This is a genomic window from Paraburkholderia piptadeniae (assembly GCF_900007165.1).
Lineage (GTDB): Bacteria > Pseudomonadota > Gammaproteobacteria > Burkholderiales > Burkholderiaceae > Paraburkholderia > Paraburkholderia piptadeniae.
The window spans coordinates 114801-163919 of sequence record NZ_CYGY02000010.1; the positions used below are offsets into that span (position 1 = coordinate 114801).

The following is a 49119-nucleotide window of genomic DNA, read 5'->3' on the forward strand; positions in this document are numbered from 1 at the left end:
CGACGCGCGGCATCGTGCCCGCCTTCGCCGTTTCGCTAAAAGCCGAAGCAGACGCGACGCGGGCGCGCGCCTGGTCGAGCGTCGGGCTGCTCTTCAGCGCTTCATCGATCAGCGCCTTCAGTTGCGCATCGCCGAACTGATCGGCCCAATTCGCTGCGGGCCAGTGGCCCTGCTCGGCGGGAATGCTCTGCTGCGTTGCGTACTGCTGCGGCTCGGCCGTCTTCGCGTCGCTGTGGATGCCCGCGTAGTTCACGCACGCCGACAGCACCGCCGCGAACATCACCGAGACACCCACTTTCAGCGCGCGCGATGCGCGCTGCCCGGTGTTCGATTTGGTTTTTGACTGATTGCTCATTTTCTGACCTATCAGATAATTGGATAAAAAATCGCTCAATCGTCGAGGAATTTTCGAAGCAGACGGCGCAGTTCGTCGAATTCCGCCGCGGTGAAGCGCCCGAGGCGCGCGTTCAGCACATCCGGCGCGATCTCGGCGATGCGCAGCGCGACCTCGCGGCCCGCGTCCGTCAGTTCGAGATTCACGACGCGTCGGTCGTCGCTGCTGCGCGAGCGCGTGAGCATCCGGAGCGCTTCGAGCTTGTCGAGCATGCGCGTCATCAGGCCCGTGTCGATGCCGAGGTGCCGCGACAGCATCGCCGGCGTCGTATCGACGCCCCGCATCAGCGACAACAAAATGCCGACATGGTGCGCCCTGATGTTCAGGTCCTTCACCGCTGCATCCATCTGCGTCATCACGACGTTGCGCGCCTTGCTGATCGCGCAAATGACATCTTGCGTCAAGTGGAAATCGTCTTCCGGATCGTGCAACATCTCTGACTCCGTGCTATTTGCAAGAACAATAATTGACATGTCAGATACAATCAACAGCACATGGTGAAACTCATTGTTCCACCGGATGCGACAGTCCTTATCTTTCAGTTGGATAGTGCGGATGCGGGCCGAACGGCCGCACGGGGCGTGTTCAGTCGCCCAGGAATTTGCGCAGCAAGCGGCGCAGTTCCGTGAGTTCGGCCTTTGTGAAGTCCTTGAGGCGTGCGTTGAGCACGTCAGGCGCGATTTCGGGAATCTGATCGGCGACGGCGATGCCGTCTTTCGTCAGCGAAAGATTGACGACGCGACGGTCCTGCTGGTCGCGAGAGCGCACCAGTAGCCCTCTCGCTTCGAGCTTGTCGAGCATGCGGGTCATCAGCCCCGTGTCGATGCCGAGCATTTTCGACAGCTCGAATGGCGTCGACGCGAGGTTCTGTCTGAGCATCAGCACGATGCCCATTTGCTGGCCGGAGATGTCGAGTTCCTTGAGCGCCGCGTCCATCTCGGTGACGATCAGATTGCGCGCCTTCACGAGCTGGAAACCGACGCTCTCCCTCACCCTGAAATTGTCTTTGGTGTAGTGACGCACGCGAGGCCTCCTGAGCAAAACGGCGATCTGACTGACAGATCAGATACTACCAAATCAGGTCTCGCGCGCCGCTCGAAGCATGCTCACTTCAATCCGAGACGCTTCGCGAGTCGGTTCAGGTTCGCGCGATCCATGCCGAGCGTACGCGCGACGGCCGCCCAGTTGTGGTTGTTGCGCTCGAGCGCATCGCTGACGAGCGTGCGCTCGTAAGCCGTGACGGCGCTGCGGAAATCGGTGGCGCTTGCTTCGCCTGTGTTCGTCGAAGCCGAACCCAAAGCGGGCACGGCCAGATCGGCGCCCGGGTTCGCCGACATGCCGAGGTCAGCAGCCGTCAGCGTCAAAATGCGCGGCCGCTCGCGATGGCGCGACAACGCCTTGAACGCGCTGCGCCCGATCATGTGCTCCAGTTCGCGTACGTTGCCCGGCCAGTTGTACGCAAGCAGCGCGGCCTGCGCGTCGTGCGCGAGCCGGATGCTGAGCAGCCCGAGCCGCGCGCGGTTCTCTTCGAGGAAGAAGCCCGCGAGCAGCAGCACATCGCGTCCGCGTTCGCGCAGCGGCGGCACGCGCAACGGGTAGACGCTCAGCCGGTGATACAGGTCCGCGCGAAAACGTCCGGCGCGCACTTCTTCGGCCAGGTCGCGATTCGTTGCGGCGATCAGCCGCACGTCCACCTTGTGCTCGCTGTCCGAGCCGATGCGCTGCAACTGCCCGTTCTGCAACACGCGCAGCAGCTTCGCCTGCACGCCGAGCGGCAGTTCGCCGACTTCGTCGAGAAAGAGCGTGCCGCCGTCGGCCAGCTCGAACTTGCCGCTGCGGTCCGACGACGCGCCCGAGAACGCGCCGCGCACGTGCCCGAACAGTTCGCTCTCGACGAGCGTATCGGGAAGCGCCGCGCAGTTGAGGCTGATCATCGGCTTGTTCGCGCGCGGCGAGCCGCTGTGAATCGCGTTCGCGACGAGCTCCTTGCCGACGCCCGTTTCGCCCGTGACGAGCACCGTCAGCTCGCTGTTCGCGACGACGCGTATTTCGTTGACGAGTTGCTGATGCGCCGCGCTGCTGCCGATCAGATCACGGCCGCTCCGCCCGCTCGCCTGTCGATATGCCTCCGCGCGCTGACGCTCTTCTTCCGTGTTGCGCTCGAGCGTGTGGATGCGTTCCGCGACGCTCACCGTGGCCGCCGCGAGGCTCAGAAACGCTTGCAGCGCGTGCATGTCGATGCTGTCGAAGCGCTCCGGGTCGAGCGCATCGAGCGTCAGCAAGCCCCACGGCCTGCCGCCTATGAACAGCGGACAGCCCAGGCAATCGTGCACTTCGAGATGGCCGCTCACGCCCTGCACGAGGCCGTCGTAGGGATCGGGCAACGCGGAATCGGCGGGAAAGCGCGTCGGCTCGCGCGTCGAGAGCAGCGATTCGAAGCGCGGATGATCGCCGACGCGAAAGCGCCTGCCGAGCGTATCACCGCTCAGTCCGTCGATCGCGAGCGGGACGAGCGTGTCTTCGTCGAGACGCAAAAGGGCCGCTGCATCGCCGGGAAAAAGCGTGCGCAGCGTCGTCAGCAGCCGGCGATAGCGCTCGCGTTCCGGCAAGTCGCGCGTCAGGTCCTCGACGAGCGGAATCAGCGCATCGAGCACCTCGGATGCAGTCAGTTTGACTTCGCATGAAGTCTGATTAACCCTTGTCATATCCACAGATGATTTTTATAACCCGTTGATTTTACGATGTTCATGAGCTGGCCCGATACCTGCATTAGGTGATTACCCGAAACCCGCCGCATTGGCGGGCGCCACTCACCCCAACTGCGAGGAAACAACTCATGCTGTCAGCCGAACAACGCGCAATCATCAAGGCAACCGTGCCCCTGCTCGAAAGCGGTGGAGAGGCGCTCACCACGCACTTCTACAAGGTCATGCTGTCGGAGTACCCGAGCGTGCGCCCGCTGTTCAACCAGGCGCACCAGCAATCGGGCGACCAGCCACGTGCGCTGGCAAATGCGGTGCTGATGTACGCGCGTCATATCGATCAACTCGAACAACTCGGCGGACTGGTTTCGCAAATCGTCAACAAGCACGTCGCGCTGAACATCCTTCCCGAGCATTATCCGATCGTCGGCGGATGTCTGCTGCGCGCGATCCGTGAAGTGCTCGGCGCGGAGATCGCGACGGATGCCGTGATCGAAGCGTGGGCCGCCGCCTATCAGCAACTGGCCGACCTGCTGATCGGTCTCGAAGAGAAGGTGTATGTCGAAAAGGAAACGGCCAATGGCGGCTGGCGCGGCACGCGTGAATTCGTGGTGGCGCGCAAGGTCAAGGAGAGCGACGAGATCACGTCGTTCTATCTGCGCCCGGCCGACGGCGGCGATCTGCTCGAATTCCATCCGGGCCAGTACATCGGCCTGCGCCTGGTCGTCGAAGGCGAAGAAATCCGCCGCAACTATTCGCTGTCGGCTGCGGCAAATGGCCACGAGTATCGGATCAGCGTGAAGCGCGAGCCGAACGGCAAGGGCTCGAACTTCCTGCACGACTCCGTGCACGAAGGCTCGACGCTGGACCTGTATGCGCCGTCAGGCGATTTCACGCTGGAGAACAGCGACAAGCCGCTCGTGCTGATCAGCGGCGGTGTCGGCATCACGCCGACGCTCGCGATGCTCAACGCCGCGCTGCAAACGTCGCGTCCGATTCACTTCATCCACGCAGCGCGTCACGGCGGCGTGCATGCGTTCCGCGATGTTATCGACGATCTCGCGAACCGTCATCCGCAACTCAAGCGCTTCTACGTGTACGAGAAGCCGCGTGCCGACGATGAAGCGCATCACGCGGAAGGCTTGCTCGATGAAGCGCGTCTGATGGAATGGATGCCCGCGACGCGCGACGTCGATGTGTACTTCCTCGGACCGAAGCCTTTCATGAAGGCCGTGAAGCGGCATCTGAAGGCGATCGGCGTGCCCGAGAAGCAGAGCCGTTACGAATTCTTCGGGCCTGCTGCCGCGCTCGACTGATCAAGCTCGTTTTTGTTGTAGTGGTTGTTGTCTGGTAGGGCTACCCTGGTAGTACTTTGGAAGAGACGCGTGCCTGGTCTCTTCCTTTTTTGCTATTGCGGAGCTGGCGAAAACAAAAGTACAGCTAAAGCGGTTAGCGATCGTCCTCGTGAATCGACGACGGATGGCGGCATATCGCATCGACTTCGATTTCCATATACGGATAGAGCGGCAACTGCATGAGAAGATCATTCAGCTGCGCGGGACTTTCCACGTCGAACACGCTGTAGTTCGCATATAGCCCGGCGATACGCCACAAGTGCCGCCAGATTCCCTCTTTCTGCAGCCGCTGCGCCATGGCCTTTTCATTGGCCTTCAATTCGTTCGCGCGCTCCACGGGCATATCGTGCGGCAGCTTAACGACCATCTTCACGTGAAATAGCATTCGGGTACTCCGCTTGTTTCGAGCGACTTTCGAGTTACTTTCGGTGATTACGCGACATTCGCTGCGCGCCGCGCTTTCAATGCGCGCGACCGCCTGAAGCGGCGGCCGCATTCAACCATTCGACGATGCTGCGCGATCAGGCGCGAGCGCGCTCCACTTCACTCGTCGGCACGTCGTTGCGTTCCTTGACGAGATTGAAGTCGAAGTCGATCAGCGCGAACTGGCCATCGATGCCATACGGCTTGCCCGTTGCGCCCTCTTCCTTCTTCACCGCGGGCACGAGGCCTTCGCGCGTGGCGAACGCGAAGTCGTCCCACAGATACGGATCGCCTTCGATATTGATCTGCGTCGTCAGCTTGCGATAGCCCGGCGCCGACACGAAGAAGTGAATGTGCGCGGGACGATGACCATGACGGCCTAGCAGATCGAGCAGTTGCTGCGTCTTGCCTTCGGGCGGCACGCTATAGCCGATGGGAACCACGCTGCGGAAGCTGTAATTGCCGTTTTCATCGGTGCGGATCGAGCGGCGCAAGTTGTATTCGGGTTGCGACTTGTCGAAGTGCGAGTAGTTGCCGAGATGGTTTGCGTGCCACACTTCGACCAGCGCGCCGCGCAGCGGCTCGCCGTTTTCGGCGAGCACGCGGCCACGCATCACCAGCGTTTCGCCCGGCTCGTTGCCGTTGTCCAGACGCGCATGGCCCGTCGATTCCGGCGCGCCTGCCACATACAGCGGACCTTCGATCGTCCGCGGCGTGCCGCCCGCGATACCTGCTTGCTTTTCCGCTTCGTCGAGACGGACGTCCAGGAAGTGCTCGAAGCCAAGACCCGCTGCCAGCAGGCCGAGTTCTCCGCTTTGGCCCGCTTCGCCGAAATAGTTCAGGGCCGACCAGAATTCGTTCGGCGTCACATCGAGTTCGTCGATCGTGATGAACAGATCGCGAATGATGCGGTTGACCACCTGCTTCGTGCGGGCGTTGCCTTCGTGCGTGGCGCTCTCGTTGATCTTGTTCAACAGGGCGTCGATGGCTTTGATTTCCATGGGGATGTCTCCTTTAGTCCAATCACTGACGACGATACTCAACGGGCCGTTTCAGCACCGTCATAGCTTCACTACGCTCGCGCCGCGCTTCGCATCGCGGCGCAATCTCTCGATCTTGTCGAGGTCGAGTTGAATGCCCAGGCCCGGCCCTTGCGGCAACTTCAACGCGAAGTTCTCGTAGCGCAGCGGCTCGACGAGAACTTCTTCGGTGAGAAGCAGCGGTCCGAAGAGTTCGGTGCCCCACTTCAATTCACGGAAAGTACTGAACAGTTGCGCAGAAGCGATCGTGCCGAGCGCGCCTTCGAGCATCGTGCCGCCATACAGGTCGACACCCGATGCGAGCGCAATCGCGGCCACGCTCGCCGCGCCCGTCAGGCCGCCCGATTGCGCGATCTTCACGGCGAATACATCGGCGGCGTGGGCGCTCGCGAGATCGAATGCATCGACGGGGCCGTGCAATGCTTCGTCAGCCATGATGGGCACCTTCGACAGATGCGTGAGACGCTTGAGGCCGCGTCGGTCTTCGGCGGCGATCGGCTGTTCGATCAGATCGCAGCCTGCATCCGCGAGCCGCTCGATGGCCCACATCGCTTCGGCCTGGCTCCATGCCTGATTCACATCGACGCGCACTTGCGCGCGGTCGCCCACGGCGGCCTTGATCGCGGCAACATGCGCGACGTCGTCAGCGGGCGCGCGCGTGCCGATCTTCAGCTTGAACATGCGATGGCGCTTCATTTCCAGCATCTGATGCGCTTCGTCGATATCGCGGCCTGTGTCGCCGCTCGCTAGCGTCCACGCAACTTCGACGGAATCCGTCACGCGGCCGCCGAACAGTTCCGACAGCGGCACGCCGAAGCGTCGAGCCTGCGCGTCGAACAGCGCCGTTTCGATCGCGCACTTCGCAAAGCGATTGCCTTGAAAGCTCTCGCGCAGCTTCGCCATGACCTGGCCGGGGCGCGTCGCATCCATGCCTTTGAGCATCGGCGCGAAGTAAGTGTCGATATTGGTCTTGATGCTCTCGGGGCTTTCCTCGCCATAAGCGAGCCCGCCGATCGTCGTCGCCTCGCCCCAGCCTGTCATACCATCCGCGCATTGAATGCGGACCAGCACGAGGACCTGGCAGTTCATCGTGGCGACGGACAGGCGGTGCGGCCGGATCGTGGGAACATCGACGAGAATGGTATCTACGGCTTGTATCTGTATGGGGCTTGGTATCATACGGCTCTCCTGCTGTTGGGACCCATACTAGGGGCGCCAGCGGAATCCGTCCAAGACCGATTGAGTCTATTTCCATACCTTCAGGGCATAGATGGAACTGCGTCAACTTCGCTATTTCGTCGCGGTCGCGGAAGAAAGGAACTTCACGCGCGCCGCCGAGCGGCTGAACATGACGCAGCCGCCCCTCTCGCGGCAAATCCAGCAGATCGAAGACAGCGTGGGCCTTGCGCTCTTCGAACGGGGCGCGCGCCCGCTCAAGCTGACGGAAGCCGGACGCGTCTTTTACGCGCAGGCGAAGCGCCTGCTAGAAGAGAGCGACGAGTTGCTGCCGCTCACACGACGCCTCGCGCAACTCGCCGAGCGCATCGTCATCGGTTTCGTACCATCGACGCTGTACGGCCCCTTGCCCGACGTGATCCGCGCATTCAGGGAAGCGGCGCCGCTCATCCAGATTTCACTGATCGAGATGTTTACGATCGAGCAGTTAAGCGCGCTAAAAGGCGGACGCATCGATGTCGGCTTTGGCCGCCTGCGTTTCGACGACCCGCAGTTGGCGCGCGAGGTGCTCGTCGAAGAAGCGCTGATCGCCGCATTGCCCGCCGGCCATGCGCTCGCGGAAAACGGAACGTTGACGCTCGATGCTCTTGCGAAAGAGACGCTGATCATCTATCCGTCCACGCCACGGCCCAGTTACGCGGACCAGCAGCTCTCCGCCTTCCGCGATCATGCCGTCGAACCCGCAGCCGTCCATGAAGTGCGCGAGTTGCAGACGGCACTCGGTCTTGTCGCCGCGCAGGTTGGTGTGTGTCTCGTGCCGGAAAGTGTCAGAGGATTGCGCGCGCGTGGCGTGACATATCGTTCGCTCGACGACGCGCAGGTGTCGTCGCCGATCATCATGAGCCGCCGTTTGCAGGATCAAAGTCACACGACCGATCTGTTCTGCTCAATCGCGCGCGATCTTTTCAGGCAGCCGCTAACCGGCTAGTGCTTTTAGCGTTGTTCGACGGTATCGGACGAGGACTCGCTGACGACATGCCACGCGGCGACTGCCGTGCCTCCAGAACGTGATGCGCACGATGCGCGCGAAAAACCCAACGCGATCAAAGCGCCCGCCTTGAGCAGGCATTCAATCAGCGATTGCGAGAAAACCCAGACCGACTCGTTCAATTCCACGGGCAGCCCCGGTACGATTGCGACGAGGCTCAGTCCGCACAGGAAGGAAAATAGCCACTGCGCGCGCCTGACGCCACGCGCAGCCGCGAGGCCGATTGCGGCCCAGAGAGTCTTTGCGATCGCGAGCGCCGCGATGCCCGTATGGCCCAACGAAGGATCGAGTTCGGCAGGCGTCTCGATCAGCGACCAGCCGCACACGCCGAGAACGAAAAGAGTCGGAACGAGTGCCAAACGCGTGCGGCTGCGGTGCGTGTGCGCTTGCGGCAGAGCGTCAGCGTCGTCGATGACGCTCCCCCGTGAACGATCTGCCCCGGCCGTCACGATCGAACGCCTCCTGTCGATGTCATGCCTGCACGAACCATACGAGAATGAATGATCGAATTGTCGTATGTCGAAAGCACGAGCGGTAGTTAATCTTTGTTAAGTCAAAGCACTCCATCGTATATAGACGATTCGGCCGGTCGTGTTTTCAAGAACAACAGCGTCACTCGTGAAAACCACTATGTGATGCTCGGGTTTTGTTCAGGCTCTCGCGTGAGCCACGGCGCTACGCAGTCCGCGACGACAACGAACATCAGCGCCACTGCCCCGATTGCAAACAGCAGACGATGATTGCCGCCGCTCGCGTTGAAGATTGCCGAATACGCGTAGCCCGCAATCGCCTGAAATGCTGCGAACGTCGTCGTCACGCGACTCCACATGACGTGCTGCTTGCCATGGTCATGCACGACTTCGTGGATGCGAGCGAGCATCGTCGGCACGATGCCGGGCGGATAGCTGCCGATCAGCAACGTCAGCGCGCCGACCAGTATCCTGTTGCTCGACATCGCAAGCGCCGCGAGAGCCACGACTTGCAGCAGCGACAGCACGCGGATAGCGAAACGTCCACCCTGGCGGTCTGCGACGATGCCATATACAGGCGCACCGAAGATCGCGCCCACGCCATAGAGAATCCAGTACGAAGCGCCGATGTGCGCGCCCGCGCCGAGTCCGCGCGCGATGAAATCGACGAGAAAGACCATCGTGGGAACGAGGCCGAGCGCCATCAATGCGTACTCGACGTAAAGCACGCGGACTGTCGAAGGCTCGCGCGTCTTCACAGTGTGAGATGCCGATGAAGCGTGCAACGATTGCGTCGCGGACGGCCATCCTTGCCACGTTGCCAATGTCAGAGCGGCGGACAAGGCGGCAATGCCGATCCACGTATTCCGCAAGCCGAGGTTGAGCAGCAAAGGAACGATCGTGCCCGATGCCGCGATACCGACGCCAAGGCCGAGAAATATCGCCCCGCTCGCAAGCCCCTTGCGGGCCGCGGGCACGTGCGGCAGCACGGTTGCGGCGACCAGCACCATGATCGTTCCGCCCGCCACGCCCGACATCAATCTCCAGACGAAGAACCACGCCACCGATACCGGAAACGCACACGCAAGAAACGCTGCGGTGACGAGCAACATCATTGCTCTCAATGCCGACGTGTTCGTCACGCGGTGCGCAAGAGGGCGTCCGAGCAGCGCGCCGATCAGATAGCCCGCGAGATTGGCCGCGCTGAGATACACGACATCCGATGCTGAAAACCAATGGGCTTGAATCAGCGGTGGAATGAGCGGCGTATAGGCAAAGCGAGCCAGCCCGATTCCGACGAGGCTCGCGCTGAAACCCGCAAAGATATGTCGCCATACGGCGATACGGCCCGTGCCGGCCGTCGAAGAGAAAGACGCATCTGTAGACATGGTGAAGTGTTCCGCTCGAAGCCGCGCGTTGCGCGGCGGTATTTCAGGAAGCGGAACGAGCCGCTCGCGATGTTTGACTTTAATGTCAATAATGCGGATTCTAGACATACGTGACAAACATCGCAAGCGGAATGTGACGGCAGCATCCGCCACGTCGAACTGCAGATCGGTTGCGACGAACAGGGAGCAAAATCTCGCTATGTGGGAAAGAGGGCGAACTACGGATCTTTCACACGTTCACGGTGGCACGTGGGACGTTTGTTTGCGCGGTTCCAACAAAGCGTTTACTCTCTCAACTACGACTTCTATAGTCTTAGTTATAAACGCACATTCGTATGTGTCCTCTATCGTGCTGACGTCTGCGGGCACGTTGCAACCATCAGAAATGCTTTGTATCGGAGAGTTGAAAATGAATTTCGTCGAGACCGTTCTCGCATCTACTGCCGCAGCGTGCATCGCGCTGAGCGCATCGCACGCCGCCCATGCGCATGGCATCGATGGCCCGCACGAGCACATTAGCCCGGCGTTCCCGACCGCCATTGCAAACGTGCCCGGCAAGACCGTGACGGCCATCGTCGTCGACTACAAACCGGGTGGCGTTTCGCCGTCGCATCGCCATGGGCAGGCGTTCGTGGTCGGCTATGTGCTGCAGGGCGAAATCCGCAGCAAGGTCGATGACGGCGAAGAGCGCGTGTATCACGCGGGTGAAAGCTGGACGGAGGTGCCGGGCGCTCACCATCTGATCAGCGAGAACGCCAGCAAGACGAAGCCTGCAAAGCTGCTCGCCATCTTTGTCGCCGACGACAACGATAAGGACCTCGTGACCTGGGACAAGAAGTAAGCCGAGTGCATCTTTGACGCTTATCGAATCAGAGCAACAACACGCAAAGGCACGCGCAAGCTTCGAGCATTTAGTTGCCCGTCGGTAGTGGCTATCGGCCATGGATCGTTGCGTGCCTTTATCCAGCTTGCGATCCGTGCGCACATCGTCTCTATGGCGTGCGTCGACCAACCCTTGCGAGGCCCGTGTTGCATCTCAAATGGCGAAGCTTAGCTTGCGGTATTGCGGTCCGAACGTCCAATATAGAGTCATGGTGCGTCGATGCCTGGAATCGATGCGCCATGCAGGCATGTCAAACAAATTGCCTTGCGAGCCACACCGTACAACAACGTTGACGTCAGCAGCAGCACCTCGGCCGCGCGATCGCGAGCCGCCAGCCAAACTCTGTGACGGAGGTGAATGATGACTCGTCCGGTCGAAGAAGATATTGTTCGACGCGCATTGGTGGGCGTTTTGATGCCCACACCCCTGACGCTCGAATCGACCAGAAAAGCGCAATACGGTCCAAAGAAAAAATTCCGCATGACCAAACGGCCGCCGCCCGAAGCGCTAGAACCTGTCGAAGTGGAACCGCCGCCGGCGCATATTTCAATTCTCGAGCTTCTGTCGTCGAAAACGCTTAGCGTGTGCTGGAGCGACCCGCGCTCGGGCCATTACGCGGATCAGGTATGGCGGATCGGCCTCGCGCGCAAGGACGCCTTCTGCGTTCTGACAGGCAGGCCGATTCGACGCGGTGATCCTGTGTTCCGTCCGCGCGCATGCGAAACGTATTTCCCCGCAAACCGCAATCGAATGATTCTCGCGTCGGAAGTGCCGGGCTATGCGAGGGGCATCGTGCTCGATTAGTTTCGATCGTCGGTTCGTACGCGCATGGATGTATATAAGGAAGTGGAGAGACCTTAGATATTTGTATGTCGTTGTCATACGCAAGACTTCTTTTCGTTCAACGGCGGCCAAATGGCCGCTGTTGTCTTTGGCACGTACGATGCATGCCGCGAAACACAGTTTCTCGTTTTCGCCATGGATGCTCGAACCATCTGCCTCGATAACCGCATAAGCCTTCCCGCATAAGGCCTCTCGCTTCTTCACACGAATTCCGGATGGGCGACGCCAGCAATCTCGATCCGCATCCCCTCCGTTGCACTGAATTCACAAACCCGCTATTCTCGCAACTACGATAATTTAAGTCGTAGTACACAAACATGACGCGAGCGCAGGTTCTGTCACTCGCGATTGACGCAACCGTCTTCTGCCGCCAGGTGCGGCGCCGATTTTCAAAAAAGTTGCAACCGGAGAGCAAGCATGAAGATTTTTCACGTCGATTCGAGCGCCAAGCGCGAACGGTCCAATTCCCGCACACTGTCGCGCCAGTTCATCGACAACTTACGCAGTGAAGGCGTAGATGTCGAAGTCGATTACCTCGACGTCACCGCGGACACACCGGCGCACGTCACGGAGGCGTTCGCGATCGCGACGTACCGCGAAGCCGAGGAGCGCACCGATGAAATGCGCGCGACACTTGCCGCATCCGATGCGCTGTGCAAGCGCCTCTTCGAGGCCGATGCGTTCGTCTTTGCGATGCCGATGTACAACTGGTCGATGCCGTCCGCGTTCAAGGCGTTCATCGACAACATCACGCGTGCCGGCATCACCTACAAGACAACGGAGGATGGGCGCATCGTCGGCCAGTTGAGTCGCCAGAAAGTGTTGTTCATCACCACGCGCGGCGCGGACTTGCGCCCCGGCAACGTGTTCTCGTCGATGGATGCGTTGACGCCGGCGCTCAAGGCCGCATTTGGCTTCATTGGTGTCGACGACCCGACCTTCGTCGATGCGCAGCCGCTTCAGTTCTCCGATCAGGAAGCACGCGTTGAAGCATTGAAGCGCGCGCAGGCCGACCTCGCAGCCGTGGCGTCCGAGTGGGCGGCGTGGGAGCGGGAACGCACCGGTAGCGAGCAACTCGAGACGGCGTAAATCATCTCCTGCAAAACGCGGGCCGTTTCTGTCAAGCAAACAAAAAGGCCACAGCGTCAATGCTGCGGCCTTTCGCGTTGAACTCGACGTGAATGTGATCTTGCGACTATCGCTCCGCGTCGCGTGCCCGAAGACGATCGCCACGCTCCCGACGCCGGCCAGTCGCACGCCCTTCGAGCCACTTCACGACTTGCGGCCCGAACGTGCGTGGCGCTTTCGCCGATGTGCGCGTCGCCAGATCCGACAGCGATTGCGATGCCAGCGCCTCGCGCATACGCTTCTCGGCGTTCTGCATCACCGCGTGGATCGAGCAGACGCCGCTCGACGCCCATGTCGGCGCGGTCCCGCCGAATACCGCACAGCGCGTACGCACTTCGCGGCATTCGAACAGCGGCTTGTCGCCGTCGATGGCCGTCACGACGTCGAGTACCGAAATCTGGTTTGCCGGACGCGCCAGCGCAAAGCCGCCCTTCGCACCCTCTGTCGCAATGACGAGCCCCGCCTTATGCAGCTTTGTGAACAGCTTCGCGACGTAATCGGCGGGTACGCCCTGCAGTTCCGCCAGGTCGCGCACGCTCGCTTCGGACACACCGCCGGGCGCCTGTTCGGTCAGGTAAAGCAGGCAGTGCAACCCGTATTCGACGCCCGCGCTGATGTGAGACATGTTCACTCCGACTGATTTAATCGCAGTTAGGCTACCTCCTTTCGAATGCGGGTGCAACCCGGCAAACGTTGCATGCCTGTCGGATTAAGGTCTGAACAATGGAAACGCCTCTCGTGCCAGATCGTGCTAGAGAGGACGCGTGCTGTCGAGTGGGTGCAGTTCGAGCGCATCGTCGACGGCAAGCTCGTGCGCGATGAAGTCGATCAGCGTGCCGACGCGCCGGCTCGGCACAGCGCCCACATAGACCGCGAACAGATCGACGCGTTCGCTAATGAATGCGTCCAGCGCGGTTTCGAGCCGGCCGGACATCAGTTCGTGATAGATATCCCATCGGTTCTTGAGAACAACGCCATAGCCGTTGACAGCCCATTCGCGCAGCACGCTGCCATCGCTCGCCACACGATTGCCCGATACTTTCACCGACACCTTCTTGCCGTCGATGATGAACGGCCAGTCCGAGAGCGGCCCATCGGGCCGCGCGAATATCAGGCAATTGTGCGAAGAAAGCTGCGACGGGTGCATCGGTTTGCCGTGCTCCGTCCAGTACGACGGCGCCGCACAGACGACGAGCGGGCCCGTCAGCAGCAACCGCGCCTTGAGCCGCGAATCGATCAGGGGTCCGTTGCGCAACGCAAGATCCAGACGCTGATCGACGAGATCGACCACGCCGTCCGTCAACAGCAGCGACACCTGCACTTGCGGATGCAGGCTCATGAACTTGTCGAGCAACGGCACGACACGAGTCCGGCCGAAGTCGTTGCTGGCTGTCAGACGGATCGGCCCGTTCAACGGGCCGTCATCGCGCAGGCTCAGAATTGCGGCATCCCAGTCGGCGAGCACGCGGCGCGCATCGTCGAGGAAACGTTGACCTTCGTGCGTGAATGACAGCCGCCGTGTCGTGCGCGTAATGAGCCGCGCGCCGACTTCCTCTTCCAGCTTTTGCAGCGCAAGCGTAACTGTCGAAGTCGAGATCGTGCTCTTTCGCGCGGCCGCGGAAAAACTCCCGGCTTCGGCGATTTCGACAAACAGCCTTAACGCGTCCAGCCGGTCCATCTTCGTGTCCGTTCGAAAGAGTCGTAGCAGTATGGGTTATTGCTTCGGCGGCTCTTGCTATATACGCGCGCGCATATGGCGACGGTGGCGCGCCATGGGCGCGCGCCACGAATCGAATCCTGAGTATCGAATAATTCGATCGGTGTCTAAAGACAAACTAGCGCCGAAATCGGTCCATTAAGGCTTTTCCCCGAGCCCATATTTTTTCGCCTCGGAGAACTTACGCGAGAACGAACGCACGACCGGTCATTCTTTCAGGTTCTCCGCGCGAACCTCATCATCGCCACGTACAGCACCGCGCCCGCGACCGCACCGATCAGCCAGCCGAAATTGTTCTCGGGCAGCACGTGCAGCAACTGCGTGCACAACTCCCAACCCACGGAGATGCATCCCGACAGCACGAGCGCCGCAACACCCACCTTGTTCCACCCGCCGTCGTAGTAGAAACGGCCCGTCGGCGCCATCGTATAGAGTTCGGCCGTTTGCACCTGCTGCTTCTTGATCAGATAAAAGTCGGCCATCATGACGCCATACAGCGGTGCGAGCACCGAGCCGAATACGCTGACGAAAATCGTAATAGCCTTAGGACTGTCGACAAAAATCCATGGGCAAACGAGCACGGCAAGGATGGACGCGATCAACCCGCCGCGCTTGAAGTCGACATGCTTCGGGAAAAGATTGGCGAGATCATAGGCAGGCGAAACAAAATTGGCGACGATATTAATGCCCATTGTCGCCACGATAAACGTCAGGCTGCCGATCACCACAGCGACCTTGTTCTGGATGTGCGCGACGATCGCGACGGGGTCCATGATCATCGAACCAAATACGCTCGCGCTGCCCGACGTCACGATGACGGTGATGATCGCAAAGACGATGAAGTTGACAGGCAGCCCAAGGAAATTGCCGACTTTCATCTGCTGCTCGCTTCTTGCGAAGCGCGAGAAGTCGCCGAAATTGAGCAGCAACGCAGCGAAATAACTGATCACGAGGAGTGTGGCATTACCCATGCCCGCGAACTGTTGCGTGCCCGTCAGCGCTTTGCCGCCAAGAGTCAGGCTCAAGCTGCCAAGCCCGGCTTGCGAAAGAATCCAGGCCATCAGTGCGAACATCACGACGTACACAGCCGGCCCGCAAAAATCGATGAACTTGCGGATCGTCTCCATGCCGCGTTGGAAAATAAAGAGCTGGAAGATCCACATGAAAAGAAAGCTTATCCAGCCCAGGCCATCGAGTTTCAGAAAGCTCACTTCACGCAATGCAGCGGACGCAGGAATGAACAACAGCAGGAGTGTCGCCACTGCTTTGGACGCGAAATAGGTTTGCACGCCATACCAGACGATGCCGACTATGCCCCGAATCATCGCCGCGAGGTTTGCACCCATCACGCCCATGCTCACCCGCGCCATGACCGGGAACGGAATGCCGTGCATATAGCTCGGCTTGCCGACCCAGTTCATCAGCATGTAAACGACGAGAATGCCAACTGTCAGCGCGATCAGCACCTGCCAGCCGGAAATGCCGAGCAGAAAGAGGCTCGCCGCGAACGTATAGCCGCCGACGCTATGCACGTCGGACATCCACATCGCAAAGATGCTATAGCCCGTCCAGGTGCGGTGATCGTGCGGAACAGGCGCGAGGTCGCGGTTGTGCAGGCGCGAATCGGCCTGCTCGGCCAAATCGCTGGGACCGTGCGGCGCATCGAAAAGAGGTGACGTGGACATGGCTCCCCCTGCTGGTTGAAGCATGGCCGTCTCCCGAAGACCGCCATGACTTGACGATGCGACGTGGCGCGCACGCGTGATTCACTTCCGGGGCCCGACGGGAATCACGTCCGCGATGACAGGTTCTGTTTCTGCAAATATAGGTTGATTGTTTTAGTAATAAAAGCGCCTGTCGATACGCCAAAAAAAAAAACCGGTGCACAAATAGAAGCGGGGGAAGAGACGCGCAAGAGCCGCGCAGAGGATGAATGCTTCCGTGACCGGTGAACGCGTCGCACGGCGTGGGTTTCGCCGCTGACCATCCCTGCCGGCGCCATCTTGCGAATGACGCGGCACCCGTCGACGGAGGGTAATCCGCCTGCCGTTGCGGGCAAGGAAGCATGGTGAAGAATATACCGGCGAAGCCGGTGTATAGGCTTCCTGTCTCACGCGAAAGGCGGGCCGTATCCGGAATATCGTTCCGATAGAATAGAAATTCTCCGAACATTCTTCCAAACGCACATCATGCAAGCCCGCAACCGCCCGCTGGACAATCAGGACCGCGCGATCATGCGCGCGCTGCAAAAGAACGCGCGCCTGTCGAATGCGGAGTTGGCCGAACTCGTCGGCATGTCCACCACTGCGTGCTGGAACCGCACGCGTCAACTCGAAGCCGACGGTTATATCCGCGGCTACGTCGCGTTGCTGGACCAGCAGAAGCTGGGCTTCGCGGATGTCGTGCTGATCGAGGTCACACTCGACCGGCACGACGACGATGCGCTGGCCCGCTTCGGCGCCGAACTCGCGACGCTGCCCGAAGTGCTCGAGGCGTACCTCGTGTCGGGCGAATACGACTATCTGATCAAGGTGGCCGTCGACGGCACGGCGGGCTATGAGCGCTTCCTGCGCGAAAGGCTCTACAAGATCTCCGGCATTCGACACAGCCGATCGATGTTCGCGCTGCGTTGCATGAAGAGCATTCCATCCGTGCAGGTCTAGGCAATCAAGCCGACGCCTGGTCAGCGATGCGCTGTGCAGGCACGCCGCGCAGCAATGCGATACCGCTCATGAACAGCAACGCCGTCAGCAGATAGAGCGCGTTGTCCATGCTGCCCGTTTGCGTCTTGATGAGCCCGATCACCCACGGGCTCACGATGCCACTTGTAATGCCGATGCTGCTGATCAGTGCGATGCCCGCCGCGGCCGCCTTGCCCGAAAGATAACCGGACGGCACAGTCCAGAAGATCGGCAGAGCGGCGAAGATCAGCACGGCGGCAATCGACAGAATGCCCAGCATCGCGGCAAAGCTGCTCAGATGCAGCGTCAGCAGCGAGAGCGCAATGCCGCCACCCATCGTGCAAGCGGCGAAATGCCGGCGGCGCTCGCCGTGACGGTCCGAATGACGCGCAATCACAATCAGCCCGACAGCGCCGATTGCATTGGGAATCACCGTGTACAGGCTGATCCACAGCACGTCGTGCACGCCGAAATCGCGGATCATCAACGGCATCCAGAAGTTGAGCGTCAACGATGCGCACGTCAGCGAGAAATAGATGAACGCGAACAGATAGACGCGCGGGTTGCGCAGTGCGTCGATGAACGAGCGCGAAGAATGCGAACTCGCGGGACGATGCTCGGCGTCGCGTTGCGCGATCAGATGATCCTTCTCCTGCTGCGTGAGCCACGCGGCCATTTGCGGCCCATCGACGAGCCAGAACGCAGCGAGCAATCCGAGCACGACAGCGGGCGCGCCTTCGATCGCGAACATCCATTGCCAGCCGAACAGACCCATTACGCCCGCCATGTCGCGCATGATCCAACCGGAGACGAGTCCGCCGAGCACGCCGGCCACGGCGACGCCCGCGAAAAAGATCGACAGGATCACGGCGCGCCGCTGCGCCGGATACCAGTACGTCAGATACAGCACGATGCCCGGAAAGAAGCCCGCTTCGAACACGCCGAGCATGAACCGCAGCAGATAGAAATGCGACGGCTGCGAGACGAACATCATGCAGACCGACGCCGCGCCCCACAGCAGCATGATCCGCGTGAACGTGCGGCGCGCGCCGAAGCGAGCCAATAGCAGATTGCTCGGCACTTCGCACGCCACGTAGCCGATATAGAAGACTGCCGCGCCGAGTCCATACATCGCATCGCTGAAGCCGAGATCGTGCTTCATCTGCAATTGCGCGAAGCCGATGTTGATGCGATCGAGAAACGAAATGACGTAGCAGAGAAACAGAAACGGCACGATGCGCAACGTGACCTTGCGATACAGCGCTGTGTCGTCGTGCTGCGTGGCGGCAGAACCACCAGGCTCATACGCATGCGGAACGGAGTGGCTCATGGATTGACTCATCAGGATCTCCAGACAATACGGGTCCAACGGACCCAACGGGTCCGGCGTTTGTTGCGCCGTGTTGTGAGGTTGTGAAGGTGAGAGGCTGTGGGGAAAACAGCGGCTCGCGTGTGCTTACGCGACGAGCCGCATCAAAAGATCAGGCCGCGACGCGCGGCACGTGCGCTGCATGTCCGGCGGTAGCCTGCGCATTCTTTCCATCGACGCCTTCGCGCGCATATCGAATCGCTTCCATCAGCGTCGCATGGTCGCCGATATGATTCGCGAGCAGCAGAATCAGTTGCGCGTTGGCCGCCTGGCTTTGCGCTTCGTCGAAGTCGCGATGCATGTCGATCAGCGCTTCGTAGAAGTCGTCGGGTTGTGTCAGATTGAGTTGCGTGATGAGTGCCACTTGTGTCTCCTTGCTCCGTTCGCCGTATTCACGCGATGCCTTCCACGCACAAAGCCCGCTTGAGCGCGGCTTCGACGCGCGCCTCGTCGAGCGTGCGCCAGCGCCCACACACATGCTGATCCGGGCGGATCAGATAAAACGCGCCGGGCGTCGCGTCGTAACGTGAGAACGCAAGGCCTTCCGCATCTTCGAGCACGACTGCGCCCTTCAGATCACGTAGCGAATCGCCCAGGCCATCAGGCGCGACGATGACCAGCTTCAACGGAATCGGTCCATCGTGCAGCGCCTTCAACGCGCGTTGCGTCGCGGCGTCGATACCGTCCTTGCCGCAGAACAGCACGCCCGTGAACACGTCGCCCAATTGCGCGAGCAGCCAGGCAGGCACGCCGTTCAGCAAAACCGGCGCGTCCGCGCATGAGGTCCCCGGCACCATCTTGCCGTCGAAGCTCTCGCAATCGGCCGTGTTGAGCGCCGAATCGCGCAGCACCGCTGGCACTGAAAGACGCCCGCTATTTGCGAGCGCACGCGCGAACGGATGCTTACGCGCGAGCTTCAGCACGGCATCGCGGAACGTGCGGCTGACAGGCGACTTCGGCGTGATGAAATCAGTGGAACGCGTGGAATTGCGGATGTTCTCGTCGGCTGCGTATTCGCGTTCGCTCGAATACGTGTCGAGCAATGCGTCCGGCGCGCGGCCGTCGAGCACCATCGCGAGCTTCCACGCGATGTTCTCGGCATCCTGGAAGCCACTGTTCGCGCCACGCGCGCCGAATGGCGACACGAGATGCGCGGCGTCGCCGACGAACACCACGTTGCCATGCCGGAAGCGCTCCATGCGCAGGCACGAGAACGTGTAGACGCTGACCCATTCCAGTTCGAACTTCACGTCCGGCCCGAGCAGTGCGCGCACGCGCGGCAGCACGCGCTCGGGCGTTTTCTCGAGGACGGGGTCCGCGTCCCAGCCGAGCTGAAAGTCGATGCGCCACACGTTGTCGGGCTGGTGATGCAGCAACACCGACTGATTCGGGTGAAACGGCGGATCGAACCAGAACCAGCGCTCGCTCGGAAACTCCGCTTCCATCTTCACATCGGCGATCAGGAAGCGGTCCTTGAATACGCGCCCCTTGCTGTCGAGTCCCATCATGTTGCGGATCGGGCTGCGCGAACCGTCCGCGGCAACGACATAGCGGCCGCACAACGGATATTCGCCATCGGGCGTCTCGACGGTCAGCGTGACGAACGCATCGGCGGAACCCGGCTCGCCGTGCTGCTGCAAGCCGACCACCTTGTTCTTCCAGCGGATGTCGATATTCGGCAGCGACTGAGCGCGTTCGAGCAGAAAGCCTTCGACGTAGTACTGCTGCAAGTTGATGAACGCGGGACGATGATGCCCCGCCTCCGGCAGCAGATTGAACGTGTACACCAGTTCGTCTTGCAGGAACACCTTGCCGACATTCCAGCTGATGCCCTTGTCGACCATCCGGTCGCCGCAGCCGAGGCGATCGAAGATATCGAGCGAGCGCTTCGAAAAGCAGATCGCGCGCGAACCAGTCGAAAGCGAGCAGTCGTCGTCGACGAGCACGACGGGCACGCCGTGCTGCGCGAGATCGATTGCCGTCGCGAGACCGACGGGCCCCGCGCCGACCACGATCACGGGATGCTCCGCCGCGCCGTTGTCCTGCTCGGCGCAGCGCCGGTATTCGAACGACAAGGTCTGGTAGTCGATGCTGCTCATTCTGCTGTCTCCATCCGTCTGCTCTGTGCTTCGTCCATGCTGTCACGCATCACGCCGGGAATCACGCCTGGAGCGCGTCCCACATGTCCTTGTCGCGCTGCGCGGTCCAGATGCGCGGATGCGTGATGCCGCTCGCCTCGTCATACGCGCGCGACACATCGAACGGCAGGCAGTGCTCGTAGATGAAGACCTGACCGAACTTCGGGTCCATCGCCTTGCGCGCGTGCGCCATCGCGGCCTTCAGATCGAGCTTTTCGGCGACGGCCTCGCGGCCGCTTTGCAGGAGCGTCGTGACGAAGTCCTTCGTATAGTCGAGGCCCTTGTTCACATCTTCGGGCGTCGTAAGCGCGGGACCACGGCCCGGCACCAGCTTCTCCGCGTTCAGCGCGCGCAGCGCTTCAAGCGTCGCGGGCCACTGTGCGAGCTGCGCATCGCCGCAATAGCACGCGGCCTCGTATTCGACGAGATCGCCCGAGAACAGCACCTTTTGCGAAGGCAGCCACACGACGGTATCGCCCTTCGTATGCCCCGCGCCCAGATGCGCGATGCGCACTTCGAGCTTGCCGAGGAAAAGCGTGATTTCCTTCTCGAACACGAGCGTCGGCCACGTGAGGCCCGGCACCGTTTCGACGCCCGCGAAGAGACGCGGAAAGCGCTCGATCTCCGACTTCATGTCGGCCTCGCCGCGCTCGACGATCATTTCATACGTGCCGCGGCTCGCGATGATCTGCTGCGCGCCTTCGTTGAAATACGCCGACGCGCCGAGCACGCGCACCGCGTGGTAGTGCGACAGCACGACGTATTTGATCGGCTTGTCGGTGACGCTGCGAATCTTCGCGATCAGGTCTTGCGCCATCGCAGGCGTCGCGGTCGTGTCGACGATCAGCACACCGTCGTCGCCGACGATCACGCCCGAGTTCGGGTCGCCTTCCGCCGTGTACGCGTACGCGTTGTCGGACAGCTGCGTCCACGTGATCTTTTTCTCTTCGAGGTCGGCTTGCGATGCGAATGCCTTGGCCATGCTCGTCTCCGTCAATTGATGAGGCGAAGGGCGAGACGGCGCGCGCCGCATGCGAGCGGCCGGCGCACTGATGGATGACTGTCTCGCCCCATAGGTTGGAATTGCCCGGCGGCGGTTGCTTTCGCGTCGGGTTGATTCAATCTTAGACCCTGGCGATTATTTGTCAATAGCGAAACGTGTCGCTATATGCTAATTTCGTGTTTACCCTGAGCGCTCGCCGGATCGGCGCGATCGTCGGCGGTCGAAGGCGCGCGTTCGTTTAACATGGACCTTTTTTCGAGCACACCAACGGCGTGAGCAGCATGAGCAAGGCAGTCAAAGCAGCCAAGGGAGCAACAGACAGCGAGACGGGCGCGGGCAAGCAGCAGCGCGGCATTCAGAGCGTCGAGGTCGGCGGACGGCTGCTGCATGCGCTCGCGACGGCGCGCGCGCCGCTCGCGCTCTCCGACCTCGCGTCGGCCGCCGACATCGCGCCGGGCCAGGCGCACGCGTATCTCGTGAGCCTCACGCGGCTCGGCCTCATCAAGCGCGACGAACTCTCGGGACGTTACGAGCCGGGGCCGTTGTCATTGCGGCTCGGCCTGATGCGGCTCGCGAACCAGCCGGCGTTTCGCGCTGCCGTGCCACGCGTCGCGGCGCTCGCCGAGGAGATCGGCTTCAGCGTCGCGATCTGCACGGCCGGTCCGCAAGGGCCGACCATCGTCCGCTACGAGCATGCGGGCTTTCCGCTGCACGTGAACCTGCATGTGGGCACGGTGATGTCGTTGCCTGCCACGTCGACGGGACGCGTGTTCTGCGCGTTCCTCGCGCCCGCTCAATTGCAGACGATGTGGACGAACCAGTCGGGCGGCACGGCCGATATCGTCGCGCCCGCTGAGCGCAAAGCGTTCGACGCGACGCTTGCGGCGATCCGCGAGCGCGGCATCGAACGCGGCATCGACGCGCCGAGCCCCGGCATCAGCAGTCTTGCCGCGCCCGTGCTCGATGCCGCTGGCCAGTTGTGCCTCGCGCTGACGGTGATCGGCCCAAGCGGCGCAATCGACGTGAACTGGACAGGTCCGATAGCGCGGGCGCTGCAAAACGCGGCACGCGACATCGGCGCGGATATCGTGGCGCATTGAACATGAACGAAGCCCTCAAGACCTCGTCATCCGAAACCACCGACGCAAAACAGCAGCGCGGCATCCAGTCGCTCGACAGCACGGGTGAACTGCTCACGGCTCTCGTCGCGGCAGGCAAGCCGTTGTCGCTGCGCGACCTGGCGGCAGCAGCGGGCATGCCGGCCGCGAAGGCCTTTCCGCATCTGGTGAGCTTGCAGAAGATCGGCTTGCTCGGGCGCGACGCATCAGGCTGTTTCGAAGCGGGGCCGCTTGCGCTCGAGCTGGGTCTCATCGGATTGCAACGCCTGTCGCCGACGCGCGAAGCGGAGCCCGAAATCGTCGATCTCGCGGTGACGACGGGCATGAGCGTCGCGATGGCCGTGCTCGGTCCACTGGGGCCGACCGTCGTGCGGCTCGAAGAATCGGCGCGGCCGTTGCACGTGAGCCTGCGCGTGGGCACGGTGATGTCGCTCGTCAACACGGCGATCGGCCGCGTATTCGCCGCCCATGTCGCCGACGATGTGCGGCAGGGTCTGCTCGCGCAGGATCATCTGCGCCTCGCGGGTGCGCAACGCACGGAGATTTTCGCGTCGCCGGATGCGCGCGCGGCAAAGCTCGCGCCGCCGTATGCGGAACGTCTCGCGCAGATCCGCGAACATGGCATCGATACCGCGCTCAACAAGCCGATTCCCGGCATCAACACATTGGCCGCGCCCGTGTTCGATCACACGGGCAGCATCGTGCTCGCGATCGCGCTGATGGGCACGGCGGGGAGCTTCGATAGCGACACCCAGGGCGGCGCCGCGCAAACCTTGCTTGCAGCGACGCAACGTCTGTCGCGGCGCTTCGGCTACGTGCGCCGCTAAAGATCGACGATGAACGCCTGACTAACGAGGCTCGTCCTCGGCAGCCTCGTCTGCTTCGTGCGACAGGCGCGCTTTCGCATGACGCATCTTCTCCAGCGTGTGCGGTTCGAGGCGCAATGCGACGCCGATCGCGAGCGCATCCATCACGCACAGATGCACGAGCCGCGACACGCCCGGCGTATTCGGATCGACGGGACTTGGCACGCGCAGCAGCAACGGGATATCGACCATCCACGCGAGCCGCGAGCCCACGCTGGTCAACGCAATCGTCGTCGCGCCGCGCTCCTTCGCGATCTGCATGCTCTCGTTCACTTCGACGCTGCGCCCCGAGTGCGAAATCGCGAACGCGACGTCGCCGGGTTCGAGCAGGCCCGCGTACAGGCGCTGCAAATGCCCATCCGTAAAAGCGCTCGCGGCGATGTCGAGGCGCAGGAAACGCAACGCCGCATCCTGCGCGACGAGCCCCGAACCCGAGCCGACGCCGAAGAAATACACGCGGCGCGCGCTCGCCAGCGCGGCCATCGCGGCGTTCACCGCGACGGGGTCGATCGCGCTGCGCGCCTGCATGATGCCTTCGACGGCCGCTTCGCCGACCTTGTGAATCAGCGCCTGTGTATCGTCGTCGCGCGCCACGGCCTGCGACGCATACGGCATCCCGCCCGCGACGCTTTGCGCGAGCTGCATCTTGAAGTCGCGCAGTCCGTGCGCACCGACGGCACGGCAAAAGCGCGTGACGGAAGGCTCGGACACGTCCGCGCGCAGCGCAAGCTCGGTGATGCTCGCGCGCATCGCGAAGTCGACGTCCGACAGCACCATGTCGGCGACCTTGCGCTCGGCGGGCCGCAACGATTCGAGCGCGCTGCGGATATGAGGAATCAGGTTCGGTGCGGACACCCGTGCGTTCCTTTGGATTGAAGGTAAATCAACGGCATGTCGTCGCGTCGCCGTACCGTGCCGTCAGCCGAGTCTGCGTCCGCTCTCCGTGTCGAACAGATGCATGTGCTGCTCGGGAAAGCGCACCGTCACGCGCTGGCCAGGCTCGATCGACGCGCGCTGGCGCATCGTCACGCACCACGACGCGCCGCCGATCTTGCCGTACAGATGCGTTTCCGCGCCCGTCGGCTCGATCACTTCGACATCCATCGGGATGCCCTCATTCGATGCTTCGATATGTTCGGGCCGCACGCCGAGCGTGACTTTCGCGCCGGGCTTCGCGGTCGCGCCGCTCACACCGTTCACGCCGTGCAGCGGAATCTGCACGCCGTCTCCGAGTTGCAACGCGACGCCGTTCGCGGCGCTCACCATAACGCCTGCCGCGAAGTTCATCGAAGGCGAGCCGAGAAAGCTCGCGACGAACAGATTCGCCGGCCGGTCGTACAGTTCCAGCGGACGCCCGATCTGCTCGATGCGCCCCGCGTTCATCACGACGATGCGATCGGCCATCGTCATCGCCTCGATCTGGTCGTGCGTGACGTAGATCACCGTGTTCTTCAGCCGCTGATGCAGCGCCTTGATCTCCGTGCGCATCTGCACGCGCAGCTTCGCGTCGAGGTTCGACAGCGGCTCGTCGAACAGGAACAGCGACGGCTCGCGCACCACCGCGCGCCCCATCGCGACGCGCTGACGCTGGCCGCCCGACAGCGCGCGCGGCAAGCGGTCCAGATAGCCGCTGAGGTTCAGCATCTTCGCGGCCGCCTCGATGCGCGGCTTGAAGCGCGTCGCCGCTTCCTTGCGGATGCGCGGACCGAACGCGATGTTGTCGTACACGGACAGATGCGGATACAGCGCGTAGCTCTGGAACACCATCGAGATATTGCGCTGCTGCGGCGGCAAGCCGTTCGCGCGCGTGCCGCCGATCGTCAGCTCGCCGCCGCTGATTTCCTCGAGGCCCGCGACCATCCGCATCAACGTGCTCTTCCCGCAACCCGACGGGCCGACCAGCACGACGAACTCGCCGTCGTCGATGTGCAGGTCGATGCCGTGCACGACCTGCGTATCGCCGTAACGCTTGTAGATGCCGCTCAGTTGAACTGCTGCCATGCTGTCCTCATCGTCGTCGTGCGCGGCGTTGCATGTCGCCGCGTTGCGGTTGTGCGGTCACGTTGCCCGTTCGAAGGCGTTAAAGGCGTTATAGCGATTCGAGCGTCAGCTCCTCGGCCATCAGGCGATTGCCCGCCATCAGGCCGCCATCGACGGGCAGCGCGACGCCCGTGATCACCCGCGCCATCGGCGACGCGAGAAAGAGCACGGCATCGGCGATGTCGTCGGGCGTCGCGAAGTCGCGCAGCGGATACCACTTCTTCAGGTTCTCGAAGACCTGCGGGTTCTTGTCGACGCGCGCCTGCCAGGCCTTCGTCTTCACGGTGCCCGGACACACGATGTTCGCGCGGACGCCGTAACGTCCCAGTTCGATCGCGAGCGACTTCGTATAGCTGATGAGCCCAGCCTTCGCCGCGCTGTACGCGGGATGGCCGAGCGCCGCCATGCCGTTCACCGAGCCAATCAGCACGATCGACCCCTGCTGCCGTTCGATCATCGACGCGCGCACCGCTTCGACCGTGTGATACGTGCCGTTCAGGTTCAGATGCACGTCGCGCTGCCAGCTCGCGGCGTCCGTCCTGGCGAGCGTCAGCCCTTCCGCTGCGCCCGCGTTCGCGACGAGCACGTCGACGGGGCCGCGCGCGGCCACGGCTTGCGCGACGCGCTCGCGCACCGCGTCGGCATCGCCGAGATCGACGGCGACAGGCGTCACGTTGTCGGCGCCCAGACTGGCAGCAAGCTCGTTCAGCGCGGCATCGTCGATGTCGAGCGCGAGCACTGTCGCGCCGTCCTCGACGAAACGCCGGCACAACACGCTGCCGATTCCACCGCACGCTCCCGTCACCAGCACGACACGCTTCATGTCCGTCCTCTCCACGTTCGCGGACGGCCCGCGCTAAAGCGCCAGACCGCCTGTCGCATGTAAATTTCCTACATAGTGCGCATTTTCAGGGTTCGCGAATGATGCGTCCGCTACATACATCGCCACACCCGCACCGCACAAAAAGCCCATCTTTTACGGCATCTTATGCAAAAAAACGGGCGACAAAAAATATCGTCAGCCCTACGTGACAACATTTTTTTTCGTGTGTAGGATTTTTTCAAACAATCAACCCAAGCAGCCGGCTACGGCGGCGGACCACCTCAGGAGAGACGAAATGTCGTTGCATGCACGTGCTTCCCTTACGCTCGGCAAAGTTGCCGCAGCGCTCGCGTTTGCAGGTCTTGCCCTATCGGCGCACGCCGATACGGTGCGTGTGACGGTCGCGCACTACAGCGACGCGACGGCCCCGTACTTCGAGAAAATGGCCCGCCAGTTCGAGAAGGCCAACCCCGGCACCACGATCAAGATCGAGGACGTGAACTGGGACACGCTGCAACAGAAGCTGCAAACGGACATCTCGGGCGGCGCGAACGCCGACCTCGCGATCGTCGGCACGCGCTGGCTGCTCGATTTCGTGAAGGACGACGTGGCCGAGCCGCTCGACGGCTACATGGACGCGAATTTCAAGGGCCGTTTCATCGGCCCGTTCCTCGCGCCCGGCCAGATCAACGGCAAGACGTACGGCCTGCCGATCGCCGCTTCGGCGCGCGCGCTCTACTACAACAAGGATCTGCTCGCGAGCGTCGGCTATCCGAATGGCCCGAAGACGTGGAATGACGTGATCGACGCGTCGAAGAAGCTGAAGGCGAAGGGCGTCGCCGGTTTCGGCCTGCAGGGCAAGGAAATCGAAACCGACGTGTACTACTACTATGCGCTGTGGACCAACGGCGGCGACGTGCTGAACAAGCAAGGCAAGGCCGGCTTCGATTCGCCCGCTGGCATCAAGGCGGCGACGCTGTACAAGTCGATGATCGACCAGGGCCTGACGCAGCCTGGCGTGACGGGCTACAGCCGCGAGGACGTGCAGAACCTGTTCAAGCAGGGCCGCGTCGCGATGGTGATCTCCGCGCCGTTCCTCGCGAAACAGATCAAGAAGGAAGCGCCGAATCTGAAGTACGGCATCGACCCGGTTCCCGTCGGCACGAACGGCGCGACGTATGCCGTCACCGATTCGATCGTGATGTTCAAGAACTCGAAGGTGAAGAAGGACGCGTGGAAGTTCCTCGACTATCTGTTCACGAAGGAACCGCGCGTCGAGTTCACGAGCACGGAAGGCTTCCTGCCGACGACGAAGGCCGAAGCCGCCGACCCCGCGTTCAACGATGCCGACACGAAGGCCTTCATCGCCCTCTTGCCGCAAGCGCGCTTCGCGCCGACGGTGACGGGCTGGGAAGACACCGCGAAGGCCGTGACGAATGCGATGCAAGCCGTGTATCTCGGCAAGGCCAAGCCTGACGATGCGCTGAAGCAGGCGGCGAATCAGGCAAACCAGGCGCTCGGCCACTGAGGCGCGCTTGAGCCGTCGTTGAAGATTCGTCATTAGCGTAGTACGGAAGCCGCATCGGCTCGATGTCGATGCGGCTTCAAGTTCGATGAGCGCGCGCTGCGCTTTGTTCATGCGAAGCGTGCGCCGTATTGCATCCGGCCCATTCCGTCCCGAGGGCTTCATGAGTTCCAACGCCCAAGCAACTGTCGATCGAGCGCGCATGAGCCGTTCCATCGCGCCGCGCGCCGCCGCGCCCTGGTGGCTGATCGCGCCGAGTCTGATCCTCGCGCTGTTCATCATCAGCTATCCGATCTTCAACATCGTGTACCAGTCGCTGCACGATGTGTCGCGCTTCGGCGCGATTCGCGATTTCACCGGCCTGAAGAACTTCTATACCGTCTTCGCCGATCCCGTGTTTCTCGATTCGCTGCGCCGGACGATCGTCTGGACGGCTTGCGTGGTCGGCGGCACGATCATCATTTCCGTGCCCGTCGCGCTGGTGCTGAATCAGGACTTTCACGGCCGCGGCATCGCGCGCACGATCGTGATGCTGCCGTGGTCCGTCTCGCTGACGATGACAGCCGTCGTCTGGCGCTGGGCCTTCAACGACGACTACGGGATGGTCAACGTGACGCTGCAGCGCCTCGGGCTGATCGGCGGCCCGATTCACTGGCTCGCGACGCCCGAGCTGGCGTTCCCGGTCGAGATCGCCGTCGGCATCCTCGTGTCGATTCCGTTCACGGTGACGATCCTGCTCGGTGGGTTGTCTTCCGTGCCCGGCGATATCTACGAAGCCGCGCGCATCGACGGCGCAAGCGCTTGGCAGCAGTTCCGCCAGTTGACGCTGCCGCTGCTGCGGCCGTTCGTGAACATGGCGATCCTGCTCAACGTGATCTACGTGTTCAACTCGTTTCCGATCATCTGGGTGATGACGCAAGGCGGCCCCGACAACGGCACGCATATTCTCGTCACGTATCTGTACGAACTCGGCTTCCGGCTCGGACGCCCCGGACAGGCGGCCGCCGTGTCGCTGATCATGCTCGTGATGCTGTTCGTGTTTTCGGTGCTGTACCTGCGCATTCAGCCGTCGAAGGAAGGAGAGCCCGCATGAACGCGAAGATGAAACGCACCGTGTGGTGCTGGCTCGCGCTGTCGCCGCTCGTCGTGATCGTGCTGTTTCCGTTCGCCGTGATGCTGTTCACCGCGCTGAAGCCCGCGCAGGAAGTGTTCATCTATCCGGCGCGCTGGTTTCCTGTGCATTGGCAATGGCAGAACTTCGTCGATATGTGGACGGCCGCGAACTTCGGCGTCGCGTTGCGCAACAGTTGCGTGATCAGCCTGCTGTCGACGGCGCTCGCGCTGGCCGTGAGCCTGCCTGCCGCGTACGCGCTCGCGCGTTTTCCGTTTCGCGGGCGCGGACTCTATCGACAGTTTCTGCTCGTCACGCAGATGCTCTCGCCGATTCTGCTGGTGGTCGGCCTGTTCCGTCTCGCCGCGATGATTCCGTACGGCGACGGCAATCTCGTCGACTCGAAGATCGGAGTGATCGTCTCGTATGCGGCGTTCAATATAGCGTTCGCCGTGTGGATGCTGTCGTCGTATTTCCAGACCGTGCCGCGCGATCTCGAAGAGTCGGCGTGGCTCGAAGGATGCAGCCGTTCGCGCGCGGTGTTCAAGGTGTTCCTGCCGCTCGCCGTGCCCGCGATCGTCGTGACGGCGATCTTCACGTTCATCAATGCGTGGAACGAGTTTGCCGTCGTCTATACGCTCATCCGCTCGCCGGAGAACAAGACGCTCACCGTGCAAGTCACCGATATGGTGGCGGGCAAGTACGTCGTCGAATGGCATCTGGTGATGGCCGCGACGCTGTGCGCGACATTGCCGGTGTCCGTCGTGTTCGCGTGGCTGCAGCGCTATCTCGTGAAGGGGCTCGCGCTCGGCGCGGTGAAGTAACGCGCGTTTTCGATTCGTCGCGCGAGGGTCGGAACGCAAGTTTGGGTGAACGCTCGCCTGATGCATTCCTGAAACCCGCAGCCAGTTTTGATCGTGCAACGCGTGCCGATGTTCGAAACAATCGCTGCGGCTGTTGTCAAAGCGGCTACGGGCAGCGAGGGATCATTCGAAGCGCTATCGGGCTGGATGTCATGGGCGTGCAAAACTCACGGACGACAATCCGCCGAACAATGTTCACCACGTTGACACATACGACTCGCTAACATGAGGCGTGACGCGGCCGGCAAGGCGATGCCATGCTGGTCGGCTTCACGGCTCACAGTCTCACAGACGGGAGATCGATTTGACCGAGCGCCACCTTGCATTGCGTGCCGTTGCGAATCCTAAAGACCCATTCGAAAGCCTGTTCATCGACTTGGGCGAACACTCGGCCGACAAGGCGCTCCTCGCTCTGACCGATGCGATGCATGCCCAACAGCGGGACATGAACGCATATGAGTGGCTTCTGAACGCCCTCCCCGGCGCAACGTTGAAGCCCGCGTTCGCAATCGGCACTGTCGGCGAGTTGTATCGGTCGTTCACGAGGCCGGCCGAGTTCGCGCGCTTGAACCGTCTCCACAGGTCGTAGCGAATCGTTTCGGCATCGTCCGTCGTCGCCCGGATACGGCTGCCTCACGCGTCCAAAGTGGTTACCTCAAATTCATTCGAATTGGCCATTTCGCATGACCAGTTCAGCGCCTAATCTTCGTCTTGTCGTGCAAGCAAACGCGCTCCATCACTGAGGAAACCATCATGGAACAACGTCTCGACTTCTACAAAGCCAACCCGCACGCGATCAAGGCCATGCTCGCCGTCGAAGAACGCATCGAGAAGAGCGATCTCGAAAAATCGCTGGCGCACCTAGTGCGTCTGCGCGCTTCGCAGATCAACGGCTGCGCGTTCTGCGTCGACATGCACACTGCCGACGCACGCAAGGGTGGCGAAACCGACCGTCGTCTCGCGACGGTCGTCGTGTGGCGCGAAACGCCGTTCTTCACGGCCCGCGAACGCGCGGCGCTCGAATGGACGGAGGCCCTCACGCTGGTGTCCGAGAACCACGTGCCGGACGCGATGTGGGAAGCGGTGAAACCGCATTTCAGCGAAGCGGAACTGGTCGACCTGACGCTGCTGATTTCGGCGATCAACGCATGGAACCGCTTTGCGATTTCGTTCCGGAAGCTGCCGTCGTAAGCGCTCCAAACGGCGCATCGAGGTTGAGGGGAAAGCGGGCGATGCCCGCTTTTTTCATGTGTCCGCAGTCTGCGTCGTCGGATCAACGGCGCTATGCTATGACGTCCACTCAACATCAACGGGAAGACGCTTATGACAACGACAACGGGATCGATGATTACTTTTCGCCGGCCCGACGGCCAGGAACTGCAAGGCTATCTCGCCACGCCCGACAAACCCGATGGCGCGCCCGCCGTGGTCGTCATTCAGGAATGGTGGGGTTTGAACGATCAGATTCGCGGCGTCGCGAATCGCCTCGCGCAATCAGGCTACCTCGCGCTGGTGCCCGATCTGTATCGCGGCAAATCGACGGTCGAAGAGGAAGAGGCGCATCACCTGATGGATGGGCTCGACTTCGGCGATGCGGCGTCACAGGACATTGTCGGCGCGATCGGATATCTGAAGGAGCGCGCGAGCCGCGTCGCCGTAATGGGCTACTGCATGGGCGGCGCGCTGACGCTTCTCTCACTGTGCCAGAGCCCCGATGTATCCGCAGGCGTCGTCTTCTACGGCTACCCTCCGCTGGAGTACATCGACGCGTCGAAGATCAAGGCGCCCGTGCTCGGCCATTGGGCGACGCAAGACGCGGCCTTTCCGATCGCAAACGTGGATACGCTGGAGTCGAAACTGCGCGATGCGAACGTCGACGTGCAGTTCCATCGCTACCTCGCGCATCACGCGTTCACCAACGAGACGGCGGTCGGCAGCCGGCGCATCGCCATCACGCAGTACGACCCTGTGTGGTCGCAACTGGCCTGGGACAGGACGCTGACCTTCTTCGGCCGCACGCTCTGGGCGAAGTAAGCGCGAAGCGTTCCACGCGACTCATGATTCATATCGGGCGCGGGCCTTTGCGGACCGCAGCGCCCGGCGCGGATTGACGCAGCGCGTCGCTCGTTACGAAGCGACTTCGGCGCTGCGCCGAACCACGTCGTGTTCGCCGATCAGTCGTCGTAGTGGCGATGCTTGTGATGGCGCCCGCCATGGTAGCCACGGTCATCCGCGTACGAATTGGAGCGCGAGATGTTGCCGCCGAGCGCCGCACCTGCGCCGCCGCCCAGGGCTGCGCCGACGAGACCGCCTCCGCGTCCGCCCATCGCATTGCCTGCCGCCGTGCCGGCTCCGCCGCCCAGCGCGCCGCCGATGATGGCGCCCGTGCGCTCGCGGCGGTTCGACGTGACGGCGCCGCCAGCGCCGCCGCCGACCGCGCCGCCGATCACGGCACCCGTGCTGCCGCCGACTGCGCCGCCCAACGCCGCGCCGGCCACACCGCCGAGCGCGCCGCCAAGCGCATTGTTCATATCGCCGGCCAGCGCCGGTACTGACGTCGCAGCCGTGAGCGCTGCAATCGCGACCATCTGAATGATTCGGTTCGACATAGAAGGGTCAGTTGTTTTTGAGACGGCGCGAGTATAACCGGACATCTGAAAGGCTCCAGTAACGCCGGCCGTCCTCGCCGGTAAGAGGTGTAACAAAGTTCGCTGCGCAAATTGGCATGCGGCCGGAAGCAAGGCTGGAGCGGCTTCGGGCTCATTGTTTCGTGTTCGGCATGACACTTTTCGCCGGCGCGGCGTTGCGTGATGGCGACGTGGGCTTGCACTATTTGATCGACTCCGCTAGCGCTCGAAACGAGCGGCGATTCATCGCCGCCCGATCGGCATGGAGGATGCTCGACATGGCATGACGAAACCGGCGCCGCGCCGGACGACTCGATACATATGTCCGGTCACGCGCCGCTACACCCACTTGATCAGGAGGGTTCGATGAATATCAGCATCATCGGTGCAGGCAATATCGGCAAGGTGCTCGCGCGCCGCCTCGTCGAAAAAGGGCACGCGGTCCGCATCGCCAACTCGCGCGGCGGCGCTTCGCTGCAAGCCGTCGCGCAGCAAACGGGCGCAACGGCGAGCAACGTGCCGGACATGATCGCGGACGCCGACGTGATCGTCGTGACGATTCCCCTCGCCAAGGTCCCGCAGCTGCCGAAGGGACTCTTTGACAACGCGAAGCCATCGGCTGTCGTGGTGGATACGTGCAACTACTACCCGCGTCAGCGCGACGGCAGGATCGACGGCATCGAGGCGGGCGCGAACGAAAGCCGCTGGGTCGAAGAGCAGATCGGGCATCCCGTGATCAAGGTGTTCAACAACATCTACGCCGCGCATCTCGAAGGTATGGGCAAACCGGCGGGCACGGCGGGACGCATCGCGTTGCCCGTCGCGGGCGACGATCCGAAGGCGAAGCAGATCGTCTTCGGACTCGTCGACGACATCGGCTTCGATGCCGTGGACACGGGCACGATCGCCGATTCATGGCGTCAGCAGCCGGGCTCGCCTGTCTACACGGCCGATCTCGACGCGCAAGGCGTGAAGGACGCGCTGGCGCGCGCATCGAAGGAACGCACCGCGGACTGGAAGGCGACGCCCGCCAGCCCGGGTACGTTCGATCGTCCTGCGTGATCGAACGGACGTTGCACGACTCTCACGCGACTGCGCCTCTTCGCGACAACGCCGTCGCTACATGACTCGCGCCATGTAGCGACGGCTATTGAGCCAAGCCGAAGCCGGGCTCGAACTGTTTCCCGACGAAGGCGATATGCGCGTACATCGCTCGTTGCGCGGCATCGGGATCGCGGTCCCGCACCGCGAAGAAAATGGATTCGTGCTGGTTGAGCCGCATCGCCGATTGCCTGAAGGCGTTCGCATTGTTGAGCGTCGCATCGAACGTATTGGCGGCGATGTGCTCGCGAAGCATCGTGATGACGCTCGCGTAGAACTGGTCGAGCATGCGGTTGTGCGAGGCGGCCGTCAGGGCCGTATGAAATTCACCGTCGACGATCGCTTCCGCATCCACGTCGTGTGCCTCGACCGCGTTGCGCATCTTCACGAGAATGGCCTGAAGCCTGTCGAGTTCTTCCGCTGTCGAGCGCTGCGCCGCAAAGCGCGCCGCCGCGCACTCGAAGACCAGTCGGAACTCGAGCGTCTCCGCCCTCAACGGCGGATTCTCCGCGACCAGTTGCAGCCACGGCGCGCTCAGACGCGCGGGCTGTCGCTGCACGACATACACGCCGCTGCCCGGCTTCGTTTCGAGCATTCCGCGCGTGACGAGCCGCTGGATCGCCTCGCGCACCGTCGAGCGCGACACGCCCAGCGATTGCGCCAGCGCGCGCTCCGCGGGAAGGCGCGCCGCGGTCTCCCACCCGCCTTCGAGCAGCTTTTCTTCGAGCTGCAGGACGGTCCTGTCGACCGCGCTGGACGAAAGTGTGTGAAGTCCCATGCCGGTGCTTCCCGAGATTGGTCTGACCGATTTGCCTGGCCTGGTGGACGAAATCACTATTCGCCACATCGAGCACGCGGACATCTCGATACCGCAGCCGATGCTCACAAGCTCCACAATCAGGAGGAAAAAACATGGCGGATTCTAACTCACTGGTCATCACGCTGCATGCCGACGACGACGTCGCCATCGCGCGCGGCGCCATCGCGGCGGGCACTGTGCTGCGCGAACTGAACGGCCTCATCGTCACCGACGACATTCCCGCCGCGCACAAGGTTGCCGTGCGGGCGATCAGGACGGGCGACCCCGTGCGCCGCTACGGTCAGATCATCGGCTTCGCCACGCAGCCGATCGAGCCTGGCGCGCATGTCCATACGCAGAACGTGTCGATGGGCGACTTCGCGCGCGACTACGCGTACGGCACGAACGTCAAGGCCGTGGCGCCCGCGCCGCAAGCGCTGACGTTTCAGGGCATTCGCCGCGCCGACGGCCGCGTGGCGACGCGCAACTACATCGGCGTCGTCAGCACCGTCAATTGCTCGGCGACTGTGACGAAGCTGGTCACGCAGCATTTCTCGGCGCCTGGCGCGCTCGACGCATGGCCGAATGTCGACGGCATCGTGCCCCTCACGCACAGCTTCGGCTGCTGCATCGACCACAACGGCGAAGGCATCCAGCAGTTGCGCCGCACGATCGGCGGCTATGTGCGGCATCCGAATTTCGCAGGCGTGGTCGTGATCGGCCTCGGCTGCGAGGCGAACCAGATGGGCGCGATGTTCGTCGCCGAGGGCGTCGAGACAGGCGAGACCGTTGTGCCCCTCGTCATTCAGGAACAGGGCGGCACGCAGAAGACCGTCGACGCGGCGATCGCGGCCGTCGAGAAGCTGCTGCCCATCGCGAACCGCGCGGTGCGCGAGCCGCTTCCGGTATCGCATCTGAACATCGCGCTGCAATGCGGCGGCTCGGATGGCTACTCGGGCATCACGGCGAATCCAGCGCTCGGCGCCGCCGTCGATCTGCTCGTGCAGCACGGCGGCACGGCGATTCTCAGCGAGACGCCCGAAATCTACGGCGCGGAACACCTGCTCACACGACGCGCGATCACGCCGGAAGTCGGCGAGAAGATCGTCGAGCGCATTCACTGGTGGGAGAGCTACGCGGAGCGCGAAAAAGGCAGCATCGACAACAATCCGACGCCGGGCAACAAGGCGGGCGGCCTGACGACGATACTCGAAAAATCGCTCGGCGCCGTTGCGAAGAGCGGCTCGACGCCGCTGATGGACGTGTATCGTTACGCGGAGCCCGTGACGGCCAAAGGCCTCGTGTTCATGGATGCGCCCGGCTATGACCCGATGGGCGCGACGGGGCAGATCGCGAGCGGCGCGAATCTCGTGCTGTTCACGACGGGACGCGGTTCATGCTTCGGCGCAAAGCCCGCGCCTTCCATCAAGCTCGCGACGAACACGAAGATGTACGCGCGCATGATCGACGACATGGACATCAACTGCGGCGACATCATGGACGGCGACACGACCGTCGAGCAGAAAGGCCGCGAGATCTTCGACATGATCATCGCGGTGGCGTCGGGCGCGAAGAGCAAGAGCGAGGCACTCGGCGTAGGCAACGAGGAATTCGTGCCCTGGATGATCGGCGCGCAGATGTAAAGCGGACTTGCGGGCGTGGCGCGGCTGGGAGGGCCGCGCCTGTACGCGACATGGCCGCGTATACGCCGGACGCCTGAGTTTCGCTGGAAACCGTCCAGGTACCCGACCGGCGGGAACGCCGTCGGTGAAGGACGAGGTGTTTCCATCGGCGGCTTACCGTGAAGCGGGCCGAACGCTTACAGTCGGCCGATTGCCGCCGTTCCGTCATCGTTCAGGGTCGTTCATCGGACCATGATGGGCCCCTCGCCATACGCCCTTGATTTGTTGACAATCGCTATCCCGAGCGGGAGCAGCCTCCGGATAAACTACGGTTCGCAACAGCGGTGTCACGGACGCTGATTGATCCAAGCCGCTCGAACGCGGCGAACCGAAGATCCTCTGGCCATGCAACGAAAGGAGAGACCTCATGCCGAGCCTTGAGCGAGCCCGAGCAGCGATACTTGTCGACTCTGTCTGGCGCATGGTGCTTCGCCTCGGATTTCCACTCGCTCGCGCCTGGTGGCACCTTCGACGGCCTCGCCATGAGGGCGCGCTCGTAGCAATCTACGTCGGGCGCGCGCTGTTGCTGGTGAAGACATCGTACCGGGCCGAGTGGAGTTTTCCCGGCGGTAGTATCCGGGCCGGTGAGACGCCTGATGCAGCGGCGCAGCGCGAAATGGAGGAGGAGATCGGTCTCTCATCGTACACGTTACTCCCCGCAGGCAGCGTCTACGGCACTTGGGACGGTCGAAGAGACCGGGTGCATTTCTTTGAACTGCACCTCGATTGCATGCCCGAGCTGCGGCTTGATAATCGTGAGATTATCGCCGCGCATCTGGCATCGCCGGAGGATCTGCACAGCATCGCGCTGACAGCGCCGGTCGCTGCGTACCTCGGCAGGGATCTCTCCCGCTAGTTGGGCTCTTTTCCTTTCGGGACGTCTCGACGGGTTCAAAGCCGATATTCGAATGACGGCCGATGGCCGATCACCTGTCAAATACCAAAGCCAACAGCGGCGTCATTAATCGCTTAAGAAGCAGCTTCTTCCCCGACAGGCTTGACTCCTACGGATCACCGTACCGCGCTGCTCGCCCGCCGCGCCAATTTACTTGACATCTAAACTATCAAACCCTAAAGTAAAGGCGAGCACTCGAGTTGGGGAACCAGCAATGCGTATCGTCTGTATTGGCGGCGGGCCGGCCGGACTGTATTTCGGGCTGTTGATGAAGCAGCGCCATCCGGCGCATGAAGTGATCGTCGTCGAGCGCAACCGCCCGTACGACACGTTCGGCTGGGGCGTGGTGTTTTCGGACCAGACGCTCGGCAACCTGCGCGCCGCCGACACGATAAGCGCCGACATGATCCTCGACGCGTTCAATCACTGGGACGACATCGAGATCAACTTTCGCGGCGCGAAGGTGCGCTCGTCGGGGCACGGCTTTTGCGGCATCGGCCGCAAGCGTCTGCTGAACATCCTGCAAGAGCGTTGCGAAGAACTCGGCGTGAAGCTGGTATTCGAAACGCAGGTCGTCGACGACGACGATTACGACGCCGACCTCATCATCGCGAGCGACGGCCTGAACAGCGCGATGCGCCAGAAGTACGCATCGACGTATCAGCCCGACATCGACATGCGCAACTGCCGCTTCGTGTGGCTCGGCACGAAAAAACTCTTCGACGCGTTCACGTTCGCGTTCGAAAAGACCGAATGGGGCTGGTTCCAGGCCCACGCGTACCGCTTCGACGATCAGACCTCGACGTTCATCGTCGAAACACCCGAGCGCGTGTGGCGCGCCGCCGGCCTCGACGAAATGAGCAAGGAAGACAGCATCGCATTCTGCGAGCGGCTGTTCGCGAAGTATCTCGACGGCCATCCGCTGATGTCGAACGCGAGCCATCTGCGCGGCTCGTCGCAATGGATTCGTTTTCCGCGCGTCGTCAATCGCGAATGGGTGCATTGGAAAACGCGCGCGGACGACAAGCGTGTACCCGTCGTGCTGATGGGCGACGCCGCGCATACCGCGCACTTCTCGATCGGCTCCGGCACCAAGCTCGCGCTCGAAGATGCGATCGAACTCGCGAACAGCATCGACGCGCATCCGCACGATCTCGCCGCAGCGCTCGCGCACTACACGGAAGTACGCAGCGTTGACGTGCTGCGCATCCAGAATGCGGCGCGCAATTCGACGGAATGGTTCGAGCACGTCGACCGTTATGCCACGTTCGAGCCGGAGCAGTTCGCGTATTCGCTGCTGACGCGCTCGCAGCGCATCTCGCATGAGAACCTGCGCGAACGCGATGCCGCTTACCTCTCGTCATTCGAAGACTGGCTCGCCGTGCGCGCGGGCATCGAACGCGATCAGCAAAAGCATTCCATTCCGCCGATGTTCACACCGTTCAAGCTGCGCGGCGTGACGCTGAAGAACCGCGTCGTCGTCTCGCCGATGGCGCAGTATTCGGCCGTCGACGGCATTGCGGGCGACTATCACCTGATGCATCTCGGCGCGCGTGCAATGGGCGGCGCGGCGCTCGTGATGACGGAAATGACCTGCGTGTCGCCCGAGGCGCGCATCACGCCCGGATGCCCCGGCATGTATGCGCCCGAGCATCTCGCCGCGTGGCGCCGCATCGTGCAGTTCGTGCATGCGCAAACCGATGCGAAGATCGGCATGCAGCTCGGCCATGCGGGTGCGAAGGCTTCGACGCGCGTCAGTTGGGAAGGCATCGACCAGCCCTTGCCCGACGGCAACTGGCCGCTGGTGTCGGCGTCGCCGCAGCAGTATCTGCGCGGCGTCAGCCAATGGTCGCGCGAAGCGACGCATGAAGAACTGCGCGACATCGAAGCGCAATTCGTCCGCGCGACGCACATGGCCGCTGAGGCGGGCTTCGACTGGCTCGAACTGCACTGCGCGCACGGCTACTTTCTGTCGAGCTTTCTGTCGCCGCTCACCAACCATCGCACCGACGAATACGGCGGGTCGCTCGCGAACCGTCTGCGTTATCCGTTGCAGGTGTTCGCTGCGATGCGCGAGGTGTGGCCGCAGGACAAGCCAATGTCGGTGCGCATCTCCGCGCACGACTGGGTCGATGGCGGCACGACGCCCGAAGATGCCGTCGAGATCGCGCGCGCCTTCAAGGCTGCGGGCGCCGACATGATCGACGTGTCGTCGGGCCAGGTCAGCAAGGAAGAAAAGCCCGTGTTCGGCCGCATGTTCCAGACGCCGTTCGCGGATCGCATTCGCAACGAGGCGGGCATCGCGACGATCGCAGTCGGCGCGATCTCAGAAGCGGATCACGTGAACAGCATCATCGCCGCCGGCCGTGCGGATCTGTGTGCGATCGCTCGCCCGCATCTCGCGAATCCTTCGTGGACCTTGAATGAAGCCGCGAAGATCGGCTACTTCGACGTGAACTGGCCGAAGCAATACACGGCGGCCAAATCGCAGCTCGAACGCAATTACGAACGCGAGCGCGTGCAGACCGCCGAGAACGCGCGTCTGTCGCCGCTCGAACGCGCGCAACGCGCGGAAGGAACGGTTTGATGAACACCACGCTTGCAGGCAAGCATGCCGTCGTGACGGGCGGCGGCAGCGGAATCGGCGCAGCAACGGCCGACGCGCTCGTTCGCGCGGGCGCACGCGTCACGTTGATGGGCCGCGATGCGCAACGTCTCGCCGCGCAACGCGAAATGTTGAGCCGGCATGGCGAGGTCGCCGCATGCACCAGTGTCGACGTGTGCGATGAAAGCGCTGTAAACAAGGCATTTTTTGAAGCCGCGTCGAATGCAGGTCCGATCGACGTGCTCGTCAACAACGCAGGCCAGGCCCAGGCCGCGCCCTTCGCGAACACGGACATGGCGCTCTGGCAACGCATGCTCGACGTCAATCTGACGGGCGTGTTTCTCTGCACGCGCACCGTGTTGCCGTCGATGCTCGAACGCAGCTATGGGCGCATCGTGAATGTCGCGAGCACGGCGGGACAGATCGGCTACGCGTATGTCGCCGCCTATTGCGCGGCGAAACACGGCGTGATCGGACTCACGCGTTCGCTTGCACTCGAAGTCGCGACGAAGGGCGTTACGGTCAACGCCGTGTGCCCCGGCTATACGGAAACGGAGCTGCTGCGCGCATCGCTCGATCAGATCACGGCGAAGACATCGCGCAGCGAACAGCAAGCGCGTGACATCCTCGTGCGCCACAACCCGCAACGCCGCTTCGTCGAACCCGCCGAAGTCGCGAACGCGGTGCTGTGGCTGTGCATGCCGGGCTCCGAATCCATCACAGGTCAATCGATTTCCGTTTCAGGCGGAGAAGTCACATGAGTCAAGCTGCAAAGAAAAAGGCCACCGACGCGGCCGAAGCGAAACCCACGCGCAAAGGCGTCGCGAAGCCCGCGGAAAACGTCGTGGACATGGAAATGAGCACGGGCGCCGATAGCCACATGGGCTTGCGTCTGTGGCTGCGCATGCTGACGACGACGAATCTCGTGCAGGCGGAGTTGCGCAAACGTCTGCGCAATGAGTTCGATACGACGTTGCCTCGCTTCGATCTGATGGCTCAGCTCGAGCGTCATCCCAAAGGGCTGAAGATGACGGAACTGTCGCGCCGTCTGATGGTGACGGGCGGCAACATCACGGGCATTACCGATCAACTGGAAAAAGAAGGGCTCGTAGCGCGCGACACCGATCCGAACGACCGTCGCTCGACCAGCGTGCGCCTCACGCCTGAAGGCCGTGCACTGTTCGACAAAATGGCCGTCGCGCACGAGCAATGGGTCGTCGAAATGTTCGGCGGCCTCGATCTGGATGAGAAATCGCGCACGCATCAAAAGCTCGGCAAACTCAAGCAGCATCTGCTGAATACGATCAAGAGCCAGGAGACGTAATGACCCGATCCGCTGCCGACGCCCTTCTGGCCGGCAATCGCACGACGCTCGCCACCTATGACGCCAGGCACTTCGGCTGGTCCGTCAAAGCGGGCGTCGCGACCGTCACGCTCAACCGTCCCGAGCGCAAGAACCCGCTGACGTTCGAATCGTACGCGGAGTTGCGCGATCTCTTTCGACAGCTCGCCTACGCGACCGATGTAAAAGCCATCGTGATTCACGGCGCAGGCGAGAACTTCTGTTCGGGCGGCGACGTGCACGACATCATCGGCCCGCTGATCGATCTGCCGATGCCCGAGCTGCTGCTCTTCACGCGCATGACGGGCGATCTGGTGAAGGCGATGCGCCATTGCCCGCAACCGATCATCGCGGCTGTCGATGGCGTCTGCGCGGGCGCGGGCGCGATCCTCGCGATGGCGTCCGACATGCGGCTCTCCACTGCGCGCAGCAAGCTCGCGTTCCTGTTTTCGCGCGTGGGTCTCGCGGGCTGCGACATGGGCGCCTGTTCAATCCTGCCGCGCATCATCGGCCAGGGACGCGCCGCCGAACTGCTGTACACGGGACGGTCCGCCAGCGGCGAAGAAGGCTACGCATGGGGCTTTTACAACCGCCTGTACGCGCCTGAAGCGCTGCTCGACGAAGCGTTGAAGCTCGCCGCCGATCTCGTCGCCGGCCCGACGTTCGCGCACGGCATCACGAAGAAGATGCTGCATCAGGAATGGAGCATGAGCATCGACGAGGCGATCGAATCCGAAGCGCAGGCGCAGGCCATCTGCATGACGACGCGCGATTTCGAGCGCGCGTATCGCGCGTTCGCGGCGAAATCGCGCCCGGTGTTCGAAGGAGACTGACCTTGAATCCCAACGATCCGCACGGCGCATTGGCCTGGCCGTTTTTCGAAGTGCGTCATCGGAAACTGGCCGAGGGCATCGAAGCATGGGCCACGCAGCATCTCGCACATGTGCAGCATGAAGATACCGATACGGCGTGCAAGCAACTCGTGCGTGCATTGGGCGAAGCGGGCTGGCTCAAGTACGGCGTCGGCGGCACGCAATACGGCGGACACGGCGATACGATCGATACGCGCGCAGTATGTCTGCTGCGCGAAACGCTCGCGAAGCACGACGGTCTCGCGGACTTCGCGCTCGCGATGCAAGGCCTCGGCTCCGGCGCGATCACGCTTGCGGGCACGCACGAACAGAAGATGCGCTATCTGCCGCGCGTCGCAAACGGTGAAGCGATTGCCGCGTTCGCGTTGTCGGAGCCCGAAGCCGGATCGGACGTCGCCGCGATGTCGTTGCAGGCGCGCGCCGAAGGCGATGCCTACATTCTCGACGGCGACAAGACGTGGATCTCGAACGGCGGCATCGCGGACTTTTATGTGGTGTTCGCGAGAACGGGCGAAGCACCCGGCGCGCGCGGCATCAGCGCGTTTATCGTCGACGCGAACACGCCTGGTCTGGAGATCGCAGAACGCATCGACGTGATCGCGCCGCATCCGCTCGCGCGCCTTCATTTCGCCAACGCACGCGTGCCGCGCAGCCAGATGCTCGGCGCGCCCGGCGAAGGCTTCAAGATCGCGATGCGCACGCTCGATATCTTTCGCACGTCGGTTGCCGCTGCATCGTTGGGCTTTGCGCGGCGCGCGATGCAGGAAGGACTCGCGCGCGCCGCGTCGCGCAAGATGTTCGGCCAGACGCTCGGCGACTTTCAACTTACGCAGACGAAGCTCGCGCAGATGGCGTTGACGATCGACAGCAGCGCGCTGCTCGTCTATCGCGCCGCATGGCTTCGCGATCAGGGCGAAAGCGTCACGCGCGAAGCCGCGATGGCGAAGTGGCACGCGAGCGAAGGCGCGCAACAGGTGATCGACGCCGCGGTGCAGCTATGGGGCGGCATGGGCGTGCGAAGCGGCGCGACCGTCGAGAGGCTGTACCGTGAGATTCGCGCGCTGCGCATCTATGAAGGCGCGACGGAAGTGCAGCAACTGATCGTCGGCCGCGATCTGCTGAAAGCGCATGCGGCGAGCCAGGAACAGGAGCGCACGTCATGAATGCGTCGTTCGACATGCCCGTGCGCATCCGCTTCGCGCATTGCGATCCTGCGGGCATCGTCTACTTTCCGCAGTATCTGGTGATGACGAACATGCTCGTCGAAGAGTGGTTCAACGAGCGTCTTGCCATCGACTACGCGCACATGATTCAAACGCGCCGCGTCGGCCTGCCGATCGTCAAGCTCGATTGCGAGTTCTCGCGGCCAAGCCGCATGGGCGAAACGATCACGCTGTCGCTCGACGTGACGCGTATCGGACGCCGCTCGATCGGCATTGCCATCGTTGCACGCTGCGCGGGTGAAGTGCGCTTTCGCGCGGCACAGGTGCTCGTCACGACATCGCTGGAAAGCGGCCGGTCGATCGATATCCCCGACGACATCGCGACGGCGCTCGCAGCGTTCGCGCCGCATGCCGTTCAATCCGAGGAGCAACGCTCATGAAAAAGAAACCGCTACTGCCTGCAGGCTGGGTGAAGCCGCGCGGCTATGCGAATGGTGTCGCGGCGAGCGGCACGCAGGTGTATATCGCCGGACAGATCGGCTGGAACGCGGAAGCGCGCATGACGAGCGACGTTTTCGCCGAGCAGGCCGCGCAGGCGCTGCGCAATGTGCTCGCCGTGTTGCGCGAAGCAGGCGGCCGCCCCGAGCATCTCGTGCGGATGACGTGGTACGTCACCGACAAGCGCGAGTATCTCGCGTCGCTCAGGGAGATCGGCCAGACGTTCCGCGAGCTGATCGGCGATTACGACATTGCGATGAGCGCGGTGCAGGTCGTCGCGCTGATCGAGGATGAAGCGAAAGTCGAAATCGAAGCGACGGCAGTGATTACCGACTAGGCCCGCTTCGCATTTGCGCAGACCAACCCGTTCAGCACGATCAGCACGCATGGCAGAGGAGTTTCATGATGGAACCGTCAGCTCACGTCGATACCTTCGCGCGCGACCACTTGCCGCCCGAGGATCAATGGCCCGTGTTTCTGCTCGACAATCCGGACGTCACGTATCCGGCGCGCTTCAACTGCGCGACTGAACTGCTCGATCGCGCCGTCGAAAGCGGGCATCGCGACCGGCCCGCCATCTGGTCGGATGTCGACGGCAAACCGCAAGCGACTACCTTTGGCGAACTGCTCGCGATGGTCAATCGCAACGCGCATGTGCTCGTCGATGACATGCGCTTGCAGCCGGGCAATCGCGTGCTGTTGCGCGGCCCGAATACGCTGCAAATGGCCGCTGTGTTTCTCGCCGCATTGAAAGCGGGTCTCGTCGTCGTGCCGACGATGCCGTTGCTGCGCGCGAAGGAACTCAAGCAGATCATCTACAAGGCGCAGATCAGCGCCGCGTTGTGCGACACGCGGCTGACAGAAGAACTCTCGCGATGCACGACGCAAGGCGACGAGTTCTTTTGCGAAGGACTCGAGCAGACGCTCGTCTTTCATGACGACGTGCCCGGTTCGCTCGAAGCGCTGGCCGCATCGAAGCCCGCGGAATTCAACGCATGCGAGACGGCCGCCGACGATGTGTGCCTGATCGCTTTCACGAGCGGCACGACGGGCGCGCCCAAGGGCTGCATGCACTTTCATCGCGACGTGCTCGCGATGTGCGACCTGTTCCCGCGCCACGTGCTCAAGCCCACCGCCGACGATGTCTTTTGCGGCACGCCGCCGCTCGCGTTCACGTTCGGTCTCGGCGGCCTCTTGTGCTTTCCGTTGCGCGCGGGCGCATCGACGGTGCTGATCGAAAAGCAGACGCCCGAAACGCTGCTGCAAAACGTCGAGCGCTTTCGAGCGACGGTGATGTTCACCGCGCCGACGTTCTATCGGCAGATGGCGCCGTTGATTCCTCGCTTCGACGTTGCTTCGCTGAAAAAGTGCGTTTCCGCAGGCGAAGCGTTGCCCGATTCGACGCGTGCGCTATGGCGCGAAGCGAGCGGCATCGAGATGATCGACGGGATCGGCGGCACGGAGCTGATCCATATCTTCATCGCTGCGGCTGGCAGTGAAGTGCGGCCGCATGCGATCGGCAAGGCCGTGCCGGGGTATATCGTGCAAGCCGTCGACGACGACATGCGCCCCGTGCCCGCAGGCACGATCGGCAAGCTCGCGGTGCGCGGACCGACGGGCTGCCGCTATCTCGCCGACGACCGCCAGCGCAAGTTCGTGCGCGACGGCTGGAACCTGCCCGGCGACTCCGTCTATATCGACGAGGACGGCTACGTGTTCTATCAGGCTCGCGCCGACGACATGATCGTGTCCGCGGGCTACAACATCTCCGGCCCCGAAGTGGAAAGCGTGCTGATGCAGCACAAGGCCGTCGCCGAATGCGGCGTGATCGGCGTGCCCGACGAAACACGCGGGCAAATCGTGAAGGCGTTCGTCGTGCTCAATCCCGGTTATAGCGGGGACGACAAGCTGGTCTTGGAGTTGCAGGAATTCGTGAAGAATACCGTTGCGCCGTACAAGTACCCGCGCGTCGTCGCCTTCATCGACGCGCTGCCCCGCACGGAAACCGGCAAGATCAAGCGGTTCGCATTGCGAGCGATGTAGTGTGCCCGCACCTTGCCGTTGAGACGAATGGGCGAATGACGACGCACGCTGTCCCCGTCGTCTAACGATGGGGAAGCATCCGTTCGTCTATCGAAGTCGCCGCTCGCGATGGTGGCCGTTTCAATGCCTATGTTGCGCGTCCGGGGCAAGGGTCCGGTCCGTGCCTTGTAAAGCCCGCCCTCCTGCGCGGCCTCGCTTGACGCTTCCTCCGCGCGGCGGCGGCAAAACAGATTATTGAGTTGATGCGTGTCGATTCCGACCGGCCTCAACCGTCGTGTGTAGAAGAGCGGTGCGCGAACGGGATTTCAAGTTGCAGTCTCAAACGGACCCTGACTAGACTGGAAGCGCATCGCCAGCCACGGAGGAACGCCCGCATGACACATAACATCGAAGGTCAAAAACGCTGGCTGGCACTCGTCGTGCTGTGCATGGGCGTGCTGATGATCGTGCTCGATACGACCATCGTGAATGTCGCCTTGCCGTCGATCGCGGCCGATCTGGGCTTTTCCGAAACCGCGCTCGTGTGGGTCGTCAATGCCTACATGCTGACGTTCGGCGGCTTTCTGCTGCTGGGCGGCCGGCTCGGCGACCTGTACGGCCATCGCAAGCTCTTTCTCGCGGGCATTACGCTGTTCACGCTGGCGTCGCTTGCATGCGGGCTCGCGAACTCGCAAGTCATGCTGGTTTGCGCACGCGCGATTCAGGGGCTGGGCGGCGCGGTGGTATCGGCCGTCTCGCTGTCGCTGATCATGAATCTCTTCACCGAAGAGGGCGAGCGCGCGAAGGCGATGGGCGTCTATGGTTTCGTGTGCGCGGGCGGCGGCAGCATCGGCGTGCTGCTGGGCGGTCTGCTGACCAATCTGCTGAGCTGGCACTGGATCTTCCTCGTCAATCTGCCGATCGGCATCGCCGTGTACGTGGCATGCATTGCGCTGCTGCCCGCCGGACGCGGACACGCGCACGGCGAGCGGCTCGACGTCGCGGGCGCAGCGACTGTCACTGCATCGCTGATGCTCGCCGTCTATGCGATCGTCAACGGCAACGAGGCCGGCTGGCTGTCGGCGCAAACGGTCGTGCTGCTCGCCGTCGCGCTCGCGCTGCTCGGCGCATTTCTCGCGATCGAAGCGCGCGTCGTGCATCCGCTGATGCCGCTCGAGCTCCTCACGTTGCGCAATGTCGCGACGGCCAACATCGTCGGCGTGTTGTGGGCGGCCGCGATGTTCGCGTGGTTCTTCATTTCCGCGCTCTATTTGCAGCGCGTGCTCGGCTATGCGCCGTTCCAGGTCGGCCTCGCGTTCCTGCCCGCGAACCTGATCATGGGTTTCTTCTCGCTCGGCCTGTCGGCGCGCATGGTGATGCGCTTCGGCATCCGGCGTCCCCTCGCCGTCGGTCTGCTGCTTGCCGCGCTCGGCCTGCTGCTGTTCGCACGCGCGCCCGTCGACGGTCACTTCGTCGTCGACGTGCTGCCCGGCATGGTGCTGCTCGGCATCGGCGCGGGCGTCGCGTTCAATCCGTTGCTGCTCGCGGCGATGAGCGATGTCGATCCCGCCGATTCGGGCCTCGCGTCGGGCATCGTCAATACGTCGTTCATGATGGGCGGCGCATTGGGACTCGCCGTGCTCGCGAGTCTCGCGGCCGCGCAATCGGCGAGCGGCGGCGCGCAGCACGCCGATACACCCGCCGCGCTCACAAGCGGCTATCACGTCGCGTTTCTCGTCGGCGCGATCTTTGCCGCGACGGCCGGGACGCTCGGCGGCGCGTTGTTGCGGCAAGGCGCGCAAGCCGCCGTGCGACAGGAACGCGGCGCGTTGAAGGAATCGATGGAGTAGCGACGAAGCGCAAGCGCAATCAAATGAATGCTGCCGTCAATCGATATGCTGGGTTCATGCCGAAACGAGAGTCCTTATGAACCCAGCCGCAAACCCCGCCGGAAGAGCGCTCTGGTTTATCGAAAGCCACTTCGCGGGCGAGCTGTCACTCGACGACATCGCCAGTTGCGGCTGTGTATCGCGCTTTCATCTGTCGCGTGCATTCGAAGCGGCAACGGGATATTCGGTGATGCGCTACGTGCGCGCGCGGCGTCTGACGGAAGCGGCACGGCGTCTCGCGCGCGGCGCGCCGGATATTCTTGCCGTCGCTGTCGATGCGGGTTACGGCTCTCACGAGGCATTCACGCGTGCGTTTCGCGAGCAGTTCGGGCTTACGCCCGAAGCGTTGCGCGCGCAAGGTCATCTCGACAACATCGCACTCGTGGAGCCGATCAAAATGGAAGAATCCCTGTTAGCCCATCTCGAACCGCCGCGTTTCGTCGACGGCACTCCGTTGCTCGTCGCGGGATTGAGCGCGCGCTACAACTGCGAGAGCAGCTCCGGCATTCCCGCGCAATGGCAGCGCTTCAACGCGGTCAACGGCCAGGTGCCGGGACAGATCGGACAGGTCGCGTACGGTGTCAGCTACAACCCCGACGACTCAGGCAATTTCGATTATCTGTGCGGCGTCGAGGTGGCCGATTTCTCCGGCTTGCCCGACGAACTGGCGCGCGTGCGCATCGGTGCGCAGCGCTACGCGGTGTTCACGCACCGCGAGCACATCTCGACGATACGCCGCACGTGCAACACGATCTGGAACAAGTGGCTGCCCGAATCCGGCCACACGCCCGCCGATGCGCCCAACTTCGAGCGCTACAGCGAGCAGTTCAACCCCGTGACGGGAATGGGCGGCGTCGAGATCTGGGTGCCGCTCAAGACGTGAATCAGCTTTTGCCGCTGTCGACAGGCGCGGCTTCGACTTCGAACGTGTCGCCCGTTTCGAAGAACGTGCCGCCCGCGACGTAGTGGCACGTGCGCATGTCGTGATCGTCGCCGAAGTGCCAGCGGTTGTTCGAGTAGACGCGGCTGTCCGCGTAGCAAGCGACCACTTCGGCGAGGATCAGATCGTGGCGCTGGCTGTCGTCGGGAATCACCTTGCATTCGAACCATGCGATGCAGCCTTCCAGCATTGGCACGTCGATCTTCTGCGCGGCGAACGTTTCGAGTTGCAGCGCCGCGAGCTTATCGATCTCGACGCCCGCATTCGATCCGACCGCGAGCGTATGGCGCGCGAAGCCGCGCGTCGGCAATTGCAGGCCGAACACGCCGCTTGCCTCGACGAGTTGCCGCGTCAGCGTCTTCGCGTCGATCACGACGACGACTTTCGGCGGAACGAAATCGAGCGGCATCGCCCACGACGCCGCCATCACGTTCGAACGGCCTCCGTGCGCGCTGGTGATGAGCGTGACGGGGCCGTGATTCAAAAGGCGCGTGGCGCGCGCCAGATCGACGGGTTGGCGGAAATCTTGCATGGAAGGCCTTCGCGATATCGATGCTGCATTCTAGTGTCGCGAGTTAGA

General features: G+C 62.6%; 48 protein-coding genes (1 of these 48 cut by a window edge). 26 read left to right on the forward strand and 22 right to left on the reverse strand.

The window, feature by feature from the left end:
• From BN2476_RS04240 to norR, 4 genes are all read right to left on the reverse strand, one after another.
• Window positions 1–355, reverse strand: the beginning of a protein-coding gene (locus BN2476_RS04240; protein ID WP_087732907.1) for an efflux transporter outer membrane subunit. Its footprint begins 1145 nt before the window's first position; only the first 355 of its 1500 coding nucleotides appear in the window; its start codon is at window positions 353–355; its stop codon lies beyond the left edge, outside the window.
• 35 nt (window positions 356–390) lie between these two features.
• Window positions 391–828 (reverse strand): MarR family winged helix-turn-helix transcriptional regulator, encoded by a 438-nt coding sequence (locus BN2476_RS04245; protein ID WP_087732908.1) that lies wholly within the window; start codon window positions 826–828, stop codon window positions 391–393.
• 151 nt (window positions 829–979) lie between these two features.
• Window positions 980–1417, reverse strand: a complete 438-nt coding sequence (locus BN2476_RS04250; RefSeq protein WP_087732909.1) for a MarR family winged helix-turn-helix transcriptional regulator — start codon at window positions 1415–1417, stop codon at window positions 980–982.
• A gap of 83 nt (window positions 1418–1500) precedes the next feature.
• Window positions 1501–3099, reverse strand: a complete 1599-nt coding sequence (gene norR, locus BN2476_RS04255; protein ID WP_087732910.1) for a nitric oxide reductase transcriptional regulator NorR — start codon at window positions 3097–3099, stop codon at window positions 1501–1503.
• 131 nt (window positions 3100–3230) lie between these two features.
• On the opposite strand from norR, the gene hmpA reads away from it, so the two are divergent.
• Window positions 3231–4412, forward strand: coding sequence for an NO-inducible flavohemoprotein (gene hmpA, locus BN2476_RS04260; RefSeq protein WP_087732911.1), 1182 nt, complete (start codon window positions 3231–3233; stop codon window positions 4410–4412).
• A 133-nt stretch (window positions 4413–4545) separates the two neighbouring features.
• Here the strand turns inward: hmpA and catC are convergent, their stop codons facing one another.
• From catC to BN2476_RS04275, 3 genes are all read right to left on the reverse strand, one after another.
• Entirely contained in the window at window positions 4546–4836 is a 291-nt protein-coding gene (catC, locus tag BN2476_RS04265; protein WP_087732968.1) for a muconolactone Delta-isomerase, read from the reverse strand.
• Between the two features lie 136 nt (window positions 4837–4972).
• Entirely contained in the window at window positions 4973–5875 is a 903-nt protein-coding gene (gene catA / locus BN2476_RS04270) for a catechol 1,2-dioxygenase (protein ID WP_087732912.1), read from the reverse strand.
• A 60-nt stretch (window positions 5876–5935) separates the two neighbouring features.
• On the reverse strand, window positions 5936–7093 hold the full coding sequence (locus tag BN2476_RS04275; protein WP_087732913.1) for a muconate/chloromuconate family cycloisomerase: 1158 nt from the start codon (window positions 7091–7093) through the stop codon (window positions 5936–5938).
• A gap of 91 nt (window positions 7094–7184) precedes the next feature.
• Between BN2476_RS04275 and BN2476_RS04280 the strand changes: the two genes are divergently transcribed.
• On the forward strand, window positions 7185–8078 hold the full coding sequence (locus BN2476_RS04280; RefSeq protein WP_087732914.1) for a LysR family transcriptional regulator: 894 nt from the start codon (window positions 7185–7187) through the stop codon (window positions 8076–8078).
• Between the two features lie 5 nt (window positions 8079–8083).
• On the opposite strand, the gene BN2476_RS04285 is transcribed toward BN2476_RS04280, so the two are convergent.
• Entirely contained in the window at window positions 8084–8497 is a 414-nt protein-coding gene (locus tag BN2476_RS04285; RefSeq protein WP_235850689.1) for a hypothetical protein, read from the reverse strand.
• 269 nt (window positions 8498–8766) lie between these two features.
• On the reverse strand, window positions 8767–9996 hold the full coding sequence (locus tag BN2476_RS04290) for a YbfB/YjiJ family MFS transporter (RefSeq protein WP_087732915.1): 1230 nt from the start codon (window positions 9994–9996) through the stop codon (window positions 8767–8769).
• Window positions 9997–10405: 409 nt separating this feature from the next.
• On the opposite strand from BN2476_RS04290, the gene BN2476_RS04295 reads away from it, so the two are divergent.
• The 3 genes from BN2476_RS04295 to BN2476_RS04305 all read left to right on the forward strand — a co-directional run bounded on the left by BN2476_RS04295 (window position 10406) and on the right by BN2476_RS04305 (window position 12811).
• Window positions 10406–10837 (forward strand): cupin domain-containing protein, encoded by a 432-nt coding sequence (locus BN2476_RS04295; protein ID WP_087732916.1) that lies wholly within the window; start codon window positions 10406–10408, stop codon window positions 10835–10837.
• 456 nt (window positions 10838–11293) lie between these two features.
• Window positions 11294–11683, forward strand: a complete 390-nt coding sequence (locus BN2476_RS04300; RefSeq protein ID WP_235850690.1) for a DUF3331 domain-containing protein — start codon at window positions 11294–11296, stop codon at window positions 11681–11683.
• Between the two features lie 456 nt (window positions 11684–12139).
• Complete coding sequence (locus BN2476_RS04305; RefSeq protein WP_087732918.1) at window positions 12140–12811, forward strand: FMN-dependent NADH-azoreductase; 672 nt, start codon at window positions 12140–12142, stop codon at window positions 12809–12811.
• A gap of 106 nt (window positions 12812–12917) precedes the next feature.
• Here BN2476_RS04305 and BN2476_RS04310 read toward each other — a convergent pair whose 3' ends face one another.
• The 3 genes from BN2476_RS04310 to BN2476_RS04320 all read right to left on the reverse strand — a co-directional run bounded on the left by BN2476_RS04310 (window position 12918) and on the right by BN2476_RS04320 (window position 16252).
• On the reverse strand, window positions 12918–13475 hold the full coding sequence (locus tag BN2476_RS04310; protein WP_087732919.1) for an RrF2 family transcriptional regulator: 558 nt from the start codon (window positions 13473–13475) through the stop codon (window positions 12918–12920).
• A gap of 126 nt (window positions 13476–13601) precedes the next feature.
• Entirely contained in the window at window positions 13602–14528 is a 927-nt protein-coding gene (locus BN2476_RS04315) for a LysR family transcriptional regulator (RefSeq protein WP_087732920.1), read from the reverse strand.
• Window positions 14529–14782: 254 nt separating this feature from the next.
• Window positions 14783–16252, reverse strand: a complete 1470-nt coding sequence (locus tag BN2476_RS04320; protein WP_087732921.1) for an NCS1 family nucleobase:cation symporter-1 — start codon at window positions 16250–16252, stop codon at window positions 14783–14785.
• 504 nt (window positions 16253–16756) lie between these two features.
• Between BN2476_RS04320 and BN2476_RS04325 the strand changes: the two genes are divergently transcribed.
• Window positions 16757–17230: an Lrp/AsnC family transcriptional regulator gene (locus tag BN2476_RS04325; RefSeq protein WP_087732922.1), complete on the forward strand. Its 474-nt coding sequence runs from the start codon at window positions 16757–16759 to the stop codon at window positions 17228–17230.
• A gap of 4 nt (window positions 17231–17234) precedes the next feature.
• On the opposite strand, the gene BN2476_RS04330 is transcribed toward BN2476_RS04325, so the two are convergent.
• From BN2476_RS04330 to BN2476_RS04345, 4 genes are all read right to left on the reverse strand, one after another.
• Window positions 17235–18578 carry an MFS transporter gene (locus BN2476_RS04330; protein ID WP_087732923.1) on the reverse strand — a complete coding sequence of 448 codons (1344 nt, stop codon included), beginning with the start codon at window positions 18576–18578 and terminating at the stop codon, window positions 17235–17237.
• A 151-nt stretch (window positions 18579–18729) separates the two neighbouring features.
• A complete protein-coding gene (locus BN2476_RS04335; protein WP_087732924.1) occupies window positions 18730–18981 on the reverse strand; it encodes a DUF2783 domain-containing protein in 252 nt (83 codons plus the stop codon).
• A 28-nt stretch (window positions 18982–19009) separates the two neighbouring features.
• On the reverse strand, window positions 19010–20716 hold the full coding sequence (locus BN2476_RS04340; RefSeq protein ID WP_087732925.1) for an FAD-dependent oxidoreductase: 1707 nt from the start codon (window positions 20714–20716) through the stop codon (window positions 19010–19012).
• 61 nt (window positions 20717–20777) lie between these two features.
• Window positions 20778–21737 carry an MBL fold metallo-hydrolase gene (locus BN2476_RS04345; protein ID WP_087732926.1) on the reverse strand — a complete coding sequence of 320 codons (960 nt, stop codon included), beginning with the start codon at window positions 21735–21737 and terminating at the stop codon, window positions 20778–20780.
• A gap of 302 nt (window positions 21738–22039) precedes the next feature.
• On the opposite strand from BN2476_RS04345, the gene BN2476_RS04350 reads away from it, so the two are divergent.
• On the forward strand, window positions 22040–22858 hold the full coding sequence (locus BN2476_RS04350) for an IclR family transcriptional regulator (RefSeq protein WP_087732927.1): 819 nt from the start codon (window positions 22040–22042) through the stop codon (window positions 22856–22858).
• A gap of 2 nt (window positions 22859–22860) precedes the next feature.
• On the forward strand, window positions 22861–23703 hold the full coding sequence (locus BN2476_RS04355; RefSeq protein ID WP_087732928.1) for an IclR family transcriptional regulator: 843 nt from the start codon (window positions 22861–22863) through the stop codon (window positions 23701–23703).
• Between the two features lie 21 nt (window positions 23704–23724).
• Here the strand turns inward: BN2476_RS04355 and BN2476_RS04360 are convergent, their stop codons facing one another.
• From BN2476_RS04360 to BN2476_RS04370, 3 genes are all read right to left on the reverse strand, one after another.
• Window positions 23725–24597: a MurR/RpiR family transcriptional regulator gene (locus tag BN2476_RS04360; RefSeq protein ID WP_087732929.1), complete on the reverse strand. Its 873-nt coding sequence runs from the start codon at window positions 24595–24597 to the stop codon at window positions 23725–23727.
• A gap of 63 nt (window positions 24598–24660) precedes the next feature.
• Window positions 24661–25743 carry an ABC transporter ATP-binding protein gene (locus BN2476_RS04365; RefSeq protein ID WP_087732930.1) on the reverse strand — a complete coding sequence of 361 codons (1083 nt, stop codon included), beginning with the start codon at window positions 25741–25743 and terminating at the stop codon, window positions 24661–24663.
• 88 nt (window positions 25744–25831) lie between these two features.
• Window positions 25832–26605 carry an SDR family oxidoreductase gene (locus tag BN2476_RS04370; protein WP_087732931.1) on the reverse strand — a complete coding sequence of 258 codons (774 nt, stop codon included), beginning with the start codon at window positions 26603–26605 and terminating at the stop codon, window positions 25832–25834.
• 295 nt (window positions 26606–26900) lie between these two features.
• Here BN2476_RS04370 and BN2476_RS04375 point away from each other — a divergent pair, with 295 nt between their 5' ends.
• From BN2476_RS04375 to BN2476_RS04400, 5 genes are all read left to right on the forward strand, one after another.
• A complete protein-coding gene (locus BN2476_RS04375; RefSeq protein ID WP_087732932.1) occupies window positions 26901–28133 on the forward strand; it encodes an ABC transporter substrate-binding protein in 1233 nt (410 codons plus the stop codon).
• 199 nt (window positions 28134–28332) lie between these two features.
• Window positions 28333–29223 carry a carbohydrate ABC transporter permease gene (locus BN2476_RS04380; RefSeq protein ID WP_087732969.1) on the forward strand — a complete coding sequence of 297 codons (891 nt, stop codon included), beginning with the start codon at window positions 28333–28335 and terminating at the stop codon, window positions 29221–29223.
• Window positions 29220–30065 carry a carbohydrate ABC transporter permease gene (locus tag BN2476_RS04385; RefSeq protein ID WP_087732933.1) on the forward strand — a complete coding sequence of 282 codons (846 nt, stop codon included), beginning with the start codon at window positions 29220–29222 and terminating at the stop codon, window positions 30063–30065. Before BN2476_RS04380 ends, BN2476_RS04385 begins: the two co-directional genes overlap by 4 nt.
• 792 nt (window positions 30066–30857) lie before the next feature.
• Entirely contained in the window at window positions 30858–31295 is a 438-nt protein-coding gene (locus BN2476_RS04395) for a carboxymuconolactone decarboxylase family protein (protein WP_087732935.1), read from the forward strand.
• A 132-nt stretch (window positions 31296–31427) separates the two neighbouring features.
• Complete coding sequence (locus BN2476_RS04400) at window positions 31428–32138, forward strand: dienelactone hydrolase family protein (protein ID WP_087732936.1); 711 nt, start codon at window positions 31428–31430, stop codon at window positions 32136–32138.
• 140 nt (window positions 32139–32278) lie between these two features.
• Here BN2476_RS04400 and BN2476_RS04405 read toward each other — a convergent pair whose 3' ends face one another.
• The gene (locus tag BN2476_RS04405) at window positions 32279–32713 is read right to left on the reverse strand and encodes a hypothetical protein (protein WP_087732937.1); all 435 of its coding nucleotides are present in this window, start codon (window positions 32711–32713) and stop codon (window positions 32279–32281) included.
• Between the two features lie 384 nt (window positions 32714–33097).
• Between BN2476_RS04405 and BN2476_RS04415 the strand changes: the two genes are divergently transcribed.
• Window positions 33098–33793: an NADPH-dependent F420 reductase gene (locus BN2476_RS04415; RefSeq protein WP_235850691.1), complete on the forward strand. Its 696-nt coding sequence runs from the start codon at window positions 33098–33100 to the stop codon at window positions 33791–33793.
• An 85-nt stretch (window positions 33794–33878) separates the two neighbouring features.
• On the opposite strand, the gene BN2476_RS04420 is transcribed toward BN2476_RS04415, so the two are convergent.
• Window positions 33879–34610 (reverse strand): FadR/GntR family transcriptional regulator, encoded by a 732-nt coding sequence (locus BN2476_RS04420; protein ID WP_087732940.1) that lies wholly within the window; start codon window positions 34608–34610, stop codon window positions 33879–33881.
• A gap of 134 nt (window positions 34611–34744) precedes the next feature.
• Here BN2476_RS04420 and BN2476_RS04425 point away from each other — a divergent pair, with 134 nt between their 5' ends.
• The 12 genes from BN2476_RS04425 (at window position 34745) to BN2476_RS04480 (ending at window position 48482) form a co-directional block, all read left to right on the forward strand.
• Window positions 34745–36274, forward strand: coding sequence for a UxaA family hydrolase (locus BN2476_RS04425; protein WP_087732941.1), 1530 nt, complete (start codon window positions 34745–34747; stop codon window positions 36272–36274).
• A 406-nt stretch (window positions 36275–36680) separates the two neighbouring features.
• On the forward strand, window positions 36681–37169 hold the full coding sequence (locus BN2476_RS04430; protein ID WP_087732942.1) for an NUDIX domain-containing protein: 489 nt from the start codon (window positions 36681–36683) through the stop codon (window positions 37167–37169).
• Window positions 37170–37422: 253 nt separating this feature from the next.
• Window positions 37423–39795 carry a bifunctional salicylyl-CoA 5-hydroxylase/oxidoreductase gene (locus BN2476_RS04435; RefSeq protein WP_087732943.1) on the forward strand — a complete coding sequence of 791 codons (2373 nt, stop codon included), beginning with the start codon at window positions 37423–37425 and terminating at the stop codon, window positions 39793–39795.
• Window positions 39795–40574 (forward strand): SDR family NAD(P)-dependent oxidoreductase, encoded by a 780-nt coding sequence (locus tag BN2476_RS04440; RefSeq protein WP_087732944.1) that lies wholly within the window; start codon window positions 39795–39797, stop codon window positions 40572–40574. Before BN2476_RS04435 ends, BN2476_RS04440 begins: the two co-directional genes overlap by 1 nt.
• Window positions 40571–41137: a MarR family winged helix-turn-helix transcriptional regulator gene (locus BN2476_RS04445; protein ID WP_087732945.1), complete on the forward strand. Its 567-nt coding sequence runs from the start codon at window positions 40571–40573 to the stop codon at window positions 41135–41137. Before BN2476_RS04440 ends, BN2476_RS04445 begins: the two co-directional genes overlap by 4 nt.
• Window positions 41137–41988, forward strand: coding sequence for an enoyl-CoA hydratase family protein (locus BN2476_RS04450; protein WP_087732946.1), 852 nt, complete (start codon window positions 41137–41139; stop codon window positions 41986–41988). The genes BN2476_RS04445 and BN2476_RS04450 overlap by 1 nt, the downstream gene beginning before the upstream one ends.
• Before the next feature lie 2 nt (window positions 41989–41990).
• A complete protein-coding gene (locus BN2476_RS04455; RefSeq protein ID WP_087732947.1) occupies window positions 41991–43190 on the forward strand; it encodes an acyl-CoA dehydrogenase family protein in 1200 nt (399 codons plus the stop codon).
• Window positions 43187–43630 (forward strand): acyl-CoA thioesterase, encoded by a 444-nt coding sequence (locus BN2476_RS04460; RefSeq protein ID WP_087732948.1) that lies wholly within the window; start codon window positions 43187–43189, stop codon window positions 43628–43630. The genes BN2476_RS04455 and BN2476_RS04460 overlap by 4 nt, the downstream gene beginning before the upstream one ends.
• Window positions 43627–44025 (forward strand): RidA family protein, encoded by a 399-nt coding sequence (locus BN2476_RS04465; RefSeq protein WP_087732949.1) that lies wholly within the window; start codon window positions 43627–43629, stop codon window positions 44023–44025. Before BN2476_RS04460 ends, BN2476_RS04465 begins: the two co-directional genes overlap by 4 nt.
• A gap of 68 nt (window positions 44026–44093) precedes the next feature.
• A complete protein-coding gene (locus tag BN2476_RS04470) occupies window positions 44094–45731 on the forward strand; it encodes an AMP-binding protein (RefSeq protein WP_087732950.1) in 1638 nt (545 codons plus the stop codon).
• A 374-nt stretch (window positions 45732–46105) separates the two neighbouring features.
• Complete coding sequence (locus BN2476_RS04475; protein WP_087732951.1) at window positions 46106–47560, forward strand: DHA2 family efflux MFS transporter permease subunit; 1455 nt, start codon at window positions 46106–46108, stop codon at window positions 47558–47560.
• Between the two features lie 76 nt (window positions 47561–47636).
• Entirely contained in the window at window positions 47637–48482 is an 846-nt protein-coding gene (locus BN2476_RS04480) for an AraC family transcriptional regulator (RefSeq protein ID WP_087732952.1), read from the forward strand.
• Between the two features lies 1 nt (window position 48483).
• On the opposite strand, the gene BN2476_RS04485 is transcribed toward BN2476_RS04480, so the two are convergent.
• Window positions 48484–49071, reverse strand: a complete 588-nt coding sequence (locus BN2476_RS04485) for a flavin reductase family protein (RefSeq protein WP_087732953.1) — start codon at window positions 49069–49071, stop codon at window positions 48484–48486.
• Window positions 49072–49119 lie beyond the last annotated feature (48 nt).

What these genes read in the sequence shown, in the direction of transcription:
- BN2476_RS04405 (WP_087732937.1), bottom strand. Translation starts at nt 32,713, where the DNA reads ATGTCGAACCGAATCATTCAGATGGTCGCGATTGCAGCGCTCACGGCT.
- BN2476_RS04475 (WP_087732951.1), top strand. Translation starts at nt 46,106, where the DNA reads ATGACACATAACATCGAAGGTCAAAAACGCTGGCTGGCACTCGTCGTG.
- catA (WP_087732912.1), bottom strand. Translation starts at nt 5,875, where the DNA reads ATGGAAATCAAAGCCATCGACGCCCTGTTGAACAAGATCAACGAGAGC.
- BN2476_RS04345 (WP_087732926.1), bottom strand. Translation starts at nt 21,737, where the DNA reads ATGGCCAAGGCATTCGCATCGCAAGCCGACCTCGAAGAGAAAAAGATC.
- hmpA (WP_087732911.1), top strand. Translation starts at nt 3,231, where the DNA reads ATGCTGTCAGCCGAACAACGCGCAATCATCAAGGCAACCGTGCCCCTG.
- BN2476_RS04480 (WP_087732952.1), top strand. Translation starts at nt 47,637, where the DNA reads ATGAACCCAGCCGCAAACCCCGCCGGAAGAGCGCTCTGGTTTATCGAA.
- BN2476_RS04290 (WP_087732915.1), bottom strand. Translation starts at nt 9,996, where the DNA reads ATGTCTACAGATGCGTCTTTCTCTTCGACGGCCGGCACGGGCCGTATC.
- BN2476_RS04460 (WP_087732948.1), top strand. Translation starts at nt 43,187, where the DNA reads ATGAATGCGTCGTTCGACATGCCCGTGCGCATCCGCTTCGCGCATTGC.
- BN2476_RS04400 (WP_087732936.1), top strand. Translation starts at nt 31,428, where the DNA reads ATGACAACGACAACGGGATCGATGATTACTTTTCGCCGGCCCGACGGC.
- BN2476_RS04465 (WP_087732949.1), top strand. Translation starts at nt 43,627, where the DNA reads ATGAAAAAGAAACCGCTACTGCCTGCAGGCTGGGTGAAGCCGCGCGGC.
- BN2476_RS04470 (WP_087732950.1), top strand. Translation starts at nt 44,094, where the DNA reads ATGGAACCGTCAGCTCACGTCGATACCTTCGCGCGCGACCACTTGCCG.
- BN2476_RS04355 (WP_087732928.1), top strand. Translation starts at nt 22,861, where the DNA reads ATGAACGAAGCCCTCAAGACCTCGTCATCCGAAACCACCGACGCAAAA.
- BN2476_RS04315 (WP_087732920.1), bottom strand. Translation starts at nt 14,528, where the DNA reads ATGGACCGGCTGGACGCGTTAAGGCTGTTTGTCGAAATCGCCGAAGCC.
- BN2476_RS04375 (WP_087732932.1), top strand. Translation starts at nt 26,901, where the DNA reads ATGTCGTTGCATGCACGTGCTTCCCTTACGCTCGGCAAAGTTGCCGCA.
- BN2476_RS04430 (WP_087732942.1), top strand. Translation starts at nt 36,681, where the DNA reads ATGCCGAGCCTTGAGCGAGCCCGAGCAGCGATACTTGTCGACTCTGTC.
- BN2476_RS04340 (WP_087732925.1), bottom strand. Translation starts at nt 20,716, where the DNA reads ATGAGCAGCATCGACTACCAGACCTTGTCGTTCGAATACCGGCGCTGC.
- BN2476_RS04305 (WP_087732918.1), top strand. Translation starts at nt 12,140, where the DNA reads ATGAAGATTTTTCACGTCGATTCGAGCGCCAAGCGCGAACGGTCCAAT.
- norR (WP_087732910.1), bottom strand. Translation starts at nt 3,099, where the DNA reads ATGACAAGGGTTAATCAGACTTCATGCGAAGTCAAACTGACTGCATCC.
- BN2476_RS04280 (WP_087732914.1), top strand. Translation starts at nt 7,185, where the DNA reads ATGGAACTGCGTCAACTTCGCTATTTCGTCGCGGTCGCGGAAGAAAGG.
- BN2476_RS04330 (WP_087732923.1), bottom strand. Translation starts at nt 18,578, where the DNA reads ATGAGCCACTCCGTTCCGCATGCGTATGAGCCTGGTGGTTCTGCCGCC.
- BN2476_RS04415 (WP_235850691.1), top strand. Translation starts at nt 33,098, where the DNA reads ATGAATATCAGCATCATCGGTGCAGGCAATATCGGCAAGGTGCTCGCG.
- BN2476_RS04385 (WP_087732933.1), top strand. Translation starts at nt 29,220, where the DNA reads ATGAACGCGAAGATGAAACGCACCGTGTGGTGCTGGCTCGCGCTGTCG.
- BN2476_RS04445 (WP_087732945.1), top strand. Translation starts at nt 40,571, where the DNA reads ATGAGTCAAGCTGCAAAGAAAAAGGCCACCGACGCGGCCGAAGCGAAA.
- BN2476_RS04420 (WP_087732940.1), bottom strand. Translation starts at nt 34,610, where the DNA reads ATGGGACTTCACACACTTTCGTCCAGCGCGGTCGACAGGACCGTCCTG.
- BN2476_RS04300 (WP_235850690.1), top strand. Translation starts at nt 11,294, where the DNA reads ATGCCCACACCCCTGACGCTCGAATCGACCAGAAAAGCGCAATACGGT.
- BN2476_RS04395 (WP_087732935.1), top strand. Translation starts at nt 30,858, where the DNA reads ATGGAACAACGTCTCGACTTCTACAAAGCCAACCCGCACGCGATCAAG.
- BN2476_RS04450 (WP_087732946.1), top strand. Translation starts at nt 41,137, where the DNA reads ATGACCCGATCCGCTGCCGACGCCCTTCTGGCCGGCAATCGCACGACG.
- BN2476_RS04320 (WP_087732921.1), bottom strand. Translation starts at nt 16,252, where the DNA reads ATGTCCACGTCACCTCTTTTCGATGCGCCGCACGGTCCCAGCGATTTG.
- BN2476_RS04365 (WP_087732930.1), bottom strand. Translation starts at nt 25,743, where the DNA reads ATGGCAGCAGTTCAACTGAGCGGCATCTACAAGCGTTACGGCGATACG.
- BN2476_RS04370 (WP_087732931.1), bottom strand. Translation starts at nt 26,605, where the DNA reads ATGAAGCGTGTCGTGCTGGTGACGGGAGCGTGCGGTGGAATCGGCAGC.
- BN2476_RS04425 (WP_087732941.1), top strand. Translation starts at nt 34,745, where the DNA reads ATGGCGGATTCTAACTCACTGGTCATCACGCTGCATGCCGACGACGAC.
- BN2476_RS04435 (WP_087732943.1), top strand. Translation starts at nt 37,423, where the DNA reads ATGCGTATCGTCTGTATTGGCGGCGGGCCGGCCGGACTGTATTTCGGG.
- BN2476_RS04275 (WP_087732913.1), bottom strand. Translation starts at nt 7,093, where the DNA reads ATGATACCAAGCCCCATACAGATACAAGCCGTAGATACCATTCTCGTC.
- catC (WP_087732968.1), bottom strand. Translation starts at nt 4,836, where the DNA reads ATGCTATTTCACGTGAAGATGGTCGTTAAGCTGCCGCACGATATGCCC.
- BN2476_RS04350 (WP_087732927.1), top strand. Translation starts at nt 22,040, where the DNA reads ATGAGCAAGGCAGTCAAAGCAGCCAAGGGAGCAACAGACAGCGAGACG.
- BN2476_RS04440 (WP_087732944.1), top strand. Translation starts at nt 39,795, where the DNA reads ATGAACACCACGCTTGCAGGCAAGCATGCCGTCGTGACGGGCGGCGGC.
- BN2476_RS04245 (WP_087732908.1), bottom strand. Translation starts at nt 828, where the DNA reads ATGTTGCACGATCCGGAAGACGATTTCCACTTGACGCAAGATGTCATT.
- BN2476_RS04485 (WP_087732953.1), bottom strand. Translation starts at nt 49,071, where the DNA reads ATGCAAGATTTCCGCCAACCCGTCGATCTGGCGCGCGCCACGCGCCTT.
- BN2476_RS04310 (WP_087732919.1), bottom strand. Translation starts at nt 13,475, where the DNA reads ATGTCTCACATCAGCGCGGGCGTCGAATACGGGTTGCACTGCCTGCTT.
- BN2476_RS04380 (WP_087732969.1), top strand. Translation starts at nt 28,333, where the DNA reads ATGAGCCGTTCCATCGCGCCGCGCGCCGCCGCGCCCTGGTGGCTGATC.
- BN2476_RS04295 (WP_087732916.1), top strand. Translation starts at nt 10,406, where the DNA reads ATGAATTTCGTCGAGACCGTTCTCGCATCTACTGCCGCAGCGTGCATC.
- BN2476_RS04325 (WP_087732922.1), top strand. Translation starts at nt 16,757, where the DNA reads ATGCAAGCCCGCAACCGCCCGCTGGACAATCAGGACCGCGCGATCATG.